This is a genomic window from Pseudoalteromonas sp. A3, assembly GCF_025942345.1.
GTDB classification, from domain to species: Bacteria; Pseudomonadota; Gammaproteobacteria; order Enterobacterales; family Alteromonadaceae; genus Pseudoalteromonas; species Pseudoalteromonas atlantica.
Genome location: NZ_JAPCKL010000017.1, coordinates 1 through 57671 on the forward strand (window position 1 = coordinate 1; position 57671 = coordinate 57671).

Below are 57671 nucleotides of genomic sequence, written 5' to 3' on the forward strand. Positions count from 1 at the left end.
TTTTCTTAAGTAAAACCTAAGTAAGTTATTGCTGTTGGTCACTCAGTTTCAATTGAGACTCTAAATTTGTTTGCCTCGTTACTTGCTCAATAAAGAACGAAGTAGCTTGGCTGTTAGAACTCAATCTGTACGAGTGCCCACACAGATGATTGCTTTATATTGTTAAAGAACGTTGCGACGTTGTCGCTAGGGATGCATATAATACATCCTTTATTTTTCGAGTCAACACTTAATTTTAAACTTTCTTTTTAGAAGATTTAAAACCGAAGTTTTACTTAACTCTGTGAGCAGCTCTTGCCTCGCTATGCGTTGGCGCTCCCCGTCTCAGTGGGGTCGCATTATAGGGAGAACAGATTTTTACGCAAGCACTTTTTTAAAGAAAAACCAAAAAAAAGCACTATTCGGTCAATATGTGAACTAAACCCTCTATAACTGGTAGTTTTATAATCAAAACAGGCCTTTTCTGGCCTATATTTAAGTGTTGCTGTTACACTCAAGCGACTATAACTGGTATTTAAAAGGTATATATATGGCTATCCGTTCTTATAAAGGTGTGACTCCCTCTTTTAATTCGTCTGTTTATGTTGATGAGTCGTCTGTTTTGGTAGGAGATATTACGATTGGTGACCACTGTAGCGTATGGCCTTTAGTGGCAGCGCGAGGAGATGTTAACTATATACGTATTGGTGAACGTACAAATATACAAGACGGTAGTGTTCTTCATTTATCACGCGCGACTAAAAGTAACCCAGATGGTTACCCACTTATTATTGGTGATGATGTGACAGTAGGACACAAGGTGATGCTGCATGGATGTACGCTTGGAAATCGTATACTTGTCGGTATGGGCGCTATTGTAATGGATAATGTAATAGTAGAGGACGACGTTATTATTGGTGGGGGGTCATTAGTACCGCCAAATAAACGATTGGAGTCTGGTTATTTATATGTTGGTAGTCCAGTAAAGCAAGCCCGCCCATTAACAGAGCAAGAGCTTGCCTTTTTAAAAGTATCGGCAGATAACTATGTGCAATTAAAAGACGAGTATTTAGCAGAGATCAATTAGATTCACTTCTATCTGCCCTGCCGAGTTATAACTTTCATCTTCTATAAGTTGCTCGGCACATTCTTCGTAATCAAACCGGTATTTATCAAAATGCTGCGTTGCGTGGCTTTCATCTTGAAGCCCTAGCTTTCGTAAATCTATAATACACTCCACCAGCATCCCTGTTACTTGTGCGAAAAAGACTAGTTGGTGGGAAGGTTCTCTAAACTCGAGTCTATCTATAAACTGTATGGCTTGATTCATTTAAGCATGCCTTGTTTTAGTGCTTTAACAACAGGAAGTATGGCGGGCATTTTATTACGCCATACATAATATGACTGTGCGGCTTGGCCTACTAACATACCACTGCCATCTAACAGCTTAGCGTGGTTATTATGCTCTGCAACCCAGTTCATAAATACGGTATTTTGCTGGGAGTAAAACATATCGTATGCCACTGCGCACTGACTTAGGTGTTTTTCGTCAAGTGCTGGTAACTCGTTGTTCATACTGCTAGAGGTAGAATTTACGATAAGTGAGTAATTGCTTACTGGTAATGTATCAAACCCATAGCCTGTTACCTTGCCATATTCAGCAAATAGTTGCGCTAAGTCTTGCGCTTTTTTTGCCGTGCGATTAACAATCGTTATTTCAGCTGGATTATGCTCAAGTAGCGGTAGTATCACCCCTCTTGCTGCACCACCAGCACCAATAATTAAAATACGCTTATTGGTAATTGTCACTTCATTGGCAAGTAAATCATTAACAAAGCCCACGCCATCGGTGTTATCGCCTAACAAAGTGCCATCATCGCGTTTTTTAAGTGTATTAACTGCACCAACAATTTTAGCAAGTGGGGTGAGCTCATCAGCCATGGCATACGCTTGCTCTTTAAATGGCATAGTAACATTGGCACCTATTCCGCCTCGCTCAAAAAAGGTGGTTACTGTTTTTTCAAAGCTATCGATAGGTGCTAATATTGCGCGGTAGTCGATTTGCTCACCCAAAGATACAGCAAATTGTTTATGTATCGCGGGGGATTTTGAATGTTTGATTGGATTTCCAAAAACCGCATATTTGTCCATTTTAAAGCAACCTCTTTGCAGTTGTACACTGCCTATTAACGATGATAAGTAATATGATTAAACGACTTTTTTCAAAATCTAAACCAGCTCCTGAGCAACCAGCGCCCACTCCTGAGAAAACACCGTATGAAATTATTGGTGGAGAAGCAGGTACCCGTGCTATTGCTAATAGATTCTACGACATAATGGCCGGCGATGAATACGCCAAACCATTATATGATATGCATCCTCTGCCATTAGATAGAATTCGCCAAGTGTTTTTTGAGTTTTTATCGGGTTGGTTAGGCGGCCCTAACCTATTTACTGAAAAACATGGCCAACCTATGCTGCGCAAACGCCATATGCCTTTTACTATAAATAAAGACCTGCGCGATCAGTGGATGTATTGCATGAATAAAACGCTCGATATAGAAGTAGACAACCCCCTACTGCGCGAAGGGTTAAAGCAGTCTTTTGGACAACTTGCCACCCATATGATTAATGAGCACTAATTGTAACTACTTAGCAAAAAGGCGCTGTTAAGCGCCTTTTATTAGGGTTTGTTGAGCTTTGCGGATTAAACAATTCCTACCTTAATTTAATATTTATAACTGCCACTCTCTGGCTATCAAATCAGTGGGGTTAGTGCTTAGCCACTCTTGTGGACGTAAATAGTATTGATACAAATTAGCCTCTGCGCTATCGGGCGCGGGCTTATAATTGTATTCCCAACGCGCCAGTGGCGGCATCGACATTAATATAGACTCTGTGCGCCCACCGCTTTGTAAGCCAAATAAAGTGCCTCTATCCCAAACAAGGTTAAATTCTACGTAACGACCGCGGCGATACAATTGAAAGTCACGCTGCTGTTGCGTGAATTCATCATTTTTACGACGCTCAATAATAGGTAAGTAAGCATCTAAAAAACCATTACCAACCGATTGCATAAATGCAAAGCTCTGCTCAAACCCTAGCTCGTTTAAGTCATCAAAAAATAAGCCGCCTACACCGCGTGTTTCGTCGCGATGTTTTAGGTAAAAATATTCATCACACCACGTTTTGTATTTTGGATACACTTGTTCACCAAACGGTGCACAAATGTCGTGTGCGACTTGGTGCCAATGCTGTACATCTTCAAAAACGGGGTAAAAAGGCGTTAAGTCAAAGCCCCCGCCAAACCACCAAATAGGCTCTTCGCCTTCTTTTTCGGCTATAAAAAAGCGTACATTGGCATGACTTGTAGGAACATGTGGGTTTTTTGGATGAATAACTAATGAAACGCCACATGCATGAAAGCTTCGCCCCGCAAGCTCAGGCCTATGAGCGGTCGCAGAGCCCGGCATAGATGCACCAAACACATGCGAGTAGTTAACGCCGCCTTGCTCTATTACATTACCGTTAGTGGTAACACGTGTGCGCCCGCCACCGCCTTCGGCACGTTGCCAGCTATCCTCTACAAATTTTGCACTGCCATCGGCCTGCTCTAAACCTTGGCAAATGGTGTCTTGCAAAGCCATAAAATACGCTTTTACTTGTTCTAATAATTCGCTTTGCATATTAACCTCTAAATACTTTGCCGGTCATGGCATCTTTAATTGTGCTAGGCTGCATGTTGCCCCCTAAGGGCTCATCAATGTAACAGCCTACCTTATCTGCAAATTGCTGCTTGGCTTGTTCAATACTTGTTACGGTTGGCTGTCCGGTTAAATTAGCACTAGTGGAGACAAGAGGCTTGCCTAATTGCTGGCATAAGCGCTTAACACTTGGATGATCAGTAACCCGTACTGCAATCGTATCAAACTGCCCTGTTAACCATTTAGGCGTATTTTTAGCTGCAGGCATTACCCAGGTAATAGCACCGGGCCAACTAGAAAAAATATCAGCGCGTTTGTCCATTGGCAGCTTTACATCGTCAACATACTTTAATAACTGGCCGTAGTTATCGGCGATTAAAATAAGGCCCTTTTCAACGGGGCGCTGTTTTATTTCTAGCAACTTCTCAACAGCTTGCTGATTATCTGGATCACACCCTAAGCCATAGACAGCTTCAGTAGGATATAAAATAACTTCACCTTGCTCTAAGCAAGATATAGCCGTAGGCAATGTAGAAAGGTCTGACAAAATATGCTCCAGAAATTTATATTAATCAGTAGTGGTAAGTTTATGCAGGCAACTTTTTTGTGGGCACTGTAGCACAGTACCATTGGCCATTTTTTTCTCTATAACAAGCGGCCAATCGCACTTAGGGCATGGTTTGGCTATGGGTTTGTTATTTAGAGTATATTTACAGCTTGGGTAACAATCGCATGAGTAAAACGTTTTACCAAATTTATTGCTGCGTGCAACTAGCTGCCCTTTTTTACATTTAGGACACCCAGGTAATTCATCATCGTTATTATTAGGTTCGTCATCGTGGGCGATATAATGACACTCAGGGTACCCTGTACAGCCAATAAACATGCCATAACGGCCGTTTTTAACCACCAGCGGTTTTGTGCACTGTGGGCAGGCTGAATCTTCAAGAACCTTTATTTCGTTGCTGTCGTGATGCGCTAATGGACGAATAAAGTCGCATTTAGGGTAACTAGCACAACCCAAAAACGGACCTGTTTTAGAGTTACGGATCACTAATTCAGAACCACATTGTGGGCAGACTTCGTATTCTTTTTCTAAGGCGTGTTTATCCGCCGAGAAAAGCGAATGGTCGATTTTACTCATGAGGTTCCTAACGGGTTGCTGAATTTTCGCCTAATATACCCAAACCACTTAAAGATACAAGCTGTGCATATATGTTTAAGTGGTTTGGCATACAATTTTAATGAAGAAGTTCGGTGGGTTCGTCAAATATAAGGTCTTCCATCTGCTCGTAAGCCTCTTCTGAGCCAGGTACGTTAAATAACACCATAAGCACCACCCACTTTAAGTCATCGAGCGAAATATAGGGTTTATCTAATGCGGCAAGGCGGTCCATAACCATTTCACGGGTTACACTGTTAACCACCCTTATTTGCTCTAAAAACATCAAAAAGCCACGGCATTCAACGTTTAACATTTTGCATTCGCTATCGGTAAAAATGCGCATTGCTTGGTGAGGCTTTGTAATTAAGTAGGGCGACTCGTCGCTGCGTTGTAAATCGGCCAATTGTTCAAGCCAGTTTAACGCTTTAAAAATTTCGGTCTTATTAAAGCCCGCGCGAAGTAATTCATCGGTAAGCTCGTTTTCTTCAATATAAATATCGGCTTCACTGTGAATGTAGTTTTCAAAAAGATACATGAGAATATCAAACATATTACCTTCCTGTGCTTAGCTTTATATACCCGTCTAACACTCGCTCTATTTCGTCGTCTAACTCTAAATCGAGCAACCTTGCCAGCACTTTATCAATTGGCCACTTGGCGCGACGTACAATTTCATCAACACTGGTTACCTCATACCCTATACTATTTAACACCTCACACTGTGACTGTTTGTTTACAGGCTCCTCTTTATTATATAGACCGCTTTGATAAGAAAAGCTCACCTCATCTAAAATATCTGTTACATTTTCGACTAACTTAGCGCCCTGCTTTATTAAAAAGTGACTCGCTTGCGATAAAGGGTTTTTAATAGACCCAGGTACTGCAAACACTTCTTTATTTTGTTCAATAGCGTAACGTACCGTGATCAATGAACCGCTTTTAATTTCGGCCTCTACAATAACCACGCCTAAAGACAGACCAGATATAATACGGTTTCTGCGGGGAAAGTTATGCGCATTAGCAGCGGTACCCGGTAAAAACTCGCTTATTAATAAGCCATGCTCTAATACTTGGTCTGTTAATAATTTATGGCGTTTGGGGTAGTAAATATCAACCCCAGTCCCTAATACACCAATTGTTTTGCCATTATTGGCCAATGCACCTTTGTGCGCGGCACCATCAATACCCCGCGCCATGCCCGAGGTAACAGTAATACCGGCTAAAGTAAGCTGATAAGCAAGCTCTGAGGCTATTTCGAGCCCCGTAGGGGTCGCGTTTCTACTACCAACAATGGCCACTTGCGGGCTAGATAACAGCGATATATCGCCTTTACAAAATAACAGTAAAGGGGCACTGGCTATGTGTTTTAGCTCGTTTGGGTATAGCGCATCAAAAATACACACCACTGTAATATTAAGCTGCTGTATTTGTTGCTCGTAATGGTTTACTTGCTGCCAATTGGTATTGAGTAAGTTGCAGGCTTGGTTTTGGGTAAGGCCAAGCTGTTGTAATTCACTTTGGTTTAAATCAAATAATGATTCGAGGGGGTGAGTATGTGATAAGGCTAACAGTGTTTTAATACCTAAGCCTTTACACATATAAAAGGCAAGCCAGTGGGCTAGCTTGCCAGATGACTGATCCATGCTCTCTCCTAGAGCACCGACTCGCTACAACTTAATGAATTACTACACTATCTCCAACGCGAATTGGGTGCTGATTTTTTGTTATTAATGCATAACTCACTTTGTCATACACTTTAAATACAATTAACTCACCCACTTTTTCGTGTGGCATTGTCCATGTTGTGGTGTCTTCATCTGGCTCGCTGCCAAATAATTCACCTGCATCAGATAAAAGCTTTTCAAATTTGCTCGAATCCTCTGGATAACGCGGTCCTCGAGGGCCATCAATAACGGTGGGTGATTGGCGTTCTAAATCGAGGATATGACCAACTTCAATTTGTTGCTCAGCACCTAAGTTTAGCACCACTACATCCATTGTGCTGAATTCTCTTACTTGGCGCGGCGAGTCAATAACACTGCCGGATACACTTTGCTTAGGACGATGCATATTAAAGTACGCTGGTAACATTTGCCCTTGCATAGCAGGGAGTAAAAAATCGCCTTGTTGTATTTCTTGTTTAACTGACTCAACCCGTAAAGACGATGGTACGCCATTGCTTTCATCGCCCGTTCTAAATGCACGAGCCATACCGACATAAGTAGCGCGAGTGGCTAGCTCTTCACCGGTTTGTGTATCTATGTAAGGTTCGCCTTTGTGATAAATAGCATATGCTTTATGTACTTTTAAATCGCCCTTAACGTATAAAATATGCCCGAGAGTTTGCGTTTTAGTATTTTCGTTTGCCCCTAAAATATACGGCTTATCATCTATGTCATCGCTGTTAATTGCTTGCTCATAACTTAAATAAGGTTTAATTATTTCAAGTGGCAAAGTGGTGATGGCGTTATTACCTTTTGGTGTAATACGCCCTTGCGGCGATAATTTTCTGTACGCTTTATTAATCACCAAACGCGGGTTACCGTCGGCGTCGTACACTAACGCGAGTGCATCGCCTGGGTAAATTAGATGCGGGTTATCTATTTGCGGGTTCATTTGCCACAACTCTGGCCACAGCCATGGTTCTTCTAAATAAATGCCGGAAATATCCCAAAGGGTATCGCCTTTTTTTACAACATATTGTTTTGGAGCATCTTTTTTTATTTGTAAAACATCAGCGACTGCAGGAAAAGCAGTACTTAGTGCAAACATAATTGCAGCCAATTGAGATTTCATTGGGCTTCCTTGTATTGTTTTTTCATTATTATTGACCAAAACCTGTTAAAGGGGAACGCGAATGGCTAAAATAAGAGCATACAATACCCTAAATTAAGCACAAGTGTAAAAAGGTAACTATGGCTAGGTTAGAAGTTTTAAGATTTCCAGATGAGCGTTTACGTACGGTAGCAAAAGAAGTTGCACAGGTTGATGACAACGTTCGCCAAATTGTAAAAGACATGCTAGAGACAATGTACGATGAAAACGGCATTGGGCTAGCTGCTACACAGGTTGATATTCATCAACGTATTGTGGTGATCGACGTATCAGAAGAACGCGACGAACCACTGGTTTTAATTAACCCACAAATTATTAAAAAAGATGGTGCAACAATTAGCGAAGAAGGCTGTTTATCAGTGCCTAACTCTTACGCAAAAGTAGACCGTGCTGAAACCGTAACCGTTGCTGCTCTTAACGAAAATGGTGAAGAATTTGTACTAGATGCAGATGAGCTATTAGCTATTTGTATTCAACACGAACTAGATCACTTACAAGGTAAACTATTTATTGATTACCTATCGCCATTAAAGCGTCAACGTATTCGCAAAAAGCTTGAAAAAGAAGCTAAATTTGCCGCGAAGTAATAAGCACCTTAGGAAAACTCAGTGACAAAACCACTACGCATTATATTTGCCGGTACGCCGGACTTTGCCGCTCGTCACCTACAAGCGTTAATTCAAAGCGAACACCAAATTGTTGGAGTTTACAGCCAACCAGACCGCCCTGCTGGGCGTGGTAAAAAGTTAAAAGCCAGTGAAGTAAAAGCGCTTGCGCTTGAACATGAGCTACCTGTTTTTCAGCCACAATCATTAAAAAATGAAGACGCACTCACTGAGCTTAAAAGCTTAAATGCCGATATCATGATTGTGGTGGCTTATGGCTTAATTTTACCAAAAGCCATTTTAGAGGCACCACGCTTAGGGTGCTTAAATGTGCATGGCTCTATTTTACCGCGCTGGCGCGGTGCTGCGCCTATACAGCGCGCAATTTGGGCTGGCGATGAAGATACCGGCGTAACGATAATGCAAATGGATGAAGGGCTTGATACCGGCGACATGCTGCACATTAGCCGCTGCCCTATTGCTGCGGATGAAACCAGTGCCAGTTTATACACTAAACTGGCTGAACTTGGTCCCGGAGCACTTGTTCAAACCATTAATAAGTTAGCCAATGGCGAGCTTATAGCAGAGCCGCAAAACGACGAGTTGGCAAATTACGCTAAAAAGCTTTCAAAAGAGGAAGCAAATATTGATTGGACGATGGATGCTGTACAAATTGAGCGTAATATACGTGCATTTAATCCATGGCCAGTGTGTTTTACTCAAATGGGTGAGCACAGCGTAAAAATTTATCAAGCCTCAGTCGTTGAGCAAACAGGCCCTGCGGGCGTTGTTTTATCAAGCGATAAAAACGGCATTGTAGTGGCGTGTGGCAAGCAGGCATTAAGTATTACACAGCTGCAACCCCAAGGTAAAAAACCAATGGCAATTAGCGACTTTTTAAACGGTCGCAGTGACTGGGTAACTCCTGGTACCGTATTAGGCGAAAACAATGAGTAATGTTCAAAACGTACGTGCGCTTGCCGCTGAAACTTTATATAACGTGGTTGATAAAGGCGCTTCGCTAAATCAAGAGCTACCATTTGCCAGCCAAGGACTGCCCCCTAAAGACAAAGCGCTATTACAGCAAATTTGTTACGGCGTGTTGCGCTACCTACCTAGCCTTGAAAACTACTGCCAACATTTAGTAGAGCAGCCACTAAAGGGTAAGCGTCGTATTTTTCAGTTTTTGTTGTATGTTGGTATCTATCAGCTGCAGCATATGCGCGTGCCACCGCATGCCGCCATTTCTGAAACCGTTAATGCCCTTGGCCAAATGCGTGCATTAGGCTTAAAAGGCTTAATCAACGCTATTTTGCGTAGCTTTCAGCGCCAACAAAGCGAGCTTGAAGAAAAAGCCAAGCAAATACCAGTGTGTTTATATAACCATCCAAATTGGTTTATTAAACAAGTGCAAGCTGCCTACCCAGATAACTGGGAAGCGCTTCTTGAAGAAAACCAACAACAAGCCCCTATGTGGTTACGTGTCAATCAAGCCCAATACAGCACGCAACAATACAGCGAAATGTTAACGGCTAACGATATAGAGCACACGTTAAACCCTGAGTTTGTTGATGGTATTAAACTAGCTAAGCCGCGTGATGTATTTTCGTTGCCAGAATTTGATGTGGGCGCCTGCTCAGTTCAAGACGCCGCAGCGCAATTAGCCGCACGCTTTTTAGCACCTCAAGCTGATGAATACATTTTAGATGCCTGTGCAGCACCTGGCGGTAAAACATGTCATATATTAGAGCTTGCCGATGCAGAAGTATTAGCACTTGATAGTGACGCCACTCGCCTAGAACGTGTTAAACAAAATTTAACCCGTATCGGTTTAGGCGCAGACCTACAATGTGCAGACGCTTCGCAGCCACACACCTGGTGGGATGAGCAACAGTTTGACCGCATTTTATTAGATGTCCCTTGTTCGGCAACCGGTGTTATACGCCGCCACCCAGATATAAAATGGCTTCGCCGCGCATCAGACATTGAAGATTTAGCTACACTACAAAGCGATATACTCAATAGCATTTGGCCGCTACTTAAACCAGGCGGCACAATGATATACGCAACCTGTTCGGTACTGCCGCAAGAGAACCAACAGCAAGTCGCTAAATTTTTAGCTAATAATAGTGACGTTGAGCATATACCACTGCACGACAACGACACAGTTACCAACCCTGGTTTACAATTACTACCAGGTGAAAGCGACGGATTTTATTACGCTAAGCTAGTTAAAAAAGCCTAATAGCCGTACACTCAATAGCCATTTATTAAACAGTAAATGGCTATTTTTTTAATTAAACAGTAATTCGGGTAAATAATGAAAATAATCATACTCGGTGCCGGACAAGTCGGTGGTACGCTTGCTGAAAACTTAGTTGGCGAACAAAACGAAATAACCGTTGTTGATATAGACGGCAACCGCTTACGAGAGCTACAAGATAAGTACGACTTACAAGGGGTCACGGGGCACAGTGCTCACCCAGATGTGCTCAGACGTGCAGGTGCTGAAGACGCCGACATGATTATTGCGGTAACCAGCTCAGATGAAGTCAATATGGTGGCGTGCCAAGTCGCGTATAGTATTTTTAATACGCCAACTAAAATAGCCCGTATCCGATCAGAGCAATATTTAAAATACCGCGAAAAGCTATTTCATAACGATGACCTCCCGGTTGATCACTATATTGCCCCCGAAGCACTTGTTACCAAATATATTCGCCGTTTAATAGATTACCCAGGCGCGTTGCAAGTGCTGCAATTTGCCGATGGCATGCTCTCTCTTGTGGCTGTAAAAGCTTACTACGGTGGCTTATTAGTGGGTTATGCGCTTTCTGCTTTAAAAGAGCATATTCCGAATGTAGAAACCCGTGTAGCAGCAATTTATCGCCAAGGTAAAGCTATAAAGCCACTGGGCACCACGGTAATAGAAGCGGACGATGAAGTATTTTTCATTGCTGCCACTAAGCATATTCGCGCAGTTATGAACGAGCTACAAAAACTTGAGCGTTCTTACAAAAAAATTATGATAGCCGGTGGCGGTAACATTGGTGCAGGCCTTGCTCGCTCACTGGAAAAAAACCACAGCGTTAAGTTACTAGAGCGCAGTAAAGAGCGTGCTGAGCAACTCTCTGAAATGCTAGATAACACCGTCGTGTTTTGTGGAGACGCCTCAGACCAAGAACTACTATCTGAAGAGCACATAGAGCAAGTTGATGTGTTTATTGCCGTAACCAACGACGATGAAGCAAATATAATGTCGGCCATGCTTGCAAAACGCATGGGCGCACAAAAAACCATGGTGCTTATTCAGCGTGGTGCGTATGTAGATTTAGTGCAAGGGGGTGAAATAGATATTGCTATATCACCACAACAAGCAACTATTTCGGCGCTACTTACACACGTACGCCGTGGCGATATTGTTAATGTGTACTCGTTACGTAAAGGCGCGGCAGAGGCCATTGAAGCCGTTGCCCATGGCGATGAAAACACATCAAAAGTAGTTGGCCGTGCGATTGCCGATATCAAGCTACCTGCAGGTACAACGATTGGTGCTATTGTACGTAATGACGACGTACTGATTGCCCACGACGACACGGTTATTATGTCTGGTGATCACGTTATTATGTTTTTAATCGATAAAAAGCATATCAACGTAGTAGAAAAGCTATTCCAAGTTAGCGCTATATTTTTATAGTTAAACACAAAAAAGCCGCTGACTAAGGCGGCTTTAGTGGAGTATGTTTTTTTAATGCTAGGCAACCCTGCTTAGCAGCTTACTAATTACTGTACTTTTGAAAACTCTTGCTCAGAAATTTCACCATTACCATCAGTATCTAGCTGGTCAAAAATTTTCACTAGCTGTGAATTTACCTGCGCTTCTTGCTTTGAAATTGCACCATCACCATCGGCATCAAACGAGGCAAAGTCGACTGCAGCATACGCCGCTGATGAAGAAGCTAATACGATAACGGCAAGTGCTGTATTTAATGTTTTCATAGTTGTGTCCTAATTAAGAGGAAATCCTTTTCTAAGATCCATGGGTTTAAAAATTAACTAAAAAGTGCTTTTGCCAATGTGCATTATTAAGTTTTAATGCACATTGGATTAGAGCAAATGACTCTTTGCTAAGTGAACATGCGCAGCCCTGCGCTCAATTGGCAAAGATCATCACACCCTAGTATTTAGAGAACTCTTGCTTTGAAAGCTCACCATTTCCATCGGTATCAAGCTCAACAAACTCAGCCATTAAATCCGCATCAACCGATGCTTCAGCTTGGCTAATGGCGCCATTGCCATCTACATCTAGCGTGTCAAAATCAGTCCCTGCAAAGGCAGCAGAAGAAGAGGCAATAGCCATAAATGCGAGTGCTTTATTTAAATGCTTCATAATTTAATCCTTCAATATAAACAAATTAGTTAAGTTCACTACGTGGTGTACGCAATCCTTGTAATCCTTTTTCGTAAGCTCCCTTGCCTACTTAGGTTGTCATTGGCAACTCAGGATTGTTACCACACTTTAAGCTTCTGAAAATTCTTCTTTTGATAGCTCACCATCTTGGTCAGTATCTAATTCTGAGAACATGCTCATCAGTTTTGTATCAATTGATGCCTCTGATTTGCTAATCGTGCCGCTGCCATCTACATCTAACGTATCAAAATCGGTTGCTGCAAATGCCGCTGATGATGAAGCAAGGGCGATAAGTGCTAAAGTTTTATTAATGCTTTTCATAATATAATTCCTTCAAGTATATGTGTGCGATTAAGTGTTTTACTTTAAATCACGTTATTGTTCAGTACAGCCAGACTATTACAACTTGAATGCCAAGTTTTAAAAGTTCATTATTTTCAATCAGTTAAATGAGTTCTTGGCTATTTTTGATAAATTTGCGGGGGTTTTATGTTGCAAACTAGCAACAAAGGGTAAAGCTAAGTTTTTAAATGCAATAAAAACAACTAGTTACATAAGAGGAAAAAGCTACAATTTTCGGCGTAAATTGTAAGGATGAAGATTTATCGAAAAAAGAGACTAAATTTTAACCGTGAGGGGAGCTAACACATTAAAATAATTCACTCGTAAAACTAATCTATACAGCTGATTTTTATAGAAAATAAAAATTATTTTTTGAATTTTTAAAAAATATGACTGCCACTCAAGTAAAAAATGGCCATTTGTTGCTATTAAGCGAAAGTGCTTATTCTAATGGCAGCTCAAGCATCGCGGGATCGATAAAGTGCTCTTTCATAAATGCCTTCATTTCATCTTCACTGGCTAGAAGTTTAATACCACAATTAACTCCTGCGGCGTGTTCTTTTACACTGCATACTTCGCCAGTAAATGCTTTATTGTTGGTATCAACCGTCACCGTGCATTGCATATCTTTAATATTTTCATCGTTTTGATCGCCGCGTACATCAAACATCACCCCGGTAAGCGAGATGTCTTTAATCACCCCTTCAAGTACTCTATCGTCACTTAGAGTTAATTTTGCAGGTAATAAAGTAGGTATGCGTGTTTGCGCGCGCAGTGCAAATAACTGCACTTGCGTAGGGTAATTAATAAAAATGAGCCTAGCAGGGTGTGAGGCAACCGACATAAGCTGCTGCCTAAATGCTATTACTTGTCCGCCACTGCCTTCTATAACCGCTCTTACCACCACCATTACACCATCACGTAGGTAATCACTTGCAGCAGGTAAACGCTTTGAACTTGGGTAATTTAAAATAATAAATTTATTTTCTAGCAAGCCAATAAACTCTGTTTTTACGCGTTTACTACTGGTAGGCGTAACAATTTCCAAGTCGACCAATCGTCCTGTTGTTAACTGGTGTAATTTATCTAAATTAGAATGTGGCATGCCTGTTCCTAAGCATCATTTGTATATTATTACCCACGCCAAAAGGTCGGCGTAAATAGCACGAGTAAGGTGAATATTTCTAAGCGACCAAATACCATGGCAATGGTTAATAGCCATTTGGCACCATCGCTCACCGCCCCATAATGCGAGGCAACATCACCTAAGCCTGGGCCTAAATTATTTAAACACGCCGCCGTAGCAGAGAACGCGGTAATGTTGTCCATGCCGGTTCCCATTAGTGCCAGCATTATAATAATAAACACCAATGCGTACGCTGAGAAAAACCCCCAAACCGCTTCAACTACTTTATCGGGCAAGGCTTTACGACCAAGCTTAATAGAGTATATAGCACGTGGGTGCACTAAGCGGTTAAGCTCACGTATGCCTTGTAGGTAAAGTAAAAACACGCGTACAACTTTCATACCGCCACCGGTTGAACCTGCACAGCCACCTATAAAGCTCGAAAAAATAAGCAATATAGGCAAAAACAGCGGCCAAGTAGAAAAATTATCGGTGGCAAAACCGGCTGTGGTACTCATAGACACCGCCTGAAATAAAGCCTGATCGAGGGTTTCATCGCCATCGGCAAATATTTCGTTAGATGAGAGCACCGTAAAACAAATAACCACCAGCGCTAACTGTATCAGTAAAAAAACTTTAAATTCAGGGTCGCGGATATATACCTGAATATTACGACTCGCTACCGCCGCGTAATGCAGTGAAAAGTTAACCGCAGCAATAATTAAAAAGAAAACACATATAAAGTTAATGACAGGGCTATCAAAGTGCCCTATTGAGGCATCGTAAGTAGAAAAACCGCCAATCGCCACTGTAGAAAACGCATGGCATATAGCATCAAACCACTCCATACCTGCCGCCCAATACGCCAACATACAGGTTACCGTTAACGACACATAAATGTACCAAAGGTGCTTTGCGGTGTCGGCAATACGGGGGGTCATTTTTGAATCTTTTACTGGGCCTGGGATCTCAGCTCGGTATAACTGCATGCCACCGACCCCAAGCATGGGCAGTATAGCAACAGCAAGTACAATGATACCCATACCGCCAAACCACTGTAATTGCTGGCGATAAAACAAAACAGACTTAGGCAGGTATTCAATTCCGGTAAGTACCGTGGCCCCAGTGGTTGTAAGGCCAGAAAAGGCCTCAAACACCGCATCGGCCATAGACAAATTAGGTTCTTGTAAAAAAATCAGCGGTAACGATGCAAACGCCCCTAGTACCAGCCAAAATAGTACAACAATTAAAAAGCCTTCGCGTGCTTTTAAGTCGCCGTTTTCATGCCTGTTTGGGTAATAAGCTGTTAAACCAATAACCACACTAAATATAAACGCTAATACAAAAGGAACACCACCACCATCTTTATAAAATAAAGACACCACCGCAGGCGGCACCATGGTAATACTAAACAGCGCAACAAGTTGGCCAAGGATTTTTATGATGGTACGAAATTGCATGTAGCTTATCGCTTTTATTATTAGTAAATATAAGTGTGTAAGTTATTGTCTTACTCTTTGATAGTTAACTCAACTGCGCCATGGCTTAAATCAAAAATATCTTTAATGGCCTGTTTTGCTTGGCGGCTATCAATAGTAATAACCCATTCAATATTAGCAGTAAATTGTTTTTCTATATTAAGTACTTGATAATTGGTTTTTAACAATTGCTCTATTGCGCCCTGCATGCTGTATTCACTCTGGCCTACAATCTCGATACTCGGTACTTTAGTCACCGTTTTTAGCTGCGAAAGTGCATTATTAAGCGACCCACCATAGGCACGCACTAACCCACCGGTGCCCAGCTTTATACCGCCAAAATAACGGGTGACAACCGCAGTAATTTCGCCAAGTCCAGAACCCACCAGCACATTAAGCATCGGCTTTCCTGCGGTACCATTTGGCTCGCCATCATCAGAAAAACCATAAACATGGCTTCCGCCTGGGTTACCCGCTACGTGCGCCCAACAATTATGACGAGCATCTGGGTACTTTTCTTCAATGCTTTTAATAAATGCTTTAGCAGCCTGTAGGTCTGGCGTATGCGCGATATGAACTATAAAGGTGCTTTTTTTAATTTCTTCTTGATGAAACACATCATCGGCGGGGTATTTATATTCAGACATAATTAAAGCTCAATTAAAAATGGGGCCAAAAGGCCCCTTTGCATTCGCGTATTTTAGCGCGTATTGGCGAGCTCGTCTTTATTAGCTTAGTCGAGCGCTAAATCACGAGTCATATTTTCTAGGCTGTCTTCGTGAACAATAATATTGTCTTCAATACGAATACCGCCGTATGGTTTTAATGACTCGATTTTTTCCCAGTTAATAAACTGCTTACTGTCGGTTTGCGCTAAATCACCTAATAATGAGTCTATAAAGTAAAGCCCTGGCTCAATAGTAAATACTTGGTTTTTCTCTATTTTACGAGTACAACGTAAGAATGGGTGCCCTTCTGGCGATGGCTGGTGGGTGCCTTTATCATCACGCATAAAGCCGCCCATATCGTGCACTTGTAAGCCAAGGTGATGGCCCAAGCCATGAGGAAAAAATGTTGAGGTAATTTTACGTTCCACAATTTCTGTTGCAGGTAAGTTTACAATATTGAAGTCGCTAAGAATTTGCGCAATACGGTTATGGCAATCAACGTGTAAATCGCCATATAACATGCCTGGCTTTAATGCGTTGCCTAGCTCAATTTGTATTGCCGTCATAGTTTGTACTAGCTCAGCAAATTCGCCCTGTTTTTTAAAATCGTACGTACGGGTTATATCTGCGGCATACCCATTAAAGTTTGCGCCAGCATCGATTAAAAACGAATTATGAGTAAGCGGTGCTTTTGGCTCAAAATGTGTGTAATGCAAAATAGCGCAGTTTTCGTTAAGCGCTACTATGTTGCCATACGGCATTTCGTTTTCGCTTTGGCGTGTAGCCATAAGGTACGCTTGCTGAATATCAAATTCGCTACCACCATTATAAAACGTATCGCGTGCTGCTTTATGTCCATCTACCGCGATGCGGTTGGCTTGGCGTAAACATTCAAGCTCGTACTGCGTTTTATAAGCGCGGTTATAATGAAAATAGTTAAGTACTGGCTCAGGGTTCATAATACTAAAGCCAAGCGCTTGCGCTACCTCTAGGTATTCGCCCATGTAAGCGTATTTAGCTTTATCGTAAGGTAATAGTTTTTCAACTTGATCAGGCTGTAGCAATAATTCTATATCAAAGTACTCAGCCCAAAAATCACGCGGCTCATCTGGCACTTTGTGCCAAAAATCAACTGGGCGGTAAAAAATAAGCTTCGGTTTATCGCTACCATTTACCACAATCCAACAATGTGGATTATCAATAACAGGAAGCCATGCTTTAAAGTGTGGATTAACTTTAAATGGGTAATACATGTCGTCTAAAAACTGGCGCTTAGCTTGGCCTGAGTGAATAACTAAACCCTCGAGCCCTTCACGGTCACAAATTGTACGCGTACGTTGTTGTAATGTGGCAATATGCTCTGCATATAAAACGGCTAATTTATCCATTGTTAATCCATCTGTTAAATTTAACTTGCTTTGAGTCTACCACTTAAACGTAAAGCGCTCAAAAAAGGGGGATATTTAACATGTAAATATCCCCCTAATACTTATACCCATCGTGTTACGTTATTAGCCCTTTATTTAGCACGCTAGAATGGCTAAATATTTTAGGTAATTGGTATTACATAATTTACCCGCCCATTTTCATGTTGAGTAACGGCGCGAGCACATTTCCTTCTCGGCCCATCCGGGTGTGATAAACCTGGCGATAAGCAAACACATTTTTTACGTAATCTCGCGTTTCTCTATACGGGATCAGCTCAACCCATAGCTCTGCAGGTATGGCTTCGTCAGGTAACCAGCGTTTAATACGATGATACCCTGCGTTGTAAGAAGCCGTAGCAAGTATTTCATTCCCTTTGTTTTTCTTTTTTAAGTACTGCAAGTAACTAGTACCTAAGCGTATATTGGTTTTAGGTTGGTACAAACGCGTACTCGATACCCTTGCTTTGTTAACGTATTCTGCCGTACTAGGGAGCAATTGCATTAAACCACGCGCATTTGCATGCGAACGCGCATCTGGTGCAAACGAGCTTTCGCGCCGTGCAATTGCAATACTCCACGCGGGGTCTATTTTGCTGCGTTTACTGTAGCGCTCAAATATATCTTGAAATGCAAACGGAAAACGCAGTTCAACATAATCCCATGCTTTAATTTTAGCTAACGTGAAAATAACGTTATCGTGCCAATTATTTTGCGCTGCAACCTTTGAGGCAGCTAGTTTTTCTTCATCAGTAGAGGTGTTCGTTAAGTAATTCCATTCTCGGCGTGCAGAGGTAAAACGCTCGAGTTCGTAAAGTGCTTTTGCACGTTTAAAGCCCGGCGCATTCTTCACCTTCTCTACTAGTTTTTGATCAACCTGCAAAGGCTGATTATTTAAATCAACCGGCAGCCCTAATCGTGCCGCCGCTAAAAAACCATAGTAATCGCGGTTAGCGGCCACTTTAGTCCAAATTTCGTCTGCTTTTTGTTGCTCGCCTCGCTTAGCATAGCTATAAGCAAGCCAATATTGCTGGCCTAAACTTAAATCGTCTTTACCTGTAAAAAAAGCCGCTATGCCTTCCCAGTCTTGGGTTTTAAGCATATTACCAAGTTGCCACTGAATTAGCTTTCTGTCTTGTCGCGCTTTAGGCACTTTATTAAGCCAAAAGCTGGCCTGCTTATGCCCACTTGAAGCAAGCGATAAAGCAAACGTGTAATATAGATCTGCTTTTTCTTCATCGCTGTAAGTAAACATTTTTTCTAGCTTTTGCCAGGCTCTTAAAGCCAACGCTTTATCGCGCCAAATTAAACGCTTAACACCATAAATGGCTATTTGCGCTTCTTTTGCTGACTTAGTTTTATAACGATACAAGCCTGCTGCCGCACTAGGGTCGCGGCGTACTTTTAAGTATAAATCGGCTAAGTAACGCTCGTTTTTAGGTAACAACGTTTTTAAATAAGGGAGTAAACTTTGCGTACCGCCCTGCGCTGCAAGCGTTATGCGCTTCCATATAAGTTCATTATTTAAATAGCCTTTTTTGCGCCAAAGCAAAAATAGCGGGTCGCATTCATTCGGTTGCGACTTACCCACCGTCCATAAATCGGTAACCTGATTAAAAATGGCTTTTTCTGGCGCCCCTAAATCAAGCTGAAAATCTAAAAACGTGCATGTTAGCGCTGCGTTAGACGTTTCTCGGTAGTTTTTTATATACGCTGCTTTTTTATTGTTTTTTTCAAGATACTCTAACCACGCTTTGCGTACCGGCCACTCAAGCGGGGTATGTTCATAAATGGTTAGGTAATCTTCTATTTCGCTTTGGTATTTAAAATTGGGATGGCGTTGCCAATATGTTTTTTCGACATACGGCTTTAGCGGGTGGTCTAACCCGTTTATTGCTTCTTTAAAGTCTTGGTAGCTTCCATAGCGCACTTTTTTTTCAGCATCTAAAAACGCGTCATTATCGATACTCGCTTGGGCAGAACTAAAAGGAAGAATAAAGGCAGCTGCCACAGCGCTTAATAAAATTTTTTTCATAATATCCTTTAGGTTTAACGACCTGTCAGGGTTAATAATTTCCAGTTTGAGACACTAAAACAATAATGAGAGTGCCTTTAATAAAGTATGAACAACATTTAATTTACGCACTCATAATAATTAATGAGTACCTTTAGCATATTCCAGTACACCTTAGCACCAAACCAGCTATATTTTAACCAACCGTTTGTAACCGAGTTAAATTTTTCGTTGCATTTTAATTTTAAAGCAAGCACACTGGTCGAAATGCAAACTCATCGTACCAGTCTTAGTTCGTCAACTAGGGAGAATAATAATGTTATATAAAAGCGATTCCTTTGAAGTTAGCTTCCTAAAGGAAAACATCGCCGAGTTTAAGTTTTGTGTTGCAGGTTCTGTAAACACACTATCTCAGCAAACTCTTTCAGATTGTGCAGCAGCATTAAAAGAATTAGCGTCTAATTCTGATATCAAAGGCATGATTTTTACCAGTGATAAAGATCACTTTATTATTGGTGCAGATATCTTCGAATTTTTACCAACATTTACTAAACCAGAAGAAGAATTAGTAACGTGGATCAAAAACGCAACCGACGTTTTTGACGCAATCGAAGACTTACCATTCCCAACTCTTAGCGCTATAAATGGCTTGGCACTTGGCGGCGGCTGTGAGTGGGCACTTGCTACCGATTATCGCGTTGCAAGCGAAACCGCTAAAATGGGCTTACCAGAAGTTAAACTAGGTATAATGCCTGGTTTTGGTGGCACAGTGCGCTTACCACGTATTATTGGCGCAGATAACGCCATGCTTTGGATTACCTCAGGTAAAGAAAACCGTGCCACTGATGCCCTAAAAGTAGGTGCGTTTGATGCGGTAGTTAGTGCTGACAAACTTTTAGAGTCAAGCCTAGCAACACTTGAATTAGCAATTGCCGGCAAACTAGATTGGCAAGCAAAACGCAACGTAAAACTTCAGCCACTTAAATTAAACCGTGTTGAGCAAGGCATGAGCTTTGCGATGGCAGAAGGTATGGTAATGGGTAAAACCAAAGGCCACTATCCTGCTCCGGTTATGGCAGTTCGCACTATTAAAGCAGCGGCCAACTGTACTCGCGATGAAGCAATGGCAATCGAAAATGCTAACTTTGCAAAACTTGCGCGCACTAATGAAGCTGCAGCGCAAACCGGTATTTTCTTAAATGACCAGTTTATTAAAGGTAAAGCACGTAAACTTGCTAAGCACAGCGATGTAGAAATTAAACAAGCGGCTGTATTAGGCGCTGGTATTATGGGCGGCGGTATTGCATACCAGTCTGCTTATAAAGGTACCCCAATTGTAATGAAAGACATCCAACAGGATGCGCTTGATTTAGGTATGGGTGAAGCATCTAAACTACTTGGTGCAAAAGTTAAACGCGGCCATATGCCAATGGAAAAAATGCTGGCAACGCTTAGTAAAATTAAGCCAACGCTTAACGATGCAGACCTACAAAACGCCAACATTATTGTTGAAGCGGTTGTAGAAAACCCTAAAGTTAAGCAAGCGGTATTAGCTGACCTTGAAAAGAACATGCCAGAAGGCACGGTACTTACATCAAACACATCGACTATTTGTATAGACTTACTTGCAGAAGCACTCGATAAGCCAGAAAACTTCTGTGGTATGCACTTTTTCAACCCAGTACCAAAAATGCCATTAGTAGAAATTATCCGTGGTGCAAAAACCTCTGATAAAACAATTAACGCGGTAGTTGATTACGCTCTTAAACTTGGCAAGTCTCCCATTGTTGTAAACGATTGCCCAGGCTTTTTTGTAAACCGTGTTTTATTCCCTTACTTTGCGGGCTTTAGCAAGTTAGTTGTTGAAGGCGCTAACTTTGCAAAAGTAGATAAAGTAATGGAAAACGTATTTGGCTGGCCAATGGGCCCGGCTTACCTGCTTGATGTTGTAGGTATTGATACGGCTTACCATTGTACTGGCGTAATGGCAGACGGATTCCCTGAGCGTATGGCACGCGCAGAAAAAGATCCGGTAACTGTTTTTGCTAACGAAAAACGTTTTGGTCAAAAGAACAAATCAGGTTTTTACAAGTACGAAACAGACCGTCGTGGTCGTCTTAAAAAATCAACCGATGCAACAGCAGTTGAGCTACTAGCGCCAATTACTGATGCACCGAAAGAATTTGATAAACAAGAAATTATCGACCGTTGTATGATCCCAATGATCAACGAAGTGCTTCTTTGTTTACAAGAAGGCATTGTTGCTTCTCCTCAAGAAGCTGATATGGCCCTTGTATACGGCGTTGGTTTCCCTCCATTTAGAGGCGGCGCGTTCCGTTACTTAGATCAAACAGGTTTAGCTAATTTTGTTGCAGCAGCAGACAAATATGCTCACCTAGGTGCGATTTACCAAGTATCAGAGCAAACTCGCAAATGGGCCGAAGAAGGTCGTGTTTTCTATAAGGTGGAAGGTTAATATCATGAATAATCCAGTAATTGTAGATTGTATCCGCACACCAATGGGTCGCTCAAAAGGCGGCGTATTTAAAAACAAGCGTGCGGAAGATTTAAGTGCTCACCTTATGAAAGGGTTATTAGAGCGCAACCCAGCAGTTGACCCTGCATCAATTGACGATATTTATTGGGGCTGTGTACAGCAAACATTAGAGCAAGGCTTTAACGTTGCACGTAACGCATCACTGCTTGCGGGTATTCCACATTCAGTACCAGCTACAACCGTTAACCGTTTATGTGGCTCGTCAATGCAAGCATTGCATGACGCAGCACGCGCTATTATGACAGGCGCTGGCGACACTTACCTTATTGGTGGTGTTGAGCACATGGGTCACGTACCTATGACTCACGGTAACGACTTTCACCCAGGCTTAGCAACTTCAATTGCACAAGCATCTGGCTCTATGGGTTTAACTGCAGAATACCTTGCTACTATTCACGGAATTAGCCGCCAGCAGCAAGACGAATTTGCATACCGCTCACATCAACGTGCACATGCTGCAACAGTTGAAGGCCGTTTCCGCCGCGAAATTTTAGCAATGGAAGGTCACGCAGCTGATGGCTCTTTAATTTTAGTTGAAGATGATGAAGTAATTCGCCCTGAAACAACGGTTGAAGGTTTATCTCAGCTTCGCCCAGTATTTAACCCTGCCTCTGGCTCGGTTACTGCGGGTACATCTTCTGCACTTTCTGATGGCGCATCAGCCATGTTAGTAATGAGCGAAGAAAAAGCAAAAGAGCTTGGCTTACCAATTCGTGCACGCGTTAAAGCAATGGCTGTTGCCGGTTGCGATCCATCAATCATGGGTTACGGCCCAGTACCAGCAAGTAAAAAAGCACTTGCACAAGCTGGTATTACTATTGATGACATTGACGTAGCAGAGCTTAACGAAGCATTTGCAGCACAATCACTGCCTGTACTTAAAGACTTAGGTTTAGCAGACGTGGTTGATGAAAAAGTGAATTTAAACGGCGGCGCAATCGCACTTGGTCACCCACTAGGTTGTTCAGGTTCGCGTATTAGCACCTCGCTTATACACTTAATGGAAGACAAAAATGCAAAATATGGTCTAGCCACTATGTGTATTGGTTTAGGCCAAGGCATCGCGACTGTATTTGAACGTGTTCAAGACTAAGTATTAACTTAAACATGTAAACCATCTTGGTGATTAAAAAGGCGAACTAGCGCAAGTTAGCTCGCCTTTTTTTATGCCACCAGCTTATAGCCGATATGAATAATGTGATCGGGTGTATTAAATTTAAACCAGATTATTTTTTACTGTATTACGCTTACCCGTTATATGCAAAACAGTTAACCAAACAGATTAATTGCGCTAAACTACCCGACCTAACCAAGCCGCGACTATTTTTACAGGTAACTTTTTATGAGCTTTGATAATCCCGATCACCAATTAGACGCCATGGGCCTACGCTGCCCAGAACCTGTAATGATGTTACGCGCTGCAATTCGTAAGATGAACGACGGTGAAACGTTATTAATTACCGCTGATGACCCATCAACCACTCGCGATATTCCAAGTTTTTGTACATTTATGGATCACACGCTGGTGGCCACAGACGCCGATGAAGCACCGTATAGGTATGTAGTGAAGAAAGGTTTGTAAGTTTGAAAGTTGGTTTAGTAAGTTGGGTTATTTTTGAATATTTAACGCATCGTTAAGAACTTAGACCAGATGTAGGTTGGGTTGAATTTTACGAAACCCAACTTGTTTTATAACACCGAAATTTTATTCATCATACAAAGTGGTTGAATCATTATTGCACTCCCAATCTTGGCTTAGTTTTGAATTTTTAACGTATTGATGAAAGCTTGAAAATGGCCAATCACTCACTTTAATAACATGGTTATGTTTCACCGGGTTGTAGTGAATATAATTAATATGATTATTTAAGTCTTCTTCATCTCTAATTTTATGTTCCCAATAGCGACGCTGCCAAATCCCGCGCTCTCCTTTCGCTATTCGACTTTTATTACAAAACTCTGTTGCTGGCAGCTCTCGAGAAAAGCCTGATTTTATAAGTCGCCAACGCATTGCGTAATTACTATCACCTTTAGGTAATTGCAAAATAGCATGAAGATGATCGGGCATGATAACAATTGCAATCGTCTTTATTGGGTGATTATTTGCCACCTTTGAATATACACGGCGAAATAACCCTATATTTTCCACAAGCAAAGGCTGAGATCTATCTTCTAAATTTACCGTAAAAAAATAACATGCGCCCGCCTCTAACATACGTTTATAACGCATATTTTTATCCATAAAATAAACAGATAAATAAGAGTATAGATTAGTTTTGTTAATTATAATCAAGACAAGTTTACGTAACTCAACGCATTTGATAACCACCAGCACAGTTCTATTCGCCGCATATGTTGGGTTTCGTTTCACTCTACCCAACCTACTTAAAATCTACTTATCCATTATCGCGCTTTTGGTTTACGACTGTAATTAGACTAACTAAGCTCATTAATTTGATTGTATATTTATAGCAATCAATAAAAATTATTATTGATGTAGGTTGGGTTGAGTTTTACGAAACCCAACGTATTTGATAACCAGCAGAACAGTTTTATTCGCCGCACATGTTGGGTTTCGTTTCACTCTACCTACAACATCCTTGTCATAAATCTATAAACCCACTCGGGCAGCTAAAAGCTGACAGCTCCCAACTAACAGCTATTTCTTATTAATCGTCACTTTCGGCTTATCGTAGTCACTGTAATCAATACTTACTATGTATGTACCTTTTATTGCAGGCGAGTAACTGAAGTAGTTATAAATAGTATTGCAGTCTGCAAGTACGGGTTGGCCGAGCGTTAGTTTTTGCCCTGCTGGTTGTGAGTCGCTATAGCCGCAGTTGTAGCCTTCGCTAAAATCGGCATCGGCTATTTTAAATTCGTACACTTTACCTGGGGTGCTAAATTTAACTTCTGCTTGGTAAAGCGCGCCGCCTACTGGCATAAACTGGTACTGAGGCTCTGCATCCCAAAGCGTAAAATCGCCTCTTAGGTAAATTGTTTTATCCAGCTCTTGCTGTGGCAGTACGTCGTTAATAGACACTTGGCTAGTACACGCTGTGAGTAAGCCGGCAATGGCAAGCGTTAAAATTCGTTTCATTGGCATCATTAATGGGTTTCCTTCGTTCTGTTAAAACTAAAAAGCCAGCAATACGCTGGCTTTTTATTGGCTTAAGCGGTGTTATTTTTGTAGTACAGATATATCTGCAATATCTAAAAATAAGCGGCTTAACTGGCTTAATAGTGCGAGGCGATTTTGCTTTACAGCTTCATCGTCGGCCATAACCATGACGTTGTCAAAAAAGTTATCAACACTTTGGCGAATACCCGCCAATTGGCTTAATGCCTCTTGGTAGTTTCCATCGGCGTAAAGTGGTGCAAGCTCAGTTGCAAATTTTGCTACTTGTGATGCTAATACTTTTTCAGCGTCATCGCTTAATAGGCTCTCATCAACATCACCTTCGGTGGTAATGTTATTTTTAGCTAGTATGTTACCTACACGCTTATTCGCTGCTGCAAGCGCTTCTGCGGCGTCTAACGTACGGAAGTGGCTTACTGCTTTAACACGACGGTCAAAGTCAGTAGGTTTAGTAGGACGACGTGCCAGTACTGCTTGAATAACATCTACTTCAATGCCTTCGTCTTGATACCATGCGCGGAAGCGCCCTAGCATAAAGTCAAATACGTCGGTTGATACATTTAGGTTAGTAAGCTTTTCGCCAAACAGTGTTTGTGCTTTTGCTACTAGGTCTAAAATATCAAGCGGTAGCTCTTTTTCTACCATGATACGCAGTGCACCAATGGCAGCACGACGAAGTGCAAATGGGTCTTTGTCACCTTTTGGTGCTTGGCCTATACCAAAAATACCCACCAGAGTATCAAACTTATCTGCAATTGCTACTGCACAGCTGATTAGGTTTGTAGGTAAATTGTCGCCCGCAAAACGCGGCATGTATTGCTCGTTTTGTGCAATAGCTACATCTTCTGCTTCGCCATCAAAGCGTGCATAGTGCATACCCATTACACCTTGCACGTCGGTAAATTCCATTACCATTTCGGTCATTAAGTCTGTTTTACTTAATAGGCCAGCACGTTTTGCAAGGTCTTTGTCGGCGCCTAGTTGCTCTGCAATGTAGCCGGCAAGTTCGCTAATACGTACAGATTTATCTTTAAGCGTACCTAATTGCTTTTGGAATAAAACAGTATCAAGTGACTCTAAGCGACTTTCTAGGGTTTTCTTTTTATCTGTTTCAAAGAAGAACTGCGCATCGGCTAAACGTGGGCGCACTACTTTTTCGTTACCAGATATAACCACACTTGGATCTTTACTTTCGATGTTAGATACAAACAAAAACTTATTTAAAAGTTTGCCGTTTTGATCTAATAGCGGGAAGTATTTTTGATCGTCCTTCATGGTGTAAATTAGTGCTTCGGCAGGTACATCTAAAAATGCTTCTTCAAATGTTGCCGTTAACGTTACTGGCCACTCTACTAGAGAAGTAACTTCTTCTAATAAGTCTTCATCCATTGCAACAACCGCATTCACTGCGCTTGCCGCTTCTTCTATTTGTGCACGGATTTGCGCTTTACGTTGTTCGTAATCAGCAATAACGTAGGCTGATTTTAATACGTCGAACACGTCATCAGCATGGTTAATGGTGATTTTTTCTGGATGATGAAAACGGTGGCCTTGTAACTGATTAGTTACTTGCTTACCTAAAATTTCGCCTTCAATAAGTTCATCACCAAATAAAATTGTTACGGTATGAACTGGGCGAATAAATTGTGTTTTATTCGCGCCCCAACGCATTGGCTTAGGTATTGGCAGCTTTGCTAACGACTTTGCAATGGCATCGCTCATCAGCGTTTTGGTTTCTTGTCCTGCTACTTTAGCAATATGTAAAAGCCAAGCGCCTTTATCGGTCTCAAGAGTTTGTGCTTCACTTACGTCAATACCACAACCACGTGCCCAACCCATTGCTGCTTTAGTTGGGTTACCTTCGCTATCGAACGCTGCTTTAGTTGCAGGGCCACGCTTTTCTACTTCTTTATCTTGCTGCTTTGCTTCAAGCGCTTTTACTTGTAAACCTAAACGACGAGGCGATGCATACCAGCTTACGCCTTCATGCCCAAGCTCTAGTGTTTCAAGCTCTGCAGTTAAGTTTGCGGCAAAGGCTTCTGCTAATTTGCGCAGTGCTTTTGGTGGCAGCTCTTCGGTGCCAATTTCTACTAATAAATTTTGTGCTGACATGCTTACTTATCCTTACACAGCGGGAAACCAAGCGCTTCACGTGCATCGTAATAACTTTGTGCACACGCTTTTGATAACGCTCGAACGCGTAAAATATAACGCTGACGTTCGGTTACTGAGATTGCATGGCGCGCATCGAGTAAGTTAAACGCGTGCGATGCTTTCATTACTTGCTCGTAAGCAGGTAGTGGTAAATTTGCTTCAATTAGCTTTTGGCTCTCAGCTTCACACTTATCAAACTGTGCAAATAAGTCATCTACGTTTGCGTGTTCAAAGTTGTAAGTAGATTGTTCTACTTCATTTTGATGGAATACATCGCCGTAAGTTACACGCCCTAATGGCCCGTCTGCCCATACTAGGTCGTAAATACTGTCTACGCCTTGAATGTACATTGCTAAACGCTCTAGGCCGTAGGTAATTTCACCGGTTACAGGAGAGCACTCTAAGCCCCCTACTTGCTGAAAGTAAGTAAACTGCGTTACTTCCATACCGTTTAGCCAAATCTCCCAACCTAAGCCCCATGCGCCTAGTGTTGGCGATTCCCAGTTATCTTCTACAAAGCGTACTTCGTGCGTTAGGGTATCAATTCCCATCGCTTCTAGTGAGCCTAAGTAAAGCTCTTGAATGTTATCTGGTGATGGCTTTAAAACTACCTGAAATTGGTAGTAATGCTGTAAGCGGTTTGGGTTTTCGCCGTAGCGGCCATCGGTAGGACGGCGACACGGTTGTACGTATGCGCTCGACATTGGCTCAGGGCCAATAGATTTTAAGAATGTTTGCGGGTGAAATGTCCCTGCGCCCACTTCCATATCAAGTGGTTGAATAATGACACAGCCTTGCTGCGCCCAATAATCCTGTAAAGCCAGGATCAAACCTTGAAAGGTTTTAACGTCATATTTTTGCATATTTGGCTTTTTACTATCTGAAAGTAGCGTGAAAATTACCCTCAGTATACCTTGTGCACACGCAGGTTTTAAGCAGTTTGTGCGGTTGTTAAAATAAAAAAGGAGCCATTAGGCTCCTTTTAAGATGTAAGTATAATTTTTTACACGTCTAAGTTAACTACGCGAAGTGCATTGGTTTCTATAAACTCACGACGAGGCTCAACTTGATCGCCCATTAATGTTGCAAACAATTGATCTGCCGCTACAGCATCTTCAATTGTTACTTGTAACATACGACGAGCTGAAGGATCCATTGTGGTTTCCCACAGTTGGCTAGGGTTCATTTCGCCTAATCCTTTATAGCGCTGAATATAGATCCCGCGCTTAGATTCTGCGATCAACCATTCCAAAGCATCCACAAAGTTATCAACAGGTTTTGTTTTCTCACCACGTTGAACATATGCGCCTTCTTTTAAGATGTTTGCGATCTTCGTGCCAGTCACAGCAATGCGTTGGTAGTCGCGCGAGGCGATAAAGTCGTAATGTAATACGTGTGCTTTATCCACACCGTGCTGACGAATATTCACAACCGGGAAGTACAAGTCGCGCTCTGCATCATGCTCAGTACCCGCATGGAAAATTGTCGCATCTTCATCACGTTCAACTAAGTCATCAACAAGCTCTTTCGTCCACTCAATTACTTTAGCTTCGTTAGATAAGTCTTCTACTTTTAACTCGCTTTGGTAAATCAAACGTTCCATTACCGTGTTAGGGTATTTACGCTTTAAGCGCTCAATGACTTTAACTGTGTTTTGGTAATCTTGTACTATTTGCTCAAGCGCTTCACCTTCAATTGCACTTGCATCTTCGCTTGTGTAAAGCGCTGCATTATTTAGTGCAAGTGATGTTAGGTACTCAACAAGTGCAGGATCGTCTTTAATGTAACGCTCTTGCTTACCTTTTTTCACTTTATAAAGTGGCGGTTGTGCAATGTAAATATAACCACGCTCAACAATTTCTGGCATTTGGCGATAGAAGAACGTTAGTAGCAATGTACGAATGTGAGAACCATCCACGTCCGCATCGGTCATGATAATGATGCTGTGGTAACGTAGTTTTTCTGGGTCATATTCATCACGGCCAATACCACAACCTAGGGCTGTTATTAGCGTTGCTACTTCTTGTGAAGAAAGCATCTTATCAAAGCGTGCTTTCTCTACGTTCAAGATTTTACCTTTAAGTGGTAAAATTGCTTGGTTTTTACGATTACGACCCTGCTTGGCTGAACCGCCAGCTGAGTCACCCTCCACTATGTATAGTTCAGATAATGATGGGTCTTTTTCTTGGCAGTCTGCTAATTTACCAGGTAAACCTGCTAAATCCATAGCGCCTTTACGACGAGTCATTTCACGGGCTTTACGGGCCGCTTCACGTGCTCGTGCTGCATCAATAATTTTACCAACAACAATTTTGGCATCCATTGGGTTTTCTAATAAGAAATCAGAAAACTTTTCAGCCATTGCTTGCTCAACCGCAGATTTAACTTCGCTTGATACTAGCTTGTCTTTAGTTTGTGATGAGAACTTAGGATCAGGTACTTTAACACTTACAACCGCTGTTAAGCCTTCACGCGCATCATCGCCCGTTGCATTACTGGTTGTTTTAGCTTTTTTGTTAAAGCCTTCTTTTTCCATGTAGTTATTAAGTGTACGTGTTAGCGCAGATCTAAAGCCGGCTAAGTGAGTACCACCATCACGTTGTGGAATGTTATTAGTAAAACAGTAAATGTTTTCTTGGAAGCCATCGTTCCACTGCATTGAAACTTCAACGCTAATACCATCTTCTTCACGCTCGTGAGTAAAGTGGAATACACCTTTATGTACAGGTGTTTTATTGCGGTTTAAATATTCAACAAACGCTTGAATACCGCCATCATATTTAAAGTGGTCGGTTTTATTTTCTTCGCGTTCATCAGATAAGATGATGCTTACACCAGAGTTCAAAAACGATAGCTCGCGTAAACGCTTAGCTAAAATATCATAATGAAAATCAAGGTTTGTAAATGTTTCGCCACTTGGCCAAAAACGCAGTTCAGTACCCGTAGTGTCAGCATCGCCAATAACAGTTAATGGAGCGTTAGGTACGCCCATGCTGTAAGTTTGCTCGTGCAATTTGCCTTCACGACGAATAGTAAGAGTTAGTTTTTCTGATAATGCATTTACTACCGATACACCAACACCGTGTAAGCCACCTGATACTTTATAAGAGTTATCATCAAACTTACCGCCGGCATGAAGTACCGTCATGATAACCTCGGCAGCAGACACACCTTCTTCTTCATGGATAGAAGTTGGGATACCACGACCGTTATCTCTTACAGAGACTGAACCGTCTAAGTGAATCGTTACATAAATATCATCACAATGACCTGCTAAGGCTTCATCGATAGAGTTATCAACGACCTCAAACACCATGTGGTGTAAGCCTGTGCCATCATCGGTGTCCCCTATATACATTCCAGGACGCTTTCTTACTGCGTCTAATCCTTTAAGTACTTTAATACTCGACGAATCATAATTCTCAGACATGGTTAATCCCACTTATCTTGTTATTAGGTTGCCATGTTTCACGTGGAACATTTGTAGTTCTCGTTGCATGGGTTCCACCACAGCAGAAATACTTTCAGACAAAATTGAAGAAATAAAAATTTGAGAACTGCAATGAGCCAATAATTGTCCCACTTTCTCTTTTGTATCTTCGCCTAACTCTGAAGGTAGATCATCTATTAGCAATATAGATTGCTTATCTGTCTCTGACTCAATTAAACTATTTTGCGTTACTTTTAACGCATAAAGCAATAACTTCAATTGACCGCGTGAAAACGTATTCTCTACGCTGTTGCCAGCGACACTAAAACTAAAATCGGCCTTATGAGGGCCTTTACTTGTAAAACCTTGGCGAGCGTCTCGCTCAAAGTTTTGCTCTAATGCATCACTCAAAGACTCACTGTCTTTCCAGCCTGCATTAAAGTTGATTTCTAAATCGCGTATAAGCGTTAATTCTGCACACATTTTATCAAAAAACTGCTGCTTAAACCTACTTATATACGCCATTCTTAATTTATTTATTTGTTCTGCCAGTCTAACAAATTCTTTGTCCCAAAACCTAATTTGGTCAAAATAATTCTTTGGCTTACTTTTTAATAATGCATTGCGTTGTTTTAGCACTTTATTAAACGATTGCCATAAATAAAAAAACTCATGTTCCACGTGGAACAAACCCAAATCTAAAAACTTGCGTCGCTCTTTTGGGCCACCAAAGAACAATGAATAGCTTTCGGGTGTAATAATTTGCACAGGCATTAACTGCGCAAGTTCAGAGATTTTTCTACTGGCTTTGCCTTGTATTTTTAAATTAGTTTCACCACTTTGGGTTTTACTAATCCCAATAGGAATAGACAAGTCGTGTAGCGCTTTGCGGCCATGTATTACAAACTGATCTTGCTGATGTTGAATAATACTTTTATGTTTAGGTGTTCGAAAAGATTTGCCGTGAGAAAGGTAATAAATAGCCTCTAAAAGGCTGGTTTTTCCGCTGCCGTTTTCACCATAAATTATATTAACGCCGTTGACTGGTTCTAGCGTCAGTGCCTCAATATTACGAAAATACTTGAGGCTCAAGTGACTTAAACTCATTTATAATGGGTATCTTATAATCGCATAGGCATAACCACGTACATTGCTTCTTCATCGCCTGCACCTTCAATAAGTGCACTGCTGTTTGAATCTGCTAATGTAAATAGTACATCTTCTGTTTTTAATGTATTTAGTACATCTAATACATACGATACATTAAAGCCAATTTCTAGCTCATCACCCTCATACATTACTTCTACTATTTCCTCAGCCTCTTCTTGCTCAGGGTTATTAGCCGTAATTTTAAGTAAGCCATTGGCAAGGTTTAAACGCACACCTCTAAATTTTTCGTTAGATAAAATAGACACACGTTGAAACGCATTACGTAACCATTCACGGTTAGCGGTAATTACTTTATCTCCACCACGAGGTAATACGCGGCGATAATCAGGGAAGCGGCCATCCACTAACTTACTTGTAAAAGTAAATTCCACATCGATAATACGAATATGGTTAGCGCCAAATTGAATAGTAACTAATTCTTCGTCGGCAACCATAAGGCGCATAATTTCTTGCACACCTTTGCGCGGTATTATTAATTGGCGCTGCGTATTTAACGATTGGCCTAATTCTTTTTGCGCTATTGCCAAACGGTGGCCATCGGTGGCTACTGTTTTTATGTCGCTATTATCTACTTCAAACGACATGCCATTTAAGTAATAACGAACGTCTTGGTTAGCCATTGAAAAATGTGTGCTTTCAAGTAACTTACGTAACTCTAAACGCGTTAGCTGAAACTCAACCTCGCCATCCCACTGCTCTAAATTAGGGAAGTCTTCCGCGGCAAGTGTAGTAAGTGAAAAGCGGCTTTTACCACTGGTTAAAAGCAGTTGGTGCTCTTGTAAGCTCAATGTAAGCTCAGAACCATCAGGCAGGCTTTTACAAATATCGAGTAATTTTTTAGCAGGTAGTGTTAACTTTGTATCGGCAATATCATCACCAACAAAAACACCTGCAACTAGTTCAATTTCAAGGTCTGTGCCTGTCATTGAAAGTTGCCCGTTTTCTACCACTAACAATACATTAGATAATATAGGTAACGTATGTTTACGTTCAATCGCACCCGATACTTGCACTAATGGCTTTAAAAATTGTTCTCTTGAAATGGTTATTTGCATAATAAAGTCAGCCCTAAGATGACAACGTTCTTATTAAATTTTGATAATCTTCTTTTATTTCGTGGCTTTCATCACGAAGTGATTTAACCTTTCTACACGCATGTAATACCGTGGTGTGGTCACGTCCACCAAATGCGTCACCAATCTCAGGTAAGCTGTGATTAGTTAATTCTTTTGATAATGCCATAGCTACCTGACGCGGCCTCGCGATAGAGCGGCTGCGGCGCTTAGATAACAGATCTGACACACGTATTCTGTAATACTCAGCCACAGTGCGCTGTATGTTGTCTATAGTGACAAGCTTATCTTGTAGTGCCAATAAATCGCGCAGCGCTTCTTTTACAAAGTCGATAGAAATTGGGCGTCCGGTAAAATTAGCATTAGCTATTACACGGTTAAGCGCGCCTTCTAATTCACGTACGTTTGAGCGTAATTTTTTAGCGATAAAAAAAGCGACTTCGTGCGGTAAATTAATTTTACTCTGCTGCGCTTTTTTCATCAAAATGGCAACGCGCGTTTCAAGTTCTGGCGGCTCTATAGCAATTGTTAAACCCCAACCAAATCGTGATTTAAGCCTGTCTTCTACACCCTCAATTTCTTTTGGGTAGCGGTCAGAGGTTAAAATAATTTGCTGATTACCTTCTAATAATGCATTAAAGGTATGAAAAAATTCTTCTTGTGAGCGCTCTTTATTAGCAAAAAATTGAATATCATCAATCATTAGCGCATCTACACTACGGTAATAACGTTTAAATTCTTCAATGGCGTTATTTTGTAGTGCTTTTACCATGTCTTGCACAAAACGCTCAGAATGCATGTAAACAATTTTAGCATCGGGCTTGTTAGCCATAATGCCATTACCTACTGCATGTAATAAGTGAGTTTTACCTAAGCCAGTGCCACCGTAAATAAATACCGGGTTAAAGGCAGAGCCAGGGTTATCTGCAACCTGTGTTGCAGCCGCTTTTGCTAGCTGGTTAGATTTACCCTCAACAAAGCTGTCAAAGGTATAGTTATCTTTTATATTAGATTTATAGCCTGATTTAGGTGCAGGCTCTACTGCTGCTTTTTGTTCTACAGGTTGCTGTTTAGCAGGTGCCTGTGAACTAGGTGATGCAGGGGCTTCAACACTTGGCGCCGCCGCTTGAGTATTTAGTAGTGGTTTACTACCTACATCAAAACGTAATTCGGGCGCTTCATCACCACAAATTTCTACCAGTAACTCATTAATACGGTTTAAATACTTTTCTCTTACCCAATCAAGAACAAAGCGATTAGGTGCGTAAATCGTTAAGGTATCTTCGGTACTTTCTGCTTGTAGTGGTCTTACCCACATACTGAATTGTTGCGAAGGCAACTCATCTTGCAATACATATAAACAACTTTGCCAAACCGACAGATACACAGTTAAACTCCCAGAGGTATAATTTTTATTCCCGCACATCAATAATGATTAAAAATCATGCATTTATTGCGTTAAATTGGCCAGCTACCCGACCCAAGACCGGGTATTATGAAGGCACTTTATCCACAAGTAAAAGATTGATTTTTATAAAATTGTTGATATCAGTGTATAAATATCTTAACAGACTGATTTATAGCGACTTTTATTTTAAAGCCTGATAACAGATCATAACAAAAACACACTGAGATCGCGAACCAATTTTACGATCTAAATGAGTTTTCCCATGCTTTTATTCACTTTTTAAACACCAGCTGTGGAAAACTTCTTAATTATGATGATCCTAGTTGATCACCCCACTTTATTACGATCCACATTCTTTTAGTCAGTCTCGGCCATTAATTCGCCTTTTTGCGCAAAAGCAGACCATTTTGCTTTAAAATTAATCCATAAATATCAAGCCAGCGTACAAAAAATGTAATAAACACGGTGTTTACAGCGCAATTATGATTGACTTTAAAGTGCTTAATCTATAATATCTCGCGCTCGCAATGGCACCTGTGCCAGGATCGCGACCTGCATAGGATGTTTTAACTTTAACCGATCGGATGAGATTGTTATGAAAAGAACTTTTCAACCTAGCGTTTTAAAACGCAAACGTGCACACGGCTTCCGTGCTCGCATGGCAACTGTAAATGGCCGTAAAGTATTAGCACGTCGCCGCGCTAAAGGCCGCAAAGTTCTTTCTGCTTAATATATAAGTGGAAGACTTTAGCTTTGGCAGGGAGTTACGTCTGTTAACTCCCTCGCATTACTCTCGCATATTTAACGAACCCGCTCGGGCTGCAACTCCTTTATTTACTCTTTTAGCTAAACCTAATGACCAAGATAAACCTAGGTTAGGACTCACTGTTGCTAAAAAACGTGTAAAAAAGGCATGCCAACGTAACCGTATTAAACGACTCGCTCGCGAAAGTTTTCGTTTAAATCAACACACCATCGATAATATCGATATTGTGCTTATGGTAAAAAGTGGTATTGATGAGCAGTCTAACGAAGAAATAACCAAACAACTTACAAAGCTGTGGCGTAAAATAAATGAACGCTGCAAACCTGGTGCACCTAAACCACCACCTTTTAAAAAACGCCCAAACAAATCAGCTAAATCTAATAAACAAACCCGATAGCAATAGAATTGCAGGGTTAATTAGGGTATCTTTAGCTCACCTTTTAATCATGCGTTTAAAATCTCTAATTGAGCCTTTAAATACATGGTATCTATTCACTAAATATACGCAGGGGTATAAACACCATGAGGTTACTTAAACCACTTGTTGCTATTCCAAAGCGTTGTTTAGTGTTATTTATCCGCGGTTATCAAATGTGGATAAGCCCACTACTAGGCCCGCATTGTCGTTTTAATCCAAGCTGCTCTCATTACGCTATTCAAGCAATTAATTTGCATGGATTTGTAAAAGGGAGTTGGTTAGCACTTAAACGCATATTAAAATGCCATCCTTTACATTCAGGCGGAGAAGACCCCGTTCCTGAAAAATTAACCCGTATTAACCACCAACACGAGAAATAAGAGCTGTTATGGAATCGCAACGCACGTTTTTATTAATCGGTTTAATGTTAGTGTCGTTTTTATTATTTCAAGAATGGAATAATGACTACAACACACCTAAAGCCGATCCTAGTGCCACTACACAAACACTAAACACAACGTCACCAGAGTCAGATGATTATATACCGTCATCGTCAGATTCAGGTTTACCTGCTTCGGCTACCGCTGCTAAGCGTTCAGTTATTGACATTACGACTGACGTTTTCAAAGTAAAAATAGACACCAAAGGCGGTGACATTGTTGAAGCAGACTTACTCCAATACGAAGAAGTAAAAGGTGAAGAAACACCATTTATGCTTCTAGGCGAGTTTGATGGCAATCAATACTTCTCACAAAGTGGTTTAATTGGTTTAAATGGCCCAGACGCATCAGCGAATGGTCGCCCTACTTACCAAGCAACGCAAAAAGCCTACACGCTAAGCGGTGATGAGCTACGTGTACCACTTACCTATGTTGATAGTAATGGCGTTAGCTTCACTAAAACATACGTATTTAAAAAAGGTCAATACGATGTAGGCCTAGAGTACACAGTAAATAATGCGACAAGTGCGCCAGTGCAAGTACAGCTATACACGCAAATTAAGCGTACCGTACAAGAAAAAGGCAGCTTAGTAGATCAAAACTATTTAGGTGCAGCTTACGGTACTGATGAAGAGTCGTACGAAAAATACAGCTTTTCAGATATGGCTGACAAAAACCTAAATAAAAACACCCAAGGCGGTTACGTTGCATTTATTCAGCATTACTTTGTAAGTGCATGGGTACCTAAGCAAGACGAAACACACACGCTTTACAGCTTAATTACTAAAAGTAATGCCGCTATTATTGGTACAAAAGCAGCGCCTATAAATGTACAAGCCGGCAGCGAGCAAACTCTTAATGCGACTTACTACATGGGTCCTAAAGAGTCAGATATTCTTGAAGCGATTCACCCAGATTTAGACCTGACTGTAGATTACGGTTGGTTATGGTTTATTTCGCAGCCTTTATTTGTACTTCTTAAATGGTTACACAGCATTTTAGGTAACTGGGGTGTCGCTATTATTGCCATCACTATTATCGTTAAATCGTTAATGTACCCACTGACTAAAGCGCAATACACGTCAATGGCTAAAATGCGTGCCCTTCAGCCTAAAATGGCTGCCCTAAAAGAAAAATATGGTGATGACCGTCAAAAGTTCGGCCAAGCTACTATGGAAATGTACAAAAAAGAAAAAGTTAACCCTATGGGTGGCTGTTTCCCTATTTTGCTACAAATGCCAATTTTCTTAGCACTATTTTACGTATTCTTAGAATCAACAGAGCTGCGCCATGCAGAGTTCATTCTTTGGCTAACTGACCTTTCTACAAAAGACCCATACTACGTATTACCAATATTATTTGGTGCAAGTATGTTTGTGACGCAAAAACTACAACCAATGACGGTTACCGATCCTATGCAGCAAAAAATGATGACCTTTATGCCGGTTATCTTCTCTGTATTCTTCTTATGGTTCCCATCTGGTTTAGTACTTTACTGGTTAGTGTCTAACCTTATTTCTATTGTCCAGATGCTTATCATCTACCGTGGCATGGAAAAGCAAGGTATAAAAGTAAGAGGCTAGCTTAACGGCTACTCATATAAAGGCGACTTAGGTCGCCTTTTTTATTGCCTATTTTTTACCACAGCTATTCGCTACCAATAAATGCATAGGTTACAATAGCGCCATTAAAGTTACTCTCGTTGGCAAATAAATAGCATGATCAATCAAGACACAATTGCAGCACAAGCGACCGCCCCTGGGCGTGGTGGCGTAGGTATAATTCGGGTTTCTGGCAGCCTTGCTAAAAGCGTGGCCGAAAAAATAATAGGCAAAGTACCTAAGCTTCGCTATGCCGACTACGTTCCTTTTAAAAGTTTAAGCGGCGAGCAACTCGACCAAGGTATCGCTATTTATTTTGCAGGGCCAAATTCATTTACCGGCGAAGACGTACTTGAACTGCAAGGTCACGGCGGCCCAGTTGTACTCGACATGCTATTAAAAGAAATTAGCCAAATAGAAGGCGTTCGCTTAGCTAAGCCTGGTGAGTTTTCTGAGCGCGCTTTTATGAACGACAAGCTTGATTTAACCCAAGCAGAGGCTATCAGCGATTTAATTAATGCAACCTCAGAGCAAGCTGCTAAAAGCGCCCTACAGTCGCTACAAGGTGAGTTTTCTAAACACATTGAAACCCTAGTAGAAAAAGTTATTCATTTACGTATGTATGTAGAGGCAGCCATTGACTTCCCTGATGAGGAAATTGATTTTTTATCCGATGGCAAAGTATCGGGCGATTTAGATGCCATTATCAGTCAATTACACACAGTAACGAGCCAAGCTAAGCAAGGCAGTATTATGCGCGAAGGTATGCGCGTTGTTATCGCAGGGCGCCCTAATGCCGGTAAATCAAGCCTACTTAATGCCCTAGCAGGCCGCGAAGCCGCTATAGTAACCGAAATAGCCGGTACTACTCGCGACGTACTACGTGAGCACATTCATATTGATGGTATGCCACTGCATATTATCGATACCGCAGGTCTACGTGAAAGCCCAGACCGCGTTGAACAAATAGGTATAGAGCGCGCGTGGGATGAAATAAATCAAGCTGATCGCGTGTTGTTTATGCTTGATGGCACTGACACCACCGACACCGACCCACACGCAATTTGGCCTGAGTTTATGGCAAAATTACCGCAAGGTATGGGTGTTACCGTTATCAGAAATAAAGCCGATTTATCGGGCGACGCAGTAGGTATGGATGAAAACCAACAATACCCAGTAATTAGTTTAAGCGCTAAAAATGCGCAAGGTATTGAGCTTGTGCGCGACCACTTAAAAGCCTGTATTGGCTTTCAGGGCGCAACAGAAGGTGGATTTATGGCGCGTCGCCGCCATTTAGATGCACTTGAACATGCGGCCTATCACTTAGATACTGGTAAAACGCAGTTAGAAATGCACGTCGCCGGCGAAATATTAGCCGAAGAGCTACGCTTAACGCAGCAGTACTTAAACGAAATAACCGGTGAATTTACCTCAGACGACCTACTAGGCAAAATATTTAGCTCGTTCTGTATTGGTAAATAACTCGCTAAAGCAGCATAAAATAACACTTACTTTAGGGCACATTAGTGCCCTTTTTTATGCCCGGTATAAAAATTTAAAAAGCTAAAATGGGGCTAGAATGGGGCTAAAATTAAATAAAAACGCGCCTGATTTTAGCGTATTCAACTCCCCTGTTTAATCTCTCACAGTATAAAAAACACCACGTTAAGCGCGTAATTGGCGCTCTACATAGCTTAAAAAAGTACCAATATGCCGCTAAAAAGTATCCTTAAGTAGATCGTTTTAACTACAGTTTATGAATTTATAAGCAAAAGTAACCGGTACTATCAAAGCCAACGCCCTCGTTTTTAATCGATCCACCAGCAAAACTCCTCGCTGAACTTGAAAAATAATAAGACTAATTAAAAAAGGTTATCCACAATCGCCTACTTTATGGCTAATAAAACAAAAATAGCGGCACATTTATAAGCTTAAACCGTCACGATCTATAAAAAAGCGTGGTTTATTACACTTATTTTCACTTTTTTAGGGCAGATCTGCTTAATCGGATCGTTTTTAAAAATTATTTTTGATCGCCCTTTTAAGTTATCAACAAGATTACTATCCACATTATGATCAACAACAGCTTAGCTATATAAAAACGTGGGCTGGTGGCCTCAATTATAATAAAAAATCAATGACTTAGCTATATCTAGATCTATAAAACATACTAGTTAAGCAGAGCTTTCCCCAACCTTATCAACAACTTGATCAGAAGATTACATTTAAATAGTTTTTGTTAATTCATTTATATTCAACAACTTATATAAGCGATTACAACAAAGAGTAAAAACAACTCAAAAATAGTTATACAAAATTACAAAGGTTTTCTTTACTGCAAGCCTAACTCAGTTATCATAGCGGGCAAATAAGTAAAGTGTGATCAGTTTAAATATGAGTTCTGTAAATATAATCGTTGGTAGTCAAATGGGATCTGCAGAATATGTAGCAGAACAACTATGTGATGAGTTAAATAACCAAGGTATAAGTGCTGAACTACATGATCAACCTAATTTATCTGATATTGATCAACACAATACAATCTGGCTTATATGCACATCGACCTATGGCGCGGGCGATTACCCCGACAACCTTTTACCATTTATTGAGCAGCTAAATCAGCAAAGTGACTTATCTGCAATTAAATATTCAGTCATTGGCTTAGGCGATACCAGCTACGACACCTATAACCTTGCTGGGCGTAATATAAATAGTTTAATGGCAAGCCTTGGCGCAACATGCATAGCGCCAAGGCTTGAATTAAATATTCTTGATGAGGCATTACCCGAAGATACCGCCCTAGAGTGGCTAGACTCGTGGATAGAGAAAACACAATTAAAGTAATGTGATCGAATAAAATGCATAAACAAAGTTACCCACAATTTACTAATAATTTAATAGCTTTTGTGGATAACCGCTGATCAAACTGCGTTTTTAAGCATGCTTATCCATGGGATAAGATCCAATCGATATTGGGCTGTGTATAAACCCCCTTTTTGATCAGAGCTTATTTGCCTGATGATCCGATCATATTAACACCTTTAGATCTGATCTAATTTTATGTTTTAAATGAATAAATAGAGCTTATCAACAGAAAACCCGATCACTAGTAGTAATAGTATTAAAAGATCTCTTTAAAAGATCCTTTATATTATAAGTGATCAGTGACTTAGATCTTGCCCACTGTTTAATCATTTATCTTCTGCTAATTTCTAGGTAGAATACGCTCCCTTTTGAAGTTTACTGGTTTGATTAAGTAGGATCCCATTAATGATTTTTCACGAAAAGTTTGACGTTATCGTAGTAGGTGGTGGACATGCAGGCACTGAAGCCTCATTGGCTGCTGCACGTATGGGGATGAATACCCTGCTGCTAACTCATAATATGGATACACTTGGTCAAATGTCTTGCAACCCTGCAATTGGTGGCATAGGCAAAGGCCATTTGGTTAAAGAAATTGATGCGCTAGGCGGTGCTATGGCACAAGCTATTGATAAAGGCGGTATTCAATTTCGTACCTTAAATTCTTCAAAGGGACCTGCTGTTCGTGCAACTCGAGCACAAGCTGATCGCGCTTTGTACAAAGCTACAATTCAAAACACATTACAAAACCAAGAAAACCTAAAAATATTCCAACAATCGTGTGATGATCTTATCGTTGAGAACGACAAAGTTGTTGGCGTAGTAACCCAAATGGGATTACGTTTTAGCGCACCTAGTGTTGTATTAACCGTAGGTACTTTCTTAGGTGGCCAAATACATATTGGTTTAGAGAATTTTAAAGGTGGTCGTGCAGGCGATCCCCCTTCAATTGCACTTGCTGATCGTTTACGTGAGTTACCTTTTAGAGTAGACCGTTTAAAAACAGGTACTCCACCACGTATTGATGCCCGTACAGTTGATTTTAGCAAGATGCAAGAACAGCCAGGTGATGCGCCTACACCGGTATTTTCGTTTATTGGTAAACAAAGCGATCACCCACAGCAAATACCGTGCTATATCACCTACACAAACGAAAAAACCCATGAGGTTATTCGTAACAATTTACATCGCTCGCCTATGTACTCTGGCGTAATTGAAGGTATAGGACCACGTTACTGCCCTTCAATAGAAGATAAAATTGTGCGCTTTGCTGATAAAGACAAGCACCAAATATTTGTAGAGCCTGAAGGTTTAACATCGTACGAGCTTTACCCAAACGGTATTTCAACCAGCTTACCTTTTGATGTGCAGTTACAAATTGTGCAATCGATAGATGGTTTTGAAAACGCACATATTTGTCGCCCTGGTTATGCTATTGAATATGATTTCTTTGACCCACGTGATTTAAAACAGTCATTAGAAACCAAGTTTATAGACGGACTATTTTTTGCAGGCCAAATAAATGGTACTACTGGTTACGAAGAAGCCGGTGCACAAGGTTTAATAGCCGGCATGAACGCCGCTTTACAAGTACAAGGCAAAGATGCATGGACTCCACGTCGTGATGAAGCGTATGTGGGCGTACTAATAGATGACTTAGCAACGCTTGGTACAAAAGAACCGTACCGTATGTTTACTAGCCGTGCGGAATACCGTTTATTATTGCGTGAAGATAACGCTGATATTCGCTTAACAGAAAAAGGCCGTGAACTTGGTTTAGTTAACGATGAGCGCTGGCAGGCATTTAACGAAAAAATGGAAGTGATCGAAAAAGAGAAACAGCGTATTAAAGAAACCTGGATCCATAAAGATCATGCTGTGGTTGATCAAGTAAACGCCTTATTAAAAACACCGCTTACTCGTGAAGCAAGTTTAGAGGATCTACTTCGTCGTCCAGAAATTCGTTACGACGATTTAATGGCTATTGATGGGCTTGGATCTGAGTTTACAAACCAAGCTGCACTTGAACAAGTTGAGATCCATACTAAATACGCAGGCTACATTGCGCGCCAGCAAGATGAGATCAATAAACAGCTTCGTCATGAAGAAACCATTTTGCCTAAAGAGTTCGATTACTCAACGGTATCGGGTTTATCAAACGAGGTAGTTGCTAAGTTAACAGATGCGCGTCCAGACACTATTGGCCAAGCTTCTCGTATTTCTGGTATCACCCCAGCGGCGATTTCGCTATTATTAGTGTATCTGAAGAAGCAAGGCTTATTACGCAAAACTGCGTAATGGTAAAGGTAAACTGTGTTACAGCAACAATTAACAACATTGTTAGCGCAAACTGATATTGCGCTAACTGAAAAACAACAACAGCAATTAGTTAAATACGTTGAGTTACTAAACAAATGGAACAAAGCGTATAATTTAACGTCTGTACGCTTACCAGAAGAAATGATGATTAAGCACATTATGGATAGCTTAGTTGTTGCACCTCATTTACCCGGTCATCATTATATTGATGTAGGCACAGGTCCTGGCTTACCAGGTATTGTATTAGCTATTGCACTACCTGATACGCAATTTGTATTGCTTGATAGCTTAGGCAAACGTGTTCGCTTTTTAATGCAAGTTAAACACGAGCTCGGGCTAAATAATGTCACCCCTGTGCAGTCAAGAGTTGAAGAATATCAACCAAGTGTTAAATTAGATGGCGTACTAAGTCGTGCGTTTGCTTCACTGCAAGATATGGTTGATTGGTGTTCACACTTAATTGATCACTCAGGCAAATTTATAGCGCTTAAAGGTGTGTTTCCTAGTGAAGAGCTAGAGTCGCTACCTGAGGGTGTAAAATTTGAAGATAAAATCTCGCTAGTAGTGCCTGAGCTTGATGCACAACGACATTTAATTATTCTTTCTAAAGACTAGGGATCAGAGACATAGTGGCAAAAGTCATCGCATTAGCAAATCAAAAAGGCGGCGTTGGTAAAACAACAACGGCTGTTAATCTCGCTGCATCTATGGCTGCAACGAAGCGTAAAGTGCTGTTAATAGATCTCGACCCCCAAGGCAACGCTACGATGGGTAGCGGTGTAGACAAATATGGCGATGTCGCCACCATTTACGATTTACTCATTGAAGAAAAACCAATGGATGAGGTGATAATCACTGAAACCTCGGGTGAGTATCATATGATAGCGGCCAACGGCGATGTAACCGCAGCCGAAGTAAAGTTAATGGAATTGTTTGCACGCGAAGTACGCCTTCGTAATGCGCTTGAAAAAATACAAGATAAATACGAATTTATTTTTATCGACTGCCCGCCTTCACTAAATATGTTAACAGTAAACGCCATGGCTGCTGCTGATTCTATTTTAGTACCTATGCAATGTGAATATTATGCGCTTGAAGGGTTAACCGCATTAATGGACACTATTACGCAACTTGCAAAGTTAGTTAACCCTAACTTACAAATTGAAGGCATTCTTCGTACTATGTACGATCCGCGCAATCGATTAGCAAATGATGTATCAGAACAATTAAAACAACATTTTGGCGATAAAGTATACCGCACCGTGATCCCACGTAATGTGCGTCTTGCCGAGGCACCTAGTTTTGGTGCACCAGCAATGTACTACGACCGCGCATCAAGTGGCGCAAAAGCCTACTTAGCACTTGCGGGCGAAATGCTACGCAGAAAAGAAAAAACAGCGCCGGTAGTCGCCTAACTTTAAGGTAAAAAAATAACATGTCTGCTAAAAAACGAGGTTTAGGCCGAGGACTCGATGCCCTTTTAAGTTCATCAAAACCAGCGCCGAGCTCAAGCAAGGAACAAGACACAGTAAATGTGACTGAAGCTGTACAAACTGCAGCACAGCACGTTGCGAATGAATTGCAAAAGCTGCCTATTGAGTTTTTACACTCAGGAAAATACCAGCCTCGTAAAGATATGTCTGAAGAAGCGCTTGAGGAGTTAGCAAGCTCTATCCGCTCTCAAGGCATTATTCAGCCAATTGTGGTGCGCCCTGTTGCAGAAAATAGCTTTGAAATAATTGCCGGTGAGCGCCGTTGGCGTGCTGCACAAATAGCAAAGCTTGAAAGCGTACCTTGTATTGTAAAAGATGTGCCAGATGAAGCCGCCGTTGCTATTGCGCTGATAGAAAATATTCAGCGTGAAGATTTAAACGCAATGGAAGAAGCTATCGCTTTAAACAGATTATTGAATGAATTTGAATTAACGCACCAGCAAGTTGCCGATGCGGTGGGTAAATCGCGCACTACCGTGACCAATTTACTACGATTAAACAATTTAAATAGTGATGTTAAAATTCTGTTAGAGCATGGCGACATAGAAATGGGCCACGCACGCTGTTTATTAGCACTTGAAGGTGAAGCACAATCTGACGCTGCAAGATTAGCCGTTGCTAAAGCGCTAACTGTTCGCGAAACCGAAAAGTTAGTACGCTCAATTTTAGAGCCGGTTGCTGCTAAAGAAGCACCAGAAAAAGACCCAGATGTTAAGCGTTTAGAGCAAAAATTAGCCGACAACTTAGGGGCTAAAGTAGAAATAAATTATAACGCGAAAGGCAAAGGTAAGTTGGTTATTTCTTACACCAATTTAGATGAGCTTGATGGCATTTTAAATCGTATAAATCACAGCAATACCGACCATTAAAATTTTACATGTCCGATAAGAGACATTTGTAGCTATTTTGTGTTACAAAGCGTCTACTCAAGTTGCAAAACTGGTAGGATTAAGTATAATTTCGCCAGTTTTCACACCCTAACAATTAGAACGCCATAAAGGTTAACTAAACGTGACTAATAAGTTAGCAAGACCTTATAGGCTTGCCGCATTTAAATTAATTTGTCTTCAGGGTATCGTAGCACTTGTAGCTGCAGTAATTATTTTTGTTGGTTGGGGAGTAAACGCCAGCGTATCAGCACTTGCCGGTAGCAGCGTAGCAATACTTCCCCACCTAGTATTTGCGCTTTATGCATTCAGATATATGGGTGCAAGCAAAGCAAATCAAGCGTATACCTCGTTAAAACGCGGTAACGGATTAAAATTTATGCTAACAATCGTATTGTTTGCACTGATACTCAAGTCAACCACGGTCGTTTTAGTGCCGTTTTTTTGTGTTTACGTATTTGTGCTCTTTACTGGATTGTTTGCACCCGTTTTTTTTAAACATTAACTTTTGGGATATAACATGGCTGCAGAAGAAGTTACTATATCAAGCCATATCCAGCATCACTTAACAAACGCTAAGATGTGTATGACCGACTCAGGTCTTGCCTTCAACAAAGCGTGTGCAGACAGTGGTTTCTGGACATGGAATATAGATACCCTCGCATGGTCAATCGGACTTGGTCTATTATTTTTATGGACCTTCCGAAGCGCCGCAAAGAAAGCTCACACCGGAGTACCGGGTAAATTTCAATGTTTTATTGAAATGATTGTTGAGTTCGTTGGTGACAACGTACGTGACACTTACCACGGTAAAAGCAAATTAATTGCTCCATTAGCCTTAACAATTTTTGTTTGGGTGTTCTTAATGAACTTAATGGATTTAATCCCAGTTGATTTCTTACCTGCACTTGCTGGTTTTGTTGGTGAACAAGCCTTTGGCATGGACTCACACGACGTTTACATGAAAATTGTACCTACCACAGACATAAACTTAACCGCTGCGTTAGCACTGGGTGTGTTTATTCTGATGATTGGTTACTCTATTAAAATTAAAGGGGTTGGTGGCTTCATTAAAGAGCTTACACTTCACCCGTTTAGCTCTAATAGCAAAGTGGCTATGATTTTCTTAATTCCTTGTAATTTATTACTAGAAACAATCGCTCTAGTGTCTAAGCCTTTCTCGTTAGCACTGCGTTTATTCGGTAACTTATACGCTGGTGAATTGATATTCATACTTATCGGCGCAGTTGGTTTAATGCAACTTCCGTTGCACTTTGTTTGGGCTGTATTCCATATCTTAGTAATCGTGTTACAAGCATTCGTATTTATGATGCTAACCATTGTTTACCTAAGCATGGCAAGTTCAGACAATCACTAATTTATACACTTTTTATATTTAACTTTAACAATTGAAACTTTGGAGAAAAAAATGGAACTAGTATTAGGTCTTAAGTACATCGCAGTTGCTTTACTTATCGGCTTCGGTGCAATCGGTACTGCTATCGGCTTCGGTAACATGGGTGGTAAATTCCTAGAAGCATGTGCGCGTCAGCCTGAACTTGCACCTTCATTACAAGTTAAGATGTTCATCCTAGCTGGTCTAATCGATGCGGTAGCAATGATCGGTGTTGGTATCGCAATGGTAATCCTGTTCGTACTTTAATTTTATTTTTTGAACAGCTTACTATTTTAAGGAGGAGCGGTCGTGAACATAACAGCCACTCTTATCGGTGAATTAATTGCGTTTACGGTGTTTGTACTATTTTGTATGAAATATGTATGGCCACCACTTAATGATGCAATTGAGTCTCGCCAGAAGAAAATTGAAGATGGTTTAGCTGCCTCTGATAGAGCCGAAAAAGACTTAGAACTTGCGCAACAAAAAGCTGCAGAACAGCTTAAAGATGCAAAAGCTCAAGCGGCTGATATCATTGAACAAGCTAAAAAGCGTGCCGTGCTTATTGTTGACGAAGAAACTGTTCGTGGACAAGAAGAGCGTGAAAAAATTATTGCTCAAGGGCACTCTGAAATTGAATCAGAGCGTAACCGTGTAACAGAAGAGCTACGTAAGCAAGTAGCAACTCTGGCAGTGGTTGGCGCTGAAAGAATTTTAGAGCGTGAAATCAATCAAGCCGCACATAGTGACATCGTTGAAAAACTTGTCGCTGAGCTGTAATTAGGAGGGTATGAGCATGTCTGAATTGACTACTATCGCTCGCCCATACGCTAAAGCGGCTTTTGAACTTGCCGTTGAAAAAGGCACGATTGAAAGCTGGAATGACATGTTGTTTTTTGCAGGCGAAGTTGCCAGCAATGAACAAGCATCAGCCATTCTAGCTGGATTGCCTACTGCTACTGCACAAGCTGAGTTATTTATTAACTTATGTGCTGAGCAGCTCAACGAACAAGGTCAGAACCTAGTTAAGGTGATGGCTGAAAATGGACGTTTGATTGCACTGCCTGAGGTTGCTCAGTTATTCGCTGCGTTTAAAGCAGAGTATGACAAAGAAATCGACGTAGATGTGATTTCGGCAACCCCTCTTGCTGCAGCGCAGCAAGAGTCATTGGTAGCGACACTTGAAAAACGTTTCGCACGCAAAGTTAAGCTGAATTGTAGTGAAGACGCTGCAGTTGTTGGCGGCCTTATTATTAAGGCGGGTGACACTGTAATCGACGGCTCAGTACGCGGTAAATTAAACCGCTTAGCCACAACACTACAATCGTAATTGGGAAAAAGAGCATGCAACTTAATTCCACTGAAATTTCAGATCTGATCAAACAACGTATTGAGCAGTTCGAAGTTGTAAGTGAAGCTCGTAACGAAGGTACTATCGTATCTGTTACTGACGGTATCATCCGCATCCACGGTCTAGCTGACTGTATGCAAGGTGAGATGATTGAGCTTCCAGGCAACCGTTATGCTATCGCACTAAACCTTGAGCGTGACTCAATTGGTGCAGTAGTTATGGGTCCTTACGCTGACCTTACTGAAGGCGTAAAAGTATACACAACTGGTCGTATCTTAGAAGTTCCTGTTGGTGCTGGCTTACTTGGTCGTGTTGTAAACACACTAGGTGCTCCTATCGACGGTAAAGGCGCTTTAGATAACGACGGTTTTGAACCTGTAGAAAAAATTGCTCCAGGTGTAATCGAGCGTCAATCTGTAGATGAGCCAGTTCAAACTGGTTACAAATCTATTGATGCGATGATTCCAGTTGGTCGTGGTCAGCGTGAGCTTGTAATCGGTGACCGCCAAACAGGTAAAACTGCACTAGCAATCGATGCAATCATCAACCAAAAAAACACAGGCGTTAAGTGTGTGTACGTAGCGGTTGGCCAAAAAGCATCTACTATTGCTAACGTAGTACGTAAATTAGAAGAGCACGGTGCACTTGCAAATACTATCGTAGTTGTAGCATCGGCTTCTGAGTCTGCGGCACTTCAGTACTTAGCACCGTTCTCGGGCTGTACTATGGGTGAATACTTCCGTGACCGTGGTGAAAACGCATTAATCGTATATGATGATTTATCTAAGCAAGCTGTTGCTTACCGTCAAATCTCATTACTACTTAAGCGTCCACCAGGTCGTGAAGCATACCCAGGTGACGTATTCTACCTTCACTCGCGTCTTTTAGAGCGTGCATCGCGTGTAAACGCTGATTACGTTGAAAAGTTCACTAACGGTGAAGTGAAAGGACAAACTGGTTCATTGACGGCATTGCCAATCATTGAAACTCAAGGCGGCGACGTTTCTGCGTTCGTACCGACAAACGTTATCTCTATCACCGATGGTCAGATCTTCTTAGAAACTGACTTATTCAACTCAGGTATCCGTCCGGCAGTAAATGCTGGTATCTCGGTATCGCGTGTTGGTGGTGCTGCACAAACTAAAATCGTTAAGAAACTAGGTGGCGGTATCCGTCTAGCCCTAGCTCAGTACCGTGAATTAGCTGCGTTCTCGCAGTTCGCGTCTGACCTTGATGATGCAACTCGTGCTCAACTTGAGCATGGTGAGCGTGTAACAGAGCTAATGAAGCAGAAACAGTACGCACCAATGTCTGTTGCTGAAATGTCTTTGTCGTTATTTGCAGCTGAGAAAGGTTATCTTAAAGATATCGAAATCTCTAAAATTATGGATTTCGAAGCAGCTTTACTTTCTTATGCAAGTAGCACATACGCAGAGCTTGTGGCTCAAATCAATGAAACTGGTAACTACAACGCCGAGATCGAAGCGCAGCTTAAAGAACTTCTTGAGAAGTTCAAGTCTACGCAAACTTGGTAATTTAGTTATTAATGGTGCGCTTTAGTTTACTAAAGCACACCTTGATTCGGAGAGAGAGTCATGGCCAGCGGAAAAGAGATTAAAAGCAAGATCGGGAGTATTAAAAATACTCAAAAGATCACTAGCGCAATGGAAATGGTTGCTGCGTCTAAAATGAAAAAGGCGCAAGAACGAGTGGCTTCAAGCCGTCCATACGCTGACAAATTACGCAAAGTAATTGGTCGTGTTGCTCAAGCAAATCTTGATTTTACTCACCCGTTCTTAGAAGAACGTGAAGTAAAACGAGTTGGTTATATTGTTATCTCTACAGACCGTGGTCTATGTGGCGGCTTAAACTCAAATGAGTTTAAAAAAGTTGCATTAGACATTAAAGCGTGGAAAGAAAAAGGTGTGGACGCTGAGTTTGCAACTTTAGGTAGCAAAGCTGCTAGCTTCTTTCAACGTTTTGGCGGTCAAGTGCTTGCTAAAAAAGCAGGCCTTGGAGATAAGCCTTCAGTACAAGACGTAATTGGTCCTGTAAAAATTATGCTAGATGCATTCTCAGAAGGTAAAATTGACCGTTTATTCCTGGTATATAACAACTTCGTTAATACCATGAAGCAAGAACCAACAATTGACCAGTTACTCCCTTTGCCAAAAGCTGAAGAAGAAGTATCTGCCCACACATGGGACTACTTATACGAGCCAGGCCCAGACGCTATATTAGAGTCTTTGCTTGTACGCTTTGTTGAGTCTCAGGTATACCAAGGTGTGGTTGAGAACGCTGCCTCTGAACAGGCTGCCCGTATGGTTGCAATGAAAGCTGCAACAGATAATGCCGGCGACCTTATGGATGAGTTACAGCTTGTTTATAACAAGGCCCGCCAAGCGGCAATCACACAAGAAATTAGTGAGATTGTTTCTGGTTCAGCCGCAGTTTAATGCTTCAGGCAAAGATTAACGAGAGGAATAGACATGAGTTTAGGTAAGGTCGTCCAAATTATCGGTGCCGTTGTGGATATTGAGTTTTCTCAAGACAACGTGCCAGCCGTATATGACGCGCTAAAAGTAACAGATGGCGATTTAGCTGGTTTGACTTTAGAAGTTCAACAACAGCTAGGTGGCGGTGTTGTTCGTACTATCGCACTAGGTACTACTGACGGTTTACGTCGTGGCGCAGCGGTAGAAAATACAGGTGAAGCGATTCAAGTTCCAGTTGGTAAAGCAACGCTTGGTCGTATCATGAACGTACTTGGTGAGCCAATCGATGAAGCTGGCCCAATCGGCGAAGAAGACCGTATGTCTATTCACCGTGCAGCGCCTTCATACGAAGAGCAATCAAGTTCAGTAGAACTTTTAGAAACTGGTATCAAGGTAATCGACCTTGTATGTCCATTTGCTAAAGGTGGTAAAGTTGGTTTATTCGGTGGTGCCGGTGTAGGTAAAACCGTAAACATGATGGAACTTATCCGTAACATCGCAATCGAGCACAGCGGCTACTCAGTATTCGCAGGTGTTGGTGAGCGTACTCGTGAGGGTAACGATTTCTACCATGAGATGAACGATTCAAACGTACTTGATAAAGTATCGCTTGTATACGGTCAGATGAACGAGCCTCCTGGTAACCGTTTACGCGTAGCGTTAACTGGTCTTACTATGGCTGAGAAGTTCCGTGACGAAGGTCGCGATGTACTTTTCTTCGTAGATAACATCTACCGTTACACGCTTGCTGGTACAGAAGTATCTGCACTTCTTGGTCGTATGCCATCAGCGGTAGGTTACCAGCCTACACTTGCTGAAGAAATGGGTGTACTTCAAGAGCGTATCGCTTCAACGAAGACAGGTTCAATTACATCAATCCAAGCGGTATACGTACCTGCGGATGATTTAACGGATCCATCTCCAGCAACTACCTTTGCTCACTTAGATGCAACAGTAGTACTTTCACGTGATATCGCATCACTTGGTATCTACCCAGCGGTAGACCCACTTGATTCATCTTCACGTCAACTTGACCCATTAGTAATTGGTCAAGAGCACTACGATACAGCACGTGGCGTTCAAACAGTTCTTCAGCGTTACAAAGAACTTAAAGACATCATTGCTATCCTAGGTATGGACGAGCTTTCTGACGAAGATAAGCAACTTGTATCTCGTGCACGTAAAATCCAGCGTTTCCTATCTCAGCCATTCTTCGTGGCAGAGGTATTTACAGGTGCGCCAGGTAAATACGTTTCACTAAAAGACACAATTGCTGGCTTTAAAGGCATTCTAAGCGGTGAATTTGATGACCTTCCAGAGCAAGCGTTCTACATGGTTGGCTCTATCGAAGAAGCTCAAGAAAAAGCTAAAAGCATGTAATTAGGAGGGTAGTATGGCAGCTATGACTGTACATCTTGACGTAGTAAGCGCAGAGCAGAGCTTGTTCTCTGGTCTAGTTGAATCGATTCAAGTATCTGGTAGTGAAGGTGAGCTTGGTGTTAATGCCGGTCACGCCCCACTACTAACTGCCCTTAAACCTGGTATGGTACGTTTAGTTAAGCAACATGGTGAAGAAGAACTGATCTATATTGCTGGCGGTACACTAGAAGTTCAACCGAACATAGTAACCGTACTTGCTGATACAGCTGTTCGTGGTGAAGACCTAGACGAGCAAGCCGCAGAGCAAGCTAAGCGTGACGCAGAAAGCCAAATGGCTAATGCGTCAGCAGCTGAATTTGATTATCAAAAAGCAGCTATGCAACTAGCAGAAGCTATTGCACAACTTCGCGTAATTCAGCAATTACGTAAAAAGTAAGCCTATCCGGTTTTAAAAGCCCACGTTATGTGGGCTTTTTTGTGCCTGTAATTTGGCTTTACACTTATATCGGTTAGCAAAGCTGGTTACAATAAGTGTAATTATTATGAATAGTTTGTTTATCATAGATTCAGCCATTATTTTTTATAATACGGCTGAGTATGTATACATGGAGTGACATGCGTAATCTAGTTAAGCTACTTTCATTAACTCCTCACTAAAACAACGGAAAAAGGAAATTGTTTTAATGGCTCTAACAACAGTAATTCTTGCTGCGGGTAAAGGTACTCGTATGCGCTCTGCCCTACCAAAAGTACTGCATAAAGTGGCAGGTAAACCTATGGTGCAGCATGTTATAGATAACGCAAAGGCACTTGGTGCAACCACCACTAATTTAGTTTACGGGCATGGCGGCGAACTATTACAACAACAACTTGCCGATAACGACGTGAACTGGGTATTGCAAGCAGAACAACTTGGTACTGGCCACGCAGTAGCACAAGCAAGCCCTCATATTAATGATGACGACACTGTACTTGTTTTATACGGTGATGTACCTCTTACAAAGCAATCAACACTTGAGCGCTTACTAGCTGCAACACCTAAAAATGGTTTGGCGGTATTAACAGTTAATTTGGTTAACCCAAATGGCTATGGCCGTATGCTACGAGAAGAGGGCAAGCTTGTAGGTATTATTGAGCAAAAAGATGCAAGCGCTGAGCAGCTACTTATCAGCGAAGTAAACACCGGCATTATGGCGGTTAACGGCAAGCTTTTAAAAACATGGTTAGGCAATCTATCTAACAATAATGCGCAGGGTGAATACTACCTTACAGATATTGTTGCTATGGCGCACAGTGAAGGTGTAGAAATCACCTCAGCACAGCCCGATCATGCAATGGAAGTTGAAGGCGCAAACAACCGCGTACAACTTGCAGGCCTAGAGCGTGCTTATCAAGCATGGCAAGCAGAAGAGTTAATGTTAAATGGTGCCACCCTAGCCGACCCTGCTCGTATTGATGTACGTGGCAATGTTAAAACAGGCGAAGACGTATTAATTGATATAAACGTTATTTTTGAAGGTAATGTAACCCTAGGCAATAACGTTCAAATTGGCCCTAACTGCGTACTTAAAAACTGTACCATAGGCGATAACGTTGTAATAAAAGCGAATACCCTAATTGAAGATGCAAGCGTAGCGGCTAAATGTACGCTAGGCCCATATGCTCGCCTGCGCCCTGGTGCGGTTATGGAAGAAGACTCGCACATTGGTAACTTTGTAGAGATGAAAAAAACCCGCTTAGGTAAGGGTTCTAAAGCAAACCACTTAAGTTACTTAGGCGACGCTGAAATTGGTGAAAAAGTGAATATTGGCGCGGGTACTATTACCTGTAACTACGATGGTGTTAATAAAGCAAAAACCATTATTGGTGATAACGCCTTTATTGGTTCAAACTCATCGCTTGTTGCCCCAGTAAACATTGGTGCAACAGCAACTGTAGGTGCAGGCTCTGTGATCACCAGTACCGTTGAAGATGAGCAGCTTGCAATAGCACGTTCTAAACAGCGTAATTTAACGGGCTGGAAACGCCCGGTTAAAAAATAATTATAAAAGGCTACTTAGGTAGCCTTTTTTATTTCAGTTGAAGTTTAAACTGTTCTTTATAGCGCCTAGATAAGTTAAGCATCTTACCTGTAGTTAGTTTTATTTCACTATCGCCACTAGGTAGCGGTGTTATAGATTCTATTCTATCTAGATTTACACCATGACTGCGGTGGACTCTGCAAAAGCCTTTATCTTCTAGTTGCTCACTTAGTGCTGTTAGGGTCATTCTTAAAGGGTAAATAGACGTGCCAATATACAAGTTTACATAGTTGCCCGATGATTCAAGCCAATCAACATCGTCTATTTTTACAATAAACTCTTTACCATGCTTTTTTACAAGCAAACGGTTTAGAGTGGGTGTTGCTTGTTGCTCGCTTTCTTCTATAGAAGATGCCTCCCCAATTAATTGCTGAACGACATATTGATATACTTTTATGAGCGCAATAAAAAATATAAAGCTTATAGCATCCTTTTGGTATTCGTATATTAATTCAAACCAACTCAAACCAAAATCATAAGAGCGACCCCAAGCTAAATATACAAGCTTGCGACTGCCTACCATAATAGCAATATGTAACATGCTAAATACAATTGAAGCGCCAAAATACATACCCAATGAAGCAGGTATTTTATGCCATTTAAAAGGTGTGTTATTCAAAAACCAAATTAAAGCCGGAAACATAAGCAAAGATCCTAACGCGCTTGAATACTCCCATACAAATGGCTCCCAAATTAAAAATGGTAAATCTCCTGATCTTTTTACCTCCATGATTTGGGTTGTTGCATTTACGGTATTATTAATTAATACGTAAGCACACAGTAATACTGATGCGTATAAGGTTTGAAAACGCTGAAAGTGTTGTAGGTTCATAGTATGTGCTTATATTTATGTGGTGGGTTTATCCCTAAATACCACCGTTTATCACTATTGCCTGTAATATAAGCACTTATGAATAGTTTTTGCGAGTCGTTTAAGTCTTACTAGTACCAATAGGTATACATTGGTTTTAGCATGAATAAACAATTACACGTAACAAACCGCCATTACTTTCTTGATTGGCTGAGAGTCATTGCGTTTGCTGTACTTATTTTTTATCACATTGGCATGTTGTACAGCGAAAACTGGGGCTTTCACTTTAAAAGCACTTATATATCTCACTACGTAGAGTATTTTTTGTTGGTGTTTGCTCCTTGGAGAATGCTACTGATTTGGTTTATATCTGGAGTAGCACTTCGCTTTATGCTCGATAAAGTGAGAGGTGTTAAATCAAATGCGTTATTTGTTTTAAATCGCTCTATTTTTATATTACTACCATTGCTGGTGGGGTTATGGTTAATAGTTCCCTTTCAGTTGTATGCAGAAATGTCGCAAAAAAGCGTAATAGACATAACGTATTGGCAGTTCTACTTAGCGTTTTTAGATATTAATAATGAGATGTTTGCTAATTACCAGTCTGGGGTATGGCCGCACGTAGATGTAAATCATTTATGGTATTTACGCTCTCTTTGGCAGTTTATGCTTATCATTATTTTATTTTCACTATTCATGAAACTCCCTTTTTTTATGCCTTTACTCAAGTTAGGTAAAGTGAGCCTGCCATTACTGGTAAGCTTATTAGTCATAGCCATGTTGCTTACACATAACTACTTAGAAGGAGATGCTGTAAGGGAGGCTAACGGCTTTATATTTCTATTTATAGGGTATCTGTCAGCCAAACACGATTATTTTTGGGCGAGCCTAAAACACTATTATTGGGTGTTATGTGTAAGCTTTACCCTGCTGTGTATATACATATTAATGGCTTACCAAAACGTATTTGATTTACCTAGTTATATTTTTACTACTATATACAATATTCAAAGAGTACTGGGAGTGCTTACCATGCTTGCACTCGCACAGCATTTTTTAAACTTTAAAACTAATTACTTAAAAACATTTAATAGCTGGGTGTTCCCTTTTTATTTATTGCACCAAAGTGTACTCATAATCCTATGTTTTGTTTTGCAGCCTTTAGAGGTAGGTTCTTTTATTGAACCACTCTTGGTTGTTATTGGTACATGGTGTATTTGCGCGGTTATTACATTAATAGTGACACGTATTGATATTTTAAGGCCTTTAATAGGTGTTAAAACTCAAAATAGCTATTCCAAGCCTTATAAATTATTAGGTTATACAGTAAGCCTTATTCTTGTGTGCCCCTTAGCATTTAAACTCGTTTTTTAAGTTAAAAAAGCTTTATTAAAAGTGCCATAGCTTTGTCATACCTGTGTGTTGTTATTTTGTTCAATACCACACTAAGGAAAATAACAATGTTAAAAAGGTCACTTATAGCACTTTCACTCATATCAATATTAACGGGTTGCTCACTAGATGGAGATGACGGCCAAGACGGCACGCAAGGTATCCAAGGGGAGCAAGGCACAGCGGGTCAAAATGGTACTAACGGCACCAATGCAAACTCTGCGTTAAATATCAGTTTAGTAGGCCGCGCTGTACTTAATGCCCAAAGCCCCGAAGGTGCAGCCGAAATAGTCGCATATCAAGCATCTAAAAAGTGGATTTACGCCATTAACAGCTCTGGTGATGAAGCAGTAGTGAATATTATACCCGCCGACACCTTTGATACGGCGGCCCTTGTTCAAGATAACGAAGGGATAGTGAGTGCAACTAACCTAACATCAACCATTACCCTTACCTTAAACGACAACACCCCAGGCGATGCAAACAGCATAGCAATAGATGAAAACAACCAAATGCTAGCTGTGGCTATGGCTGCTAAAAATGTGGGCGAAGCGGGTCAAATTGCATTTTACGACATAAGCGGCGATACACCCGCCTTCATAAAAAATGTACCAGCGGGCTTTTTACCAGACATGGTGACTTTTAACCACGACGGTACAAAAGTAGTTGTAGCCAACGAAGGTGAACCTAATGGCGATTACAGTATCGACCCAGAAGGCTCTGTGAGCATAATTAATATAGTAGAAGGTGTAGTAGCTGATACGGCAACTAATATTGACTTTACTACTTACAATAGTCAGCAAGCTGAGCTTGAATCTGATGGATTTGTGTTTGCTAACCCTACAGGGCGCACTATTAACGGAAATGTAATAAATACGACAGTAGCTATGGATTTAGAGCCTGAGTACGTCAGCATTTCTAAAGATAACAACTATGCCTACGTATCAATTCAAGAAAATAACGGTCTCGCTATTATTAACCTAGAAGATAATAGCGTAGAGCTAAAAGCGCTAGGCTTTAAAGACTGGTCAGATTTACAAATAGATGCATCAGATAAAGACGGCGGTGTTAATTTTAAATCGTACCCAGGGCTTTATGGTATGTATCAGCCAGATACAATTTCAAGCTTTAGCTGGAAAGGCGCAAACTTTATAGTATCGGCAAATGAAGGTGATGCACGCGAGTACTTCTTTGATGTAACAGATGAAGCAGACTGCACAGCAAAGGGCGGCCTAGATTACGATGAAGATGATGGCTGTCTTGCCTATATAGATGAAAGCCGCGTTGAAGATTTAAC

56 protein-coding genes (1 of these 56 running past the window's edge) are annotated in these 57671 nt (G+C 41.2%); 31 read left to right on the forward strand and 25 right to left on the reverse strand.

Translation table 11 applies throughout. From position 1 onward, the window contains the following. Positions 1-529: 529 nt before the first annotated feature. Positions 530-1066, forward strand: a complete 537-nt coding sequence (locus OIZ54_RS19260; RefSeq protein WP_029773008.1) for a gamma carbonic anhydrase family protein — start codon at positions 530-532, stop codon at positions 1064-1066. Here OIZ54_RS19260 and OIZ54_RS19265 read toward each other — a convergent pair. Together OIZ54_RS19265 and aroE are read right to left on the reverse strand one after the other, a co-directional pair. Further along, positions 1049-1309 carry a DUF1488 domain-containing protein gene (locus OIZ54_RS19265; protein ID WP_264391083.1) on the reverse strand — a complete coding sequence of 87 codons (261 nt, stop codon included), beginning with the start codon at positions 1307-1309 and terminating at the stop codon, positions 1049-1051. The genes OIZ54_RS19260 and OIZ54_RS19265 overlap by 18 nt on opposite strands. Next, positions 1306-2130: a shikimate dehydrogenase gene (aroE, locus tag OIZ54_RS19270; RefSeq protein WP_264391084.1), complete on the reverse strand. Its 825-nt coding sequence runs from the start codon at positions 2128-2130 to the stop codon at positions 1306-1308. The genes OIZ54_RS19265 and aroE overlap by 4 nt, the downstream gene beginning before the upstream one ends. Positions 2131-2183: 53 nt before the next feature. On the opposite strand from aroE, the gene OIZ54_RS19275 reads away from it, so the two are divergent. Further along, positions 2184-2621 carry a group II truncated hemoglobin gene (locus tag OIZ54_RS19275; RefSeq protein WP_264391085.1) on the forward strand — a complete coding sequence of 146 codons (438 nt, stop codon included), beginning with the start codon at positions 2184-2186 and terminating at the stop codon, positions 2619-2621. A gap of 93 nt (positions 2622-2714) precedes the next feature. Here OIZ54_RS19275 and hemF read toward each other — a convergent pair whose 3' ends face one another. From hemF to OIZ54_RS19305, 6 genes are all read right to left on the reverse strand, one after another. Beyond that, the gene (gene hemF / locus OIZ54_RS19280) at positions 2715-3665 is read right to left on the reverse strand and encodes an oxygen-dependent coproporphyrinogen oxidase (RefSeq protein ID WP_264391086.1); all 951 of its coding nucleotides are present in this window, start codon (positions 3663-3665) and stop codon (positions 2715-2717) included. A 1-nt stretch (position 3666) separates the two neighbouring features. Further along, entirely contained in the window at positions 3667-4230 is a 564-nt protein-coding gene (locus OIZ54_RS19285; RefSeq protein WP_264391087.1) for an L-threonylcarbamoyladenylate synthase, read from the reverse strand. A gap of 21 nt (positions 4231-4251) precedes the next feature. Continuing rightward, positions 4252-4827, reverse strand: coding sequence for a type I DNA topoisomerase (locus tag OIZ54_RS19290; RefSeq protein WP_004588033.1), 576 nt, complete (start codon positions 4825-4827; stop codon positions 4252-4254). Positions 4828-4924: 97 nt separating this feature from the next. Continuing rightward, positions 4925-5398, reverse strand: coding sequence for a DUF494 family protein (locus tag OIZ54_RS19295; protein WP_004588034.1), 474 nt, complete (start codon positions 5396-5398; stop codon positions 4925-4927). Between the two features lies 1 nt (position 5399). After that, positions 5400-6491, reverse strand: a complete 1092-nt coding sequence (gene dprA, locus OIZ54_RS19300; RefSeq protein WP_004588035.1) for a DNA-processing protein DprA — start codon at positions 6489-6491, stop codon at positions 5400-5402. 31 nt (positions 6492-6522) lie between these two features. Next, entirely contained in the window at positions 6523-7644 is a 1122-nt protein-coding gene (locus OIZ54_RS19305) for a LysM peptidoglycan-binding domain-containing protein (protein ID WP_004588036.1), read from the reverse strand. A 119-nt stretch (positions 7645-7763) separates the two neighbouring features. Between OIZ54_RS19305 and def the strand changes: the two genes are divergently transcribed. The 4 genes from def (at position 7764) to trkA (ending at position 11985) form a co-directional block, all read left to right on the forward strand. After that, positions 7764-8270: a peptide deformylase gene (def, locus tag OIZ54_RS19310; RefSeq protein WP_004588037.1), complete on the forward strand. Its 507-nt coding sequence runs from the start codon at positions 7764-7766 to the stop codon at positions 8268-8270. Between the two features lie 21 nt (positions 8271-8291). Next, positions 8292-9245: a methionyl-tRNA formyltransferase gene (gene fmt / locus OIZ54_RS19315; protein WP_029773000.1), complete on the forward strand. Its 954-nt coding sequence runs from the start codon at positions 8292-8294 to the stop codon at positions 9243-9245. Beyond that, a complete protein-coding gene (rsmB, locus tag OIZ54_RS19320) occupies positions 9238-10533 on the forward strand; it encodes a 16S rRNA (cytosine(967)-C(5))-methyltransferase RsmB (RefSeq protein ID WP_004588039.1) in 1296 nt (431 codons plus the stop codon). Before fmt ends, rsmB begins: the two co-directional genes overlap by 8 nt. 75 nt (positions 10534-10608) lie before the next feature. After that, the gene (gene trkA, locus OIZ54_RS19325; RefSeq protein WP_004588040.1) at positions 10609-11985 is read left to right on the forward strand and encodes a Trk system potassium transporter TrkA; all 1377 of its coding nucleotides are present in this window, start codon (positions 10609-10611) and stop codon (positions 11983-11985) included. 86 nt (positions 11986-12071) lie between these two features. On the opposite strand, the gene OIZ54_RS19330 is transcribed toward trkA, so the two are convergent. The 8 genes from OIZ54_RS19330 to OIZ54_RS19365 form a co-directional block, all read right to left on the reverse strand. After that, complete coding sequence (locus OIZ54_RS19330; protein WP_004588041.1) at positions 12072-12287, reverse strand: EF-hand domain-containing protein; 216 nt, start codon at positions 12285-12287, stop codon at positions 12072-12074. A 178-nt stretch (positions 12288-12465) separates the two neighbouring features. Then, positions 12466-12678, reverse strand: coding sequence for a calmodulin-like protein (locus tag OIZ54_RS19335; RefSeq protein ID WP_004588042.1), 213 nt, complete (start codon positions 12676-12678; stop codon positions 12466-12468). Positions 12679-12807: 129 nt separating this feature from the next. Further along, positions 12808-13020: an EF-hand domain-containing protein gene (locus tag OIZ54_RS19340; protein WP_264391088.1), complete on the reverse strand. Its 213-nt coding sequence runs from the start codon at positions 13018-13020 to the stop codon at positions 12808-12810. 463 nt (positions 13021-13483) lie between these two features. After that, positions 13484-14146 carry a flagellar brake domain-containing protein gene (locus OIZ54_RS19345; protein ID WP_138579978.1) on the reverse strand — a complete coding sequence of 221 codons (663 nt, stop codon included), beginning with the start codon at positions 14144-14146 and terminating at the stop codon, positions 13484-13486. A 29-nt stretch (positions 14147-14175) separates the two neighbouring features. After that, positions 14176-15627, reverse strand: coding sequence for a TrkH family potassium uptake protein (locus tag OIZ54_RS19350; protein ID WP_004588045.1), 1452 nt, complete (start codon positions 15625-15627; stop codon positions 14176-14178). 50 nt (positions 15628-15677) lie between these two features. Beyond that, positions 15678-16292, reverse strand: a complete 615-nt coding sequence (locus tag OIZ54_RS19355; protein ID WP_024032141.1) for a YigZ family protein — start codon at positions 16290-16292, stop codon at positions 15678-15680. Positions 16293-16378: 86 nt separating this feature from the next. Continuing rightward, positions 16379-17701: a Xaa-Pro dipeptidase gene (pepQ, locus tag OIZ54_RS19360; RefSeq protein WP_004588047.1), complete on the reverse strand. Its 1323-nt coding sequence runs from the start codon at positions 17699-17701 to the stop codon at positions 16379-16381. Positions 17702-17885: 184 nt separating this feature from the next. Further along, entirely contained in the window at positions 17886-19772 is a 1887-nt protein-coding gene (locus OIZ54_RS19365) for a transglycosylase SLT domain-containing protein (RefSeq protein WP_264391089.1), read from the reverse strand. Positions 19773-20067: 295 nt separating this feature from the next. Here OIZ54_RS19365 and fadB point away from each other — a divergent pair, with 295 nt between their 5' ends. The 3 genes from fadB to tusA all read left to right on the forward strand — a co-directional run bounded on the left by fadB (position 20068) and on the right by tusA (position 23890). Continuing rightward, complete coding sequence (gene fadB / locus OIZ54_RS19370) at positions 20068-22227, forward strand: fatty acid oxidation complex subunit alpha FadB (RefSeq protein ID WP_264391090.1); 2160 nt, start codon at positions 20068-20070, stop codon at positions 22225-22227. Between the two features lie 4 nt (positions 22228-22231). Then, the gene (gene fadA, locus OIZ54_RS19375) at positions 22232-23401 is read left to right on the forward strand and encodes an acetyl-CoA C-acyltransferase FadA (RefSeq protein ID WP_004588050.1); all 1170 of its coding nucleotides are present in this window, start codon (positions 22232-22234) and stop codon (positions 23399-23401) included. 249 nt (positions 23402-23650) lie between these two features. Then, on the forward strand, positions 23651-23890 hold the full coding sequence (tusA, locus tag OIZ54_RS19380; RefSeq protein WP_004588051.1) for a sulfurtransferase TusA: 240 nt from the start codon (positions 23651-23653) through the stop codon (positions 23888-23890). A gap of 123 nt (positions 23891-24013) precedes the next feature. On the opposite strand, the gene OIZ54_RS19385 is transcribed toward tusA, so the two are convergent. The 8 genes from OIZ54_RS19385 to dnaA all read right to left on the reverse strand — a co-directional run bounded on the left by OIZ54_RS19385 (position 24014) and on the right by dnaA (position 34661). After that, positions 24014-24538 (reverse strand): REP-associated tyrosine transposase, encoded by a 525-nt coding sequence (locus tag OIZ54_RS19385; protein WP_264391091.1) that lies wholly within the window; start codon positions 24536-24538, stop codon positions 24014-24016. Between the two features lie 429 nt (positions 24539-24967). Then, the gene (locus OIZ54_RS19390; RefSeq protein WP_248452301.1) at positions 24968-25417 is read right to left on the reverse strand and encodes a hypothetical protein; all 450 of its coding nucleotides are present in this window, start codon (positions 25415-25417) and stop codon (positions 24968-24970) included. Between the two features lie 72 nt (positions 25418-25489). After that, positions 25490-27559, reverse strand: a complete 2070-nt coding sequence (glyS, locus tag OIZ54_RS19395) for a glycine--tRNA ligase subunit beta (protein WP_004588054.1) — start codon at positions 27557-27559, stop codon at positions 25490-25492. 2 nt (positions 27560-27561) lie between these two features. Continuing rightward, entirely contained in the window at positions 27562-28464 is a 903-nt protein-coding gene (gene glyQ / locus OIZ54_RS19400; RefSeq protein WP_004588055.1) for a glycine--tRNA ligase subunit alpha, read from the reverse strand. A 140-nt stretch (positions 28465-28604) separates the two neighbouring features. Further along, positions 28605-31031 (reverse strand): DNA topoisomerase (ATP-hydrolyzing) subunit B, encoded by a 2427-nt coding sequence (gene gyrB / locus OIZ54_RS19405; protein ID WP_264391092.1) that lies wholly within the window; start codon positions 31029-31031, stop codon positions 28605-28607. Positions 31032-31043: 12 nt separating this feature from the next. Beyond that, entirely contained in the window at positions 31044-32138 is a 1095-nt protein-coding gene (recF, locus tag OIZ54_RS19410) for a DNA replication/repair protein RecF (RefSeq protein WP_024032132.1), read from the reverse strand. Positions 32139-32152: 14 nt separating this feature from the next. Next, positions 32153-33256, reverse strand: coding sequence for a DNA polymerase III subunit beta (gene dnaN / locus OIZ54_RS19415; RefSeq protein ID WP_029772814.1), 1104 nt, complete (start codon positions 33254-33256; stop codon positions 32153-32155). Positions 33257-33269: 13 nt separating this feature from the next. Then, positions 33270-34661, reverse strand: a complete 1392-nt coding sequence (gene dnaA / locus OIZ54_RS19420; RefSeq protein ID WP_004588059.1) for a chromosomal replication initiator protein DnaA — start codon at positions 34659-34661, stop codon at positions 33270-33272. Positions 34662-35277: 616 nt separating this feature from the next. Between dnaA and rpmH the strand changes: the two genes are divergently transcribed. The 20 genes from rpmH (at position 35278) to glmU (ending at position 54132) form a co-directional block, all read left to right on the forward strand. Then, a complete protein-coding gene (gene rpmH, locus OIZ54_RS19425; protein ID WP_004335215.1) occupies positions 35278-35412 on the forward strand; it encodes a 50S ribosomal protein L34 in 135 nt (44 codons plus the stop codon). Positions 35413-35419: 7 nt separating this feature from the next. Beyond that, positions 35420-35845 (forward strand): ribonuclease P protein component, encoded by a 426-nt coding sequence (rnpA, locus tag OIZ54_RS19430; protein WP_029772813.1) that lies wholly within the window; start codon positions 35420-35422, stop codon positions 35843-35845. 125 nt (positions 35846-35970) lie between these two features. Continuing rightward, positions 35971-36246, forward strand: a complete 276-nt coding sequence (yidD, locus tag OIZ54_RS19435; RefSeq protein WP_004588061.1) for a membrane protein insertion efficiency factor YidD — start codon at positions 35971-35973, stop codon at positions 36244-36246. Between the two features lie 8 nt (positions 36247-36254). Continuing rightward, positions 36255-37889: a membrane protein insertase YidC gene (gene yidC, locus OIZ54_RS19440; protein ID WP_024032130.1), complete on the forward strand. Its 1635-nt coding sequence runs from the start codon at positions 36255-36257 to the stop codon at positions 37887-37889. Positions 37890-38024: 135 nt separating this feature from the next. Then, on the forward strand, positions 38025-39389 hold the full coding sequence (mnmE, locus tag OIZ54_RS19445; protein ID WP_004588063.1) for a tRNA uridine-5-carboxymethylaminomethyl(34) synthesis GTPase MnmE: 1365 nt from the start codon (positions 38025-38027) through the stop codon (positions 39387-39389). 912 nt (positions 39390-40301) lie between these two features. Next, on the forward strand, positions 40302-40751 hold the full coding sequence (mioC, locus tag OIZ54_RS19450; protein ID WP_024032128.1) for an FMN-binding protein MioC: 450 nt from the start codon (positions 40302-40304) through the stop codon (positions 40749-40751). 426 nt (positions 40752-41177) lie between these two features. After that, positions 41178-43067 (forward strand): tRNA uridine-5-carboxymethylaminomethyl(34) synthesis enzyme MnmG, encoded by a 1890-nt coding sequence (mnmG, locus tag OIZ54_RS19455; RefSeq protein ID WP_264391093.1) that lies wholly within the window; start codon positions 41178-41180, stop codon positions 43065-43067. A 15-nt stretch (positions 43068-43082) separates the two neighbouring features. Further along, positions 43083-43703 (forward strand): 16S rRNA (guanine(527)-N(7))-methyltransferase RsmG, encoded by a 621-nt coding sequence (gene rsmG / locus OIZ54_RS19460; RefSeq protein ID WP_004588066.1) that lies wholly within the window; start codon positions 43083-43085, stop codon positions 43701-43703. A gap of 14 nt (positions 43704-43717) precedes the next feature. Next, positions 43718-44503 (forward strand): ParA family protein, encoded by a 786-nt coding sequence (locus tag OIZ54_RS19465; RefSeq protein WP_004588067.1) that lies wholly within the window; start codon positions 43718-43720, stop codon positions 44501-44503. Positions 44504-44523: 20 nt separating this feature from the next. Beyond that, positions 44524-45450 (forward strand): ParB/RepB/Spo0J family partition protein, encoded by a 927-nt coding sequence (locus tag OIZ54_RS19470; protein ID WP_264391094.1) that lies wholly within the window; start codon positions 44524-44526, stop codon positions 45448-45450. A gap of 142 nt (positions 45451-45592) precedes the next feature. After that, complete coding sequence (locus OIZ54_RS19475) at positions 45593-45973, forward strand: ATP synthase subunit I (RefSeq protein ID WP_024032126.1); 381 nt, start codon at positions 45593-45595, stop codon at positions 45971-45973. Positions 45974-45988: 15 nt separating this feature from the next. Then, a complete protein-coding gene (gene atpB / locus OIZ54_RS19480) occupies positions 45989-46846 on the forward strand; it encodes a F0F1 ATP synthase subunit A (protein WP_004588070.1) in 858 nt (285 codons plus the stop codon). Positions 46847-46897: 51 nt separating this feature from the next. Further along, positions 46898-47131 carry a F0F1 ATP synthase subunit C gene (atpE, locus tag OIZ54_RS19485; RefSeq protein WP_004588071.1) on the forward strand — a complete coding sequence of 78 codons (234 nt, stop codon included), beginning with the start codon at positions 46898-46900 and terminating at the stop codon, positions 47129-47131. Positions 47132-47173: 42 nt separating this feature from the next. Next, positions 47174-47644 (forward strand): F0F1 ATP synthase subunit B, encoded by a 471-nt coding sequence (atpF, locus tag OIZ54_RS19490; RefSeq protein WP_004588072.1) that lies wholly within the window; start codon positions 47174-47176, stop codon positions 47642-47644. A gap of 16 nt (positions 47645-47660) precedes the next feature. Then, a complete protein-coding gene (atpH, locus tag OIZ54_RS19495; RefSeq protein WP_004588073.1) occupies positions 47661-48194 on the forward strand; it encodes a F0F1 ATP synthase subunit delta in 534 nt (177 codons plus the stop codon). 14 nt (positions 48195-48208) lie between these two features. Continuing rightward, the gene (gene atpA / locus OIZ54_RS19500) at positions 48209-49750 is read left to right on the forward strand and encodes a F0F1 ATP synthase subunit alpha (protein WP_004588074.1); all 1542 of its coding nucleotides are present in this window, start codon (positions 48209-48211) and stop codon (positions 49748-49750) included. Positions 49751-49810: 60 nt separating this feature from the next. After that, positions 49811-50671, forward strand: coding sequence for a F0F1 ATP synthase subunit gamma (atpG, locus tag OIZ54_RS19505; RefSeq protein WP_004588075.1), 861 nt, complete (start codon positions 49811-49813; stop codon positions 50669-50671). Positions 50672-50704: 33 nt separating this feature from the next. Then, positions 50705-52090, forward strand: a complete 1386-nt coding sequence (gene atpD / locus OIZ54_RS19510) for a F0F1 ATP synthase subunit beta (protein WP_004588076.1) — start codon at positions 50705-50707, stop codon at positions 52088-52090. A 13-nt stretch (positions 52091-52103) separates the two neighbouring features. Continuing rightward, positions 52104-52526: a F0F1 ATP synthase subunit epsilon gene (locus OIZ54_RS19515; protein ID WP_004588077.1), complete on the forward strand. Its 423-nt coding sequence runs from the start codon at positions 52104-52106 to the stop codon at positions 52524-52526. A gap of 247 nt (positions 52527-52773) precedes the next feature. After that, entirely contained in the window at positions 52774-54132 is a 1359-nt protein-coding gene (gene glmU, locus OIZ54_RS19520; RefSeq protein WP_024032124.1) for a bifunctional UDP-N-acetylglucosamine diphosphorylase/glucosamine-1-phosphate N-acetyltransferase GlmU, read from the forward strand. 28 nt (positions 54133-54160) lie between these two features. Here glmU and OIZ54_RS19525 read toward each other — a convergent pair whose 3' ends face one another. Beyond that, a complete protein-coding gene (locus OIZ54_RS19525) occupies positions 54161-55003 on the reverse strand; it encodes a LytR/AlgR family response regulator transcription factor (RefSeq protein WP_024032123.1) in 843 nt (280 codons plus the stop codon). A gap of 141 nt (positions 55004-55144) precedes the next feature. On the opposite strand from OIZ54_RS19525, the gene OIZ54_RS19530 reads away from it, so the two are divergent. Beyond that, entirely contained in the window at positions 55145-56356 is a 1212-nt protein-coding gene (locus tag OIZ54_RS19530; protein ID WP_264391095.1) for an acyltransferase family protein, read from the forward strand. 86 nt (positions 56357-56442) lie between these two features. Beyond that, on the forward strand, positions 56443-57671 hold the 5' portion of the coding sequence (locus tag OIZ54_RS19535) for a choice-of-anchor I family protein (RefSeq protein ID WP_264391096.1). The gene runs 565 nt beyond the window's last position; only the first 1229 of its 1794 coding nucleotides appear in the window; its start codon is at positions 56443-56445; its stop codon lies off the right edge, out of view.

What these genes read in the sequence shown, in the direction of transcription:
- OIZ54_RS19260 (WP_029773008.1), top strand. Translation starts at nt 530, where the DNA reads ATGGCTATCCGTTCTTATAAAGGTGTGACTCCCTCTTTTAATTCGTCT.
- OIZ54_RS19265 (WP_264391083.1), bottom strand. Translation starts at nt 1,309, where the DNA reads ATGAATCAAGCCATACAGTTTATAGATAGACTCGAGTTTAGAGAACCT.
- aroE (WP_264391084.1), bottom strand. Translation starts at nt 2,130, where the DNA reads ATGGACAAATATGCGGTTTTTGGAAATCCAATCAAACATTCAAAATCC.
- OIZ54_RS19275 (WP_264391085.1), top strand. Translation starts at nt 2,184, where the DNA reads ATGATTAAACGACTTTTTTCAAAATCTAAACCAGCTCCTGAGCAACCA.
- hemF (WP_264391086.1), bottom strand. Translation starts at nt 3,665, where the DNA reads ATGCAAAGCGAATTATTAGAACAAGTAAAAGCGTATTTTATGGCTTTG.
- OIZ54_RS19290 (WP_004588033.1), bottom strand. Translation starts at nt 4,827, where the DNA reads ATGAGTAAAATCGACCATTCGCTTTTCTCGGCGGATAAACACGCCTTA.
- OIZ54_RS19295 (WP_004588034.1), bottom strand. Translation starts at nt 5,398, where the DNA reads ATGTTTGATATTCTCATGTATCTTTTTGAAAACTACATTCACAGTGAA.
- dprA (WP_004588035.1), bottom strand. Translation starts at nt 6,491, where the DNA reads ATGGATCAGTCATCTGGCAAGCTAGCCCACTGGCTTGCCTTTTATATG.
- OIZ54_RS19305 (WP_004588036.1), bottom strand. Translation starts at nt 7,644, where the DNA reads ATGAAATCTCAATTGGCTGCAATTATGTTTGCACTAAGTACTGCTTTT.
- def (WP_004588037.1), top strand. Translation starts at nt 7,764, where the DNA reads ATGGCTAGGTTAGAAGTTTTAAGATTTCCAGATGAGCGTTTACGTACG.
- rsmB (WP_004588039.1), top strand. Translation starts at nt 9,238, where the DNA reads ATGAGTAATGTTCAAAACGTACGTGCGCTTGCCGCTGAAACTTTATAT.
- trkA (WP_004588040.1), top strand. Translation starts at nt 10,609, where the DNA reads ATGAAAATAATCATACTCGGTGCCGGACAAGTCGGTGGTACGCTTGCT.
- OIZ54_RS19330 (WP_004588041.1), bottom strand. Translation starts at nt 12,287, where the DNA reads ATGAAAACATTAAATACAGCACTTGCCGTTATCGTATTAGCTTCTTCA.
- OIZ54_RS19335 (WP_004588042.1), bottom strand. Translation starts at nt 12,678, where the DNA reads ATGAAGCATTTAAATAAAGCACTCGCATTTATGGCTATTGCCTCTTCT.
- OIZ54_RS19340 (WP_264391088.1), bottom strand. Translation starts at nt 13,020, where the DNA reads ATGAAAAGCATTAATAAAACTTTAGCACTTATCGCCCTTGCTTCATCA.
- OIZ54_RS19345 (WP_138579978.1), bottom strand. Translation starts at nt 14,146, where the DNA reads ATGCCACATTCTAATTTAGATAAATTACACCAGTTAACAACAGGACGA.
- OIZ54_RS19350 (WP_004588045.1), bottom strand. Translation starts at nt 15,627, where the DNA reads ATGCAATTTCGTACCATCATAAAAATCCTTGGCCAACTTGTTGCGCTG.
- OIZ54_RS19355 (WP_024032141.1), bottom strand. Translation starts at nt 16,292, where the DNA reads ATGTCTGAATATAAATACCCCGCCGATGATGTGTTTCATCAAGAAGAA.
- pepQ (WP_004588047.1), bottom strand. Translation starts at nt 17,701, where the DNA reads ATGGATAAATTAGCCGTTTTATATGCAGAGCATATTGCCACATTACAA.
- OIZ54_RS19365 (WP_264391089.1), bottom strand. Translation starts at nt 19,772, where the DNA reads ATGAAAAAAATTTTATTAAGCGCTGTGGCAGCTGCCTTTATTCTTCCT.
- fadB (WP_264391090.1), top strand. Translation starts at nt 20,068, where the DNA reads ATGTTATATAAAAGCGATTCCTTTGAAGTTAGCTTCCTAAAGGAAAAC.
- fadA (WP_004588050.1), top strand. Translation starts at nt 22,232, where the DNA reads ATGAATAATCCAGTAATTGTAGATTGTATCCGCACACCAATGGGTCGC.
- tusA (WP_004588051.1), top strand. Translation starts at nt 23,651, where the DNA reads ATGAGCTTTGATAATCCCGATCACCAATTAGACGCCATGGGCCTACGC.
- OIZ54_RS19385 (WP_264391091.1), bottom strand. Translation starts at nt 24,538, where the DNA reads ATGCGTTATAAACGTATGTTAGAGGCGGGCGCATGTTATTTTTTTACG.
- OIZ54_RS19390 (WP_248452301.1), bottom strand. Translation starts at nt 25,417, where the DNA reads ATGATGCCAATGAAACGAATTTTAACGCTTGCCATTGCCGGCTTACTC.
- glyS (WP_004588054.1), bottom strand. Translation starts at nt 27,559, where the DNA reads ATGTCAGCACAAAATTTATTAGTAGAAATTGGCACCGAAGAGCTGCCA.
- glyQ (WP_004588055.1), bottom strand. Translation starts at nt 28,464, where the DNA reads ATGCAAAAATATGACGTTAAAACCTTTCAAGGTTTGATCCTGGCTTTA.
- gyrB (WP_264391092.1), bottom strand. Translation starts at nt 31,031, where the DNA reads ATGTCTGAGAATTATGATTCGTCGAGTATTAAAGTACTTAAAGGATTA.
- recF (WP_024032132.1), bottom strand. Translation starts at nt 32,138, where the DNA reads ATGAGTTTAAGTCACTTGAGCCTCAAGTATTTTCGTAATATTGAGGCA.
- dnaN (WP_029772814.1), bottom strand. Translation starts at nt 33,256, where the DNA reads ATGCAAATAACCATTTCAAGAGAACAATTTTTAAAGCCATTAGTGCAA.
- rpmH (WP_004335215.1), top strand. Translation starts at nt 35,278, where the DNA reads ATGAAAAGAACTTTTCAACCTAGCGTTTTAAAACGCAAACGTGCACAC.
- yidD (WP_004588061.1), top strand. Translation starts at nt 35,971, where the DNA reads ATGAGGTTACTTAAACCACTTGTTGCTATTCCAAAGCGTTGTTTAGTG.
- yidC (WP_024032130.1), top strand. Translation starts at nt 36,255, where the DNA reads ATGGAATCGCAACGCACGTTTTTATTAATCGGTTTAATGTTAGTGTCG.
- mnmE (WP_004588063.1), top strand. Translation starts at nt 38,025, where the DNA reads ATGATCAATCAAGACACAATTGCAGCACAAGCGACCGCCCCTGGGCGT.
- mioC (WP_024032128.1), top strand. Translation starts at nt 40,302, where the DNA reads ATGAGTTCTGTAAATATAATCGTTGGTAGTCAAATGGGATCTGCAGAA.
- mnmG (WP_264391093.1), top strand. Translation starts at nt 41,178, where the DNA reads ATGATTTTTCACGAAAAGTTTGACGTTATCGTAGTAGGTGGTGGACAT.
- OIZ54_RS19470 (WP_264391094.1), top strand. Translation starts at nt 44,524, where the DNA reads ATGTCTGCTAAAAAACGAGGTTTAGGCCGAGGACTCGATGCCCTTTTA.
- atpB (WP_004588070.1), top strand. Translation starts at nt 45,989, where the DNA reads ATGGCTGCAGAAGAAGTTACTATATCAAGCCATATCCAGCATCACTTA.
- atpE (WP_004588071.1), top strand. Translation starts at nt 46,898, where the DNA reads ATGGAACTAGTATTAGGTCTTAAGTACATCGCAGTTGCTTTACTTATC.
- atpH (WP_004588073.1), top strand. Translation starts at nt 47,661, where the DNA reads ATGTCTGAATTGACTACTATCGCTCGCCCATACGCTAAAGCGGCTTTT.
- atpA (WP_004588074.1), top strand. Translation starts at nt 48,209, where the DNA reads ATGCAACTTAATTCCACTGAAATTTCAGATCTGATCAAACAACGTATT.
- atpG (WP_004588075.1), top strand. Translation starts at nt 49,811, where the DNA reads ATGGCCAGCGGAAAAGAGATTAAAAGCAAGATCGGGAGTATTAAAAAT.
- atpD (WP_004588076.1), top strand. Translation starts at nt 50,705, where the DNA reads ATGAGTTTAGGTAAGGTCGTCCAAATTATCGGTGCCGTTGTGGATATT.
- OIZ54_RS19515 (WP_004588077.1), top strand. Translation starts at nt 52,104, where the DNA reads ATGGCAGCTATGACTGTACATCTTGACGTAGTAAGCGCAGAGCAGAGC.
- glmU (WP_024032124.1), top strand. Translation starts at nt 52,774, where the DNA reads ATGGCTCTAACAACAGTAATTCTTGCTGCGGGTAAAGGTACTCGTATG.
- OIZ54_RS19525 (WP_024032123.1), bottom strand. Translation starts at nt 55,003, where the DNA reads ATGAACCTACAACACTTTCAGCGTTTTCAAACCTTATACGCATCAGTA.
- OIZ54_RS19530 (WP_264391095.1), top strand. Translation starts at nt 55,145, where the DNA reads ATGAATAAACAATTACACGTAACAAACCGCCATTACTTTCTTGATTGG.